Consider the following 57,671-nt stretch of genomic DNA (forward strand, 5'->3'; position numbering starts at 1 on the left):
CAGCTTACCGGAGACGCCGTTCAGGTATTCCAGCACCCGCGAACGCGCCCAATAGAGGTCGGTATGATCATCAAAGATGACGTAAACGAAGGAAGAACCGAAGAAAGAGTATCCGCGAACCACCTTGGCCTTCGGCACAGACAGCAGCGCTGACGTCAGCGGATAGGTCACCTGATCTTCCACCACTTGCGGTGCCTGACCGGGATAATCGGTATAGACAATCACCTGCACATCCGACAGATCCGGGATGGCATCCAGCGGTGTTTTCATCACGGCATAGACGCCACCGGCCACCGTCAGTAACGTCAGCAGCAGCACCAGAAACAGATTATGTAATGACCAGCGGATCAGACCTTGCAGCATGGTTATTGTCCTCCCATGCTGGAGAAAGCGGCCTGCAGGTTACTTTCGGAATCGATCAGGAAATTTGCCTGGGTCACCACTTTTTCCCCGGCCTTGACACCGCTGACGGCAATCTGTCGTTCGCCCTGCTGTATTTCTCCGCGCGCCAGCACCTGTACCTTCCGCGGCACATATTTGCCCTGCCCCTCGTCGATCAGCACCACTTGCCGGGAGCCGCTGTCGATCAAGGCCGACTCCGGAATGACCAGTTGCCCGTCAGCACTGACCGGCACCTGTAACTGAGCTTCGGCATACATACCCGGCTTCAGCTTGCCTTGTGAATTATTCAGTTCCACGCGAATCTGAACAGTTCTAGTCTGCGTATTCATCGTCGGATAGATAAACGCGAGCTTGCCGGTAAAGGTTTCTGCCGGATAGGCATTCACTTTCACCTGCACCGTCTGTCCTTCCTGCACGGCCGCCAGATCTTGTTCAAACACATCGGCCAGCAGCCAGATCGTGGACAGATCGGCAATCTGGTACAGCGCTTCACCCGCACTGAATTTCATGCCCTGTGTGATATTTTTCGTCAGCACCACGCCCGTGATCGGTGCATCAATCGGCAATGTCCGTTTGACATCGCCTCCTTCTGCCAGCCGACGAATGGCCGACTCTGGGATATCCCAATAGCGCAAACGGGTCAGTGCCGCATTGCCTAAACCGGCGGGAGAGCGCTGTGGCGCTGCCGGGTCCAGCTTGTTCTGCCGGGCAATGCGATATTCCTGCTGCGCCACGATCAGCTCGGGGCTGTATAACTCAAACAACGGCTGACCGGCTTTGACCGATTGTCCGGTTGAATTGACATAGAGCTTATCAACCCAGCCATCCAATTTACTGGTGATGGTGTATTGCCGCCGCTCATCGACCGCAAACACCCCGACGGCCTTGATGGCCCGGGTCAGCTTGGCGGTTTTCACCGCGACTGAGGTCACGCCCAAATTCTGTCGTCGGCTGGCATCAATCGTCACCGCACCCTTCTCAACCGGCGCCGCATCGGCATAAACCGGAATGTAATCCATGCCCATGCTGTCTTTCTTCGGCACTGGCGAGGTATCCGGCTGCCCCATCGGGTTACGGTAATACAGGATGGTACGCTCTTTTGGTTTTGCCTTGACCTCATCGGCATAGACCGGAATATAGTCCATGCCCATACTGTCTTTTTTCGGCACCGGCGAGGTATCCGGCTGCCCCATCGGGTTACGGTAATACAGAATTTTATGTTCCGGCGATTTTTTGGCCGTACTGGTGGCCGATACCGCGACGGCCTGGTGTGCCAACCAAGCGTAACTCGCTGCGCCGCCCACCAGCACCCCGGTGACCAGCAATAGCACTGATGATATTTTCATGCCCAACTCCACACCCGACTCGCTGCCGGGCGTCATTTAAACCATCGCCGGTAGCACTCGGCTACCGGCCAGTCCCATTACATGCTATGCAGTGAAACGATGGTCGGAGATTCGCCATCTTTGATAGTGAACATCGCCATGATGGATTGACCCGGTTTTAATCCGGTCAGGAATTTTGCATCAGCCACCTTGAATGGCATCGTCATCGCTGGCCAGTTCAGCTCAGTGACGGCATCATGCTCCAAGGTGACGGTTAAATTTGTCGTATCGACCGCCACGACACGACCATTCAGCGGATAGGTTTTCTGCTGCTGGCTTGCGCTCATGCCCGGCATTTGACTCATCTCTTGCTGTGACATGGCTTCACCGGCATGTGCAGTAAACATCAGTAAAGAACTCAGGGTGAAAGCCAGAATACGAGGTGCTGTAGTGTTAGCAATAGCCATTCTTTTCTCTCCGAAAATCGATATATCACCGGTCACATGACCGAAAAAAGTAATCATGAATTACTGACGATAACGTCAGGCTCAGGCTGTCGGCCCGAGAGATCAGACGTACAGAGAGAGAGGAGGTGGCGAAACAACGCCGGGAATAAAATCACTGTAGAGTGAGTGACGCACAGGAATAGGCGCTGGTGTTTGTCTTGCAAATTCACGCCAAGGGGAAACGGCGGGCGGAGCACCCGTACATAACGGTAAACAACCCGCACACTGGGTATCATGCGATGCCATCGCCGACGTTTTATGGGCGGTGGCCGGCATATCGGATGACATATTGCCATGACAGGTAGTCATGGCAGGTATCACGGTTTGTGCCGAAACAAATTCCGTACGGGTCATAGACTGCCACGCCGCAACCGACTGGAGTGGGATCCAGCTTGTCAGCATGAGCATCATCAGCAACCCGAACCGTTTTAACACCTTATGTTTCTCCGGCAATACCCGATCATTTCGTGTTCAGCATAAACAACCTTTTCGCGGGGCTCAATATTGCCACTATGGTAAGGTTGCAAATATTTTAGGCGAGTTGCCGCAGCCAGCGGATCTCATCCGGCCAGATATCCGGGTTCACCGTTTCCAGAATCAATGGAATACGGTCAAAACGACTGTCCCGCATGATGAACTCAAACACAGCCGTCCCCAAATTGCCTTCCTGCAGGCTGTGATGGCGGTCAACGCGACTGCCAAAGGTGCATTTTGCACCGTTGATATGCATGCCTTTCAGATAGTGAAACCCGACAATCCGCTCAAACTCGGCAAACGTCGCCGCACAAGTTTCCGCTGTGCGCATATCATAGCCGGCGGCAAAGGCATGGCAGGTATCGTAACAGACGCCTACCCGTGACTTATCCTCGACCTGATCGATAATGGCGGCCAGATGTTCAAACTGCCAGCCCAGATTTGTGCCCTGCCCGGCTGTATTTTCAATCACCGCCGTGACACCCTGCGTCTGTTCTAATGCCAGATTGATGGAAGCCGCCACACGACGCAGACTCTCGTCGGTACTGATGGCATTCAGATGACTGCCGGGATGAAAGTTCAGATAGCACAATCCCAACTGTTCACAGCGCTGCATTTCATCAAGGAACGCTGCTCGGGATTTTTCCAGCGCATCGGTTTCCGGATGCCCCAGATTAATCAGATAAGAATCATGCGGTAGGATCTGCTCCGGTAGAAAACCAGCTTGTTCACACGCCTGGCGAAAGGCCGCAATGGTGTGATCTGACAGCGCTGGTGCCTGCCACTGGCGCTGATTTTTCGTAAATAAGGCAAACGCATTCGCCCCAATGTCTACTGCCCGCTTAACCGCCAGTTCAATGCCGCCCGCCGCACTGACATGAGCCCCAATATATTTCATGCCGTTTCTACCTTATCGATTTCGTTGTATACCGACCTGCAATTGCAATAGGCGCAAGCGTTTACGTAACACCTCGTTGGCCGGATCATCTTGTTCAATCTTTCGTAGCAAATCCTGCACACTGTTGATATCTTGTCGCCAAACAATTTCCGGCGGTAACGCGCCGTGGTTGCGCAAAATACGGTAGGCAACACGCAAACTCTCCGGGATCATACTGTCATCATCCAACTGCAACGGCTGGCCGGTACCCGGTAAATCAGTGAATTGCCCTTGCTGCTGCGCCTCTTTGACGCGCTGCTCTACAATCTGATCCAGTAACCACATGCGTCGGCTCCCATAAGTATGGCATCACACTGACACCTTATCCTATTTTGCGAAACAGTTCACAGACGATGCTACAACCGCATGCGACAGTGGAGAAAGAGTGAGTGATAATTTCATCTGAGACCAGATACAGGAGCCTTCTTTCCATGAAAAAGATTTTCCTCTGCTGTGCTGCGGGCATGTCCACCAGTATGGTTGTCAATAAGATGCGTCAGGCTGCCACGCAAAAAGGAATTGAAGTTGAGATCAATGCGGTAGGCATGGAAGATTTTGAAAAAACACTGCCTGATTATGATTGTTGCCTGCTGGGGCCTCAGATCCGCTATAAATTTGAGGAATTCAAGAAAACAGCCAGCGAACTGAATAAACCCATCGCCATTATCAACAGCATGGACTATGGCATGATGCGGGGCGATAAGATCTTGGCCGATGCCTTAGCCCTGATGGAATAACCCACATTCCCGTGACCCTTTCTGTTTTACCATTCATCGATTCTTGAGGGCATTAAGCCCTCTTTTTTATTGCCGCCTCAGATCATTTTGCAGACAGCAACTCCGTCCTCTTGCAGACGTTAACGAGTCACCACATACACATCAAATCGATTACTTTTCGTTTCAATGCTCATGCTCGGCGTCATATCATTCAGATAACCGGCATAATCCGGCCGCTTGACCACCACCCGTTTTCCGGCAACGGCTAACGCCACCGGCAGCAAGGCATCGGCATCCTGATCGGCGCCCACCAGCGACTGAAACACCCGCATCTCTTTTTTCACCAGAGCCGATTTCTGGCGATGCGGAAACATCGGATCGAGGTAAACCACATCCGGTGTGAAGCCAAGCTGCTGCAGATTATCCAGCGCAGATCCGGCCCGCAGTGACATCCGTTCTCGGACCCAAGGACCAATCTCGTCATCTCGCTGTGCACGCTGCAGACCATCGGCCAGCAAGGCCGCCACCACCGGATGCCGTTCCAGCATCGTCACCTGACAGCCCAGTGACGCCAGCACAAAGGCATCGCGGCCCAGCCCCGCCGTCGCATCCACCACGGTAGGATTCGCCCCGGATTTCAGACCCACGGCCTTGGCGATCGATTGCCCGCGGCCGCCTCCGAATTTACGCCGATGCGCCACGGCTCCCGCCACAAAATCAACCAACACCGGGCCCAGTTTGGGTTCATCCAGTTTACGCAGTTCCAGATGTTGTGCATCCCAGACCAAGGCAAAAGGCGCCTCGGTGGTCAGACATTGTAACTGAGTCGTCAATTCGGCCGCCTGCACCCGATACATCGGGTCGTCGGCAATCACCTGAATGGGGTACATGCCCGTTCCTCTGGGATTGTTTTATTGTGTAGTGGCTATTGTATAACAAAACCGAAGCGGCACTGAGTGCCTATGACATGACCTGTTTCAGATAAGTCAGTAGCGCCGGGAAGGGTAAAGGCTGGCTGAACAAATAACCCTGAATATAGCTGCAACGACGTTCCCGCAGATAATCCAGTTGATCTTCTGTTTCCACCCCTTCAATGATCAAGGTCATCCCGAGGTTATTCACCAGATTGATGATACCATCCAGTAACAGGCATTCCTGTTTTTCTTCCGGGATACTGCGCACAAACGCCCGATCGATTTTCACCACATCAATCGGAAAACTGCGCAGATAGCTCAATGCGGAGTAGCCGGTTCCAAAATCGTCAATGGCAATCCCGCACCCGGCCGCGCGTAATGCATGCATCCGCTGACGGTTGGCTTCCTGATTACTCATCAACAGTGATTCAGTTATCTCAAAAATAATGGCATTCGGGTTTAACCCCATATCGACGATCGTCGTCAGCCATTCCCGTGCATCCAGATCGATGGTCTGGAATTCGGGGGTCGAGCGGTTGATCGACATCTGAATGTCGGTAAACCCTTGTCGGTGCAGCTTGACCAAGTCTGCGCAGGCATGCAGCAGGATCCACTGCCCCAGCCCTTGAATCAACCCGCTCTCTTCTGCCAGCGGAATAAATTCAAGCGGCGAGATCGCCCCACGTTCCGGGTGCTGCCAGCGTACCAGTGCCTCCAGCTTTATGACGCGCTGCTGGTCGACATCCCATATGGGCTGATACACCAGGGATAACTGATGGTATTTGATGGCATTGGCCAGATCCTGCTGCAACCGATTCCGGTCTTGCAGATTCCGGCGCAATTCACTGCTGTATAGTTTTATCGGAATATGCTGCTTTTTCGCTTCAAACAGCGCCTGTTCCGCATTGCTTAACAAGACATCCGGTTCTTTGGAATCGCTGGGCCAGATCGCAATGCCAATCGCGGCAGAGATATAGAGCTGCTGATTTTCCAACTGGAAGGGCCAGTCAAAACTCCCCATCACCTGCTTGGCATAAATCTCGGCCTGACGCCGGTTCACAATGCCCGGCACCAATAACGCAAATTCATCACCGCCCGTCCGTGCCAGCATATCGCTGGTGCGCAATCGCCCTGACAGGCGGTGTGCCACCGCACACAAGATCTCATCGCCAGTCTGGTGATCCATGCTGGTATTGATGGTTTTCATGCCATTGAGATCCAATACCATCAACGCAAATGGTGATTCATACGAAACAAGTCGTTCCAGGCTCTGGGCAAAGAGCTGGCGATTCGGTAACTCGGTCAGCAGATCGTAATGAATATGGTTAAGCACATGACTTTCCGCTTCTTTCTGTTCACTGAGATCACGGAAAATTGCGACATAGCTACCCGCCGCCGGAGGGATGGTTTGCTTACACACCGTCAGAAAGGCAGGGAAAACTGAACCATCTTTGCGGCGGTTCCATATTTCACCCTGCCACATGGTTTGCTGTTCCAGCGTTTGCGCCAGTTGACGATAAAAGCGTTTATTCATTAAGCCAGAGCGCCATAGCTCAACGTTCTGCCCTAAGACCTCATCAGCTTGAAAACCGGTAATTTTCTGGAAAGCAGGATTGACACTCAAGACATGCAAAGACGGATCACAAATCAACACGGCATCATTGAGATAATGCCAAATGATATTCTGATGCTGATGAAAATAAGTCTGGTCAGGAAAGTAATGCGATTGCATAAAACTGGCTGGCAGTTCCCGCAGTTGATCTGCCGTCATTTAAAATACGATCTCCCTGCAGCCATCCGTTTCATATCAAGCATCCATGCCTACAACGATTCATTTTCAATGATTTCGAAGCATAAACATAAGCAATATGAAGCGCAAACGAAAGCAAAAGCATTCTGTGCTTTGATCACAATTTAGCGGTCATCGTCATGCTTTTGAAAAAAAACGGCACCAAAGTGCCGTTTCTAGCGCGAGATAACAGATTTTATTGAATCCCGGAATGGCGGAGTAACGCCTCAATTCGGGGTTCTCTGCCGCGAAATGCCTTGAATAGCGTCATTGGTTCGTCTGAACCGCCTTTTTCCAAGATATATTGCAGGAAATCCGCACCGGTTTGCGGATTAAATATCCCTTCTTCTTCAAACCGCGAGAAAGCATCGGCGGATAACACTTCTGCCCACTTATAACTGTAATAACCGGCCGCATAGCCGCCACCGAAGATATGGGAAAAGCTATGTTGGAAACGGTTAAAGGCCGGTGGCACAATTACCGCCGTCTGTTGGCGGACTTCATCCAGGATCTGCTGAACACGGCCCCCCAACTGCGGGTCATATTCACGATGCAGACGAAAATCAAAGAGCGCAAACTCCAACTGCCGCACCATCTGCATCGCCGACTGGAAGTTTTTCGCCGCCAGCAGTTTATCCAGTTCACTCTGCGGTAGTGGTTCGCCGGTCTCATAATGACCAGAGATCACCGCCAGTGCTTCTGGTTCCCAACACCAGTTTTCCAGGAACTGACTAGGCAGTTCCACCGCATCCCAAGGCACTCCGTTGATCCCGGAAACTCCGGCAACATCAATTTGGGTCAGCATATGATGCAGGCCATGACCAAACTCATGGAACAGCGTCACCACTTCATCATGCGTAAACAGGGCTGGTTTGCCATCGACCGGACCATTGAAATTACAGGTCAGATAGGCCACCGGGTGTTGCAACTGACCATCCTGACGATAACGCCGCCCCATGCAGTCATCCATCCAGGCCCCACCCCGTTTGTGGGCTCGGGCATACAGATCCAGATAGAAGCTGCCACGCAATTCGCCTTTGGCATCGACGATGTCATAAAAACGCACATCCGAATGCCACGTTTCAACCGCCAGATGCGGTTTGATCCGCATACCAAACAGTCGTTTCACCACTTCAAACAGACCCTGCACCACCTTGTGTTCCGGGAAATACGGACGCAAGGCCTCGTTTGAAATGGCATACAGATGTTGTTTCAGTTTTTCGCTGTAATACGGAATATCCCACGCGGCCAGCGTGTCGATGCCGTGTTGCTGTTGTGCATATTCCTGCAATTCCTGCAGCTCACGCAAAGCATGTGGACGGGAGCGAACCGCCAGATCCGTCAGGAAATCCACCACCTGCTGTGTGGAGTGCGCCATCTTGGTGGCCAGAGAACGTTCGGCATAATTGGCAAAACCGAGTAATTGTGCAAGCTCATGTCGTAGCGCCAGGATTTCCTCAATCAATGGCGAATTATCCCAGGTGCCGGCATTCGGACCCTGATCCGATGCCCGGGTCGTGAATGCGGTATAAGCCTCTTCACGTAATGCCCGATCATCGGCGTACATCATCACCGGCAGATAAGAGGGAATATCCAGCGTAAAGACCCAACCGTCCAGTTCACGACTTTGTGCCTGCTGTTTCGCCGCGGCTTTGGCCGAATCAGGCAAACCGGCCAATGCGCTTTCGTCAGTGATGTGCTTGATCCAGGCCTGTGTGGCATCCATCACCTGATTATTAAACTGAGAGGCCAGTTCTGACAGGCGACTGACGATCTGGCCATAACGCTGCTGCTGTTCTGCTGGTAGTGCAATCCCCGACAATCGGAAATCACGTAAGGTGTTATTAACCTGTTGCTGTTGTGCCTGACTCAGACGACGGAATTCATTACTGTCGGCCAATTGCTGATACGCCCGATACAACCCGTCATGTTGCCCGACAAAAGTTTGATATTCAGACAATAATGGCAGACAGGCTTCATAAGCGGCACGCAGTTCATCATTATTAATGACCGAATTCATATGACTGACTGGCGACCAGATACGGGACAATCGGTCATCGCACTCTTCCAGCGGTGCTATCAGGCTATCCCAGGTCAAATCTGACGAACGTAATACTTCTGTTATACGCTGTTTGGCTTCATTAATCGCCTGTTGCACAGCAGGCTGTACATGTTCTGGTTTGATCTTGCTGAACGGCGGTAAGCCATCCATGGATAACAGCGGGTTGCTCATCGGCACTTACCTCAGAATACGGCACAGAAACAGAATATTGATTCTTATTAACATGCGGTCAGAATAACTATTTATCAAGCCTTGTTGCTGTGATCTCATCCAACTTTGTTCTTTGCGCCCACCCGTGCTATATCTTGATGATTCGCGCAAGGATCCTTTGTGGCAGAATAACCTTGCCACCAACACAGCGCGCTATCCGCCAAAAGGCAGGCAATGGAACTATCATGCTGACGTATTGGAAAAATTTATTCCTGAGCTTTTCTACTGCACACCGGTTATCCCGTCGCTTACTGGCCTACATCCTTGCCTGCAGTACGGTGTTAGCCCTGATCTCGACCCTGTTGCAGTTGGGCTGGGATTACAGCCAAAGTGTCGATGACACCAAAGAGCGCATAACTGAACTGGCCCGCTCGCATCGTACCGCCATTGCGGCCAGTGTCTGGAATATGGATACCGAGCAGTTAGGCTTGCAGCTAAAAGGGTTGCAGCAAATGCCTGACGTACAGGCCGCCACCGTATATGAAAAAATCGATGGGCAGTTGCTGGAACGCGGTCATGTCGGCCGGGTGAACGGCCTGCAAGTGCTGACACAAACTTTCCCGCTGTCTTACGAAAGTTACGATGTTGGCGAACTGAAAATTGACCTGACCTTAGAACCCATTTATCAGCGCTTATGGCAAAAAAGCCTGATTATTCTGGCCACTCAGACACTGAAAACCCTGTTGGTTTCGTTCTGCATCATGCTGATTTTTTATCATCAGTTGATCCGCCATTTGCATAAGATCAGGGCTTTCCTGCAAAAGCTGGATGCCAGCAATACCATCCAGCCTTTGGCATTGGAACGAGACCCTCCATCAGATGCAGCGCAGGATGAGCTGGATGCGATCGTCATCAGCATCAATGATATGCAGCAACGACACAATGATGACTGGCAGAAACAGCTCTCGTATGCCGATAATCTGCAACAAGAACATGCGCTCAATATCAGGCTCAACGAACAACTTGAGCAAAAAGTCACAGAACGGACTCACTCACTCGAAGAGAGTCATCGCGAACTCAAAATGGCCTACGCCAATCTGAAAAACACACAGCAATCATTAATTGAAGCCGAAAAGATGGCGTCACTAGGTGCGTTGGTAACTGGCATGGCACACGAGCTGAATACCCCTTTAGGGGTCAGCATGACTGCCAGCCGTTTTTTGAGCAATAAACTAAAAGAGCTGGCCTTGCTGCCATCAGCAGAGTCGTTCTCTCGCGAACACTGGCAAACGCAACTGGAAGCCATTGGTGAGTCGGGAGAGCTACTGTCGCAACAGCTCAGAAAAGCGGTTGATCTGTTGAATAATTTTCAACAAATTGCAATCACCCACAGTGCACAACAAACCAGCAGCTTCAACATTGCCGAAACACTGCATCAGATCATTGTCTCTCAGGGGCACCGTCTGAACCAGGAACATTGCCATGTGTCGATTCAGTGTGAACCAGCACTGGAGATGCACAGCTATCTCTCGGCGTTCAGTCGTGTTTGCAATCATCTGTTGCAAAATTCGCTGGATCACGGATTTGACCACTGCAACCGGCCAAGAACCATCACTATTCAGGTGACAGCGGAACAGGGTGAGATACACCTAGATTATTACGATAATGGACAGGGTATTGCGCCAGAATTACTGCCGCATATTTTCGAACCGTTTGTCACCAGTCGGCGGGCACAGGGCTTTTCCGGTCTGGGTTGTTACATCGTCTATAATCAGGTTGTACAATTATTGGGTGGACGAATCAAATGCCAGAGCAACGTCGGTAATGGCGCTCATTTCCATATTGAAATACCAAAGAATGTCGATGAAGCAGCAGATGATTCGGTATTTCCAATTGTTTCCGGTAGCACACGCAACCGACAAACATCCATCAACTCTGGCTGATTTATGTTATTCTGCCTCCATTTTTAGCCTCACGCGGAAGCTCGCATGTCTATTCAACCTTCAGTTGCAGAACGTCTGACTCTGGTTCGTGGCTCAATGCAACACGCAGATATTCAGGCATTTATTGTCCCTCACGAAGATGAGCATCTCGGCGAATACACCGCACCGACTGATGAACGATTGGCCTGGTTAACAGGCTTCACAGGGTCTGCCGGCGTCGCCGTGATTCTGGCCGATAAAGCTGCACTCTTTGTTGATGGCCGATATACCGTTCAGGCCCGACAGCAAGTCTCCGAGGAGCAGTTTTCTGTACTGCATCTGCTGCAGGATCCGTTGAGCGATTGGCTGATCCAGCAGTTGCCCGCGAATAGCCGGGTGGGTATTGATGCTCGCCTGCATAGTCTGGACTGGTATCGTAAACACGAACAAAATCTGTCTGCTGCGCAGATCAGCCTGCATCCCTTGGCGCAAAATCCTATCGACCAGCACTGGTCTGATCGCCCTGAACCGGTCGAGTCTCCGGCTCGCCTGTTTGCCGATGAAATTGCCGGTGAAAGCAGCGCCGCCAAACGTCAGCGGCTCGCCGCACAACTGCGCGCACAATCAGCCGACGCTCTGCTGTTAAGCCAGAATGAATCAATTAACTGGCTATTGAATATCCGTGGCACGGACATTCCGGCCCTGCCGGTGGTGAATGCATTTGCGGTGTTATATAGCAATGCCACGCTGGATCTCTTCATCAAGCCAAGCCGCCTCGACAGCCAGTTCAGCAGCCATGTCGGTAACGATGTGTCCGTCTATCCGGCCGGTAAACTGAACGATGTATTACAACGTCTGGGGGAAGATGCCCTGACCGTCTGGCTAGACAGTGCCAACACCAATGCCGCCTGTGCGTTGCAACTGCAACAATATGGAGCTCGCCTGCTGGATCAGGTGGATCCTTGCCTGCTGGCCAAGGCCTGCAAAAATACTACCGAAATTGCGGGCATGACCGAAGCACATCGTAAAGATGCCATCGCCATGTGCCAGTTCCTGGCCTGGCTAGATCATGCGAGAGCTGAAGGCTTACAAAGTGATGAAGCGCAACTGGCTGAAAAGCTGGAAAGCTACCGACTGCAGCAACCGGGCTATCTGGAGCCCAGTTTTGCCACTATCTCGGCATTAGGCCCGAATGCGGCCTTACCGCACTATAATTTCCGCAATGCGCCGCCACGGGCCTTCGGTCAGGATGGCATCTATCTGGTCGACTCCGGCGGTCATTATGCAGAAGGCACCACCGACATCACCCGCACGGTTCAAGTGGGCGAAGTCAGTGATGAAGTGCGCCAGCTATTTACCCTTGTGATGAAAGGCCATATTGCGCTCAGCCGGGCACAATTCCCGAAAGGCACCTGCGGTATGCAGCTGGATGTGCTGGCTCGCATCGCACTATGGCAGCACGGATTTAACTACGATCATGGCACCGGCCACGGTGTCGGCCATGTTTTGAGTGTGCACGAAGGGCCGCAACGCATCTCGCCCAAAGGCAGTACCACGCCGCTGGAGCCGGGCATGGTCATTTCAAACGAGCCCGGCTATTACCGCGAAGGCGCATTTGGCATGCGCTGCGAAAATCTGGTTGTGGTGGAAACAGCCACCCATTCCGGCGAAATAGACCGCTATGCCTTCCGCAATCTCACAATGGTGCCATTCGACAAACGTTTACTCCTGGTCGAACAACTGAGCGAGGAAGAAAAACAGTGGTGGAATGACTATCACCGTGAAGTATTTCTGATGCTGGCGACCAGCCTGCAAGGCAACGAATTATTGTGGCTGGAACAAGCCACGGCAGCGATTTGAACGCCGCTCCCATGAATATGGAACTCCAGACGCAGACTGCGCAGCAAACTGGCAGTCCGCGCCTGCGATTGTTACAATCTGATTTATTTGCCGCGCTATTTAGCAAGCTAGCAACAAGGAACACCATGCTGTATTCAGCCTATTTTCGCCGCCAATTGGAAAAATTGCCGCTGTTACCAGTGGACGGTGACGCCATGCAGATTTTGCATCAGGCCAGTCAGTTCAAACAGCGTATTCTTGAATTGATTGCCCACGCTGAACGCCGAATTTATCTGGTCGCCCTCTATCTGCAAGATGATGAAGCAGGCCAGGAAATCATGAAGGCACTGTATGCCGCCAAACAAGCCCGGCCACAGCTGGACATTAAGGTTTTTGTCGATTTTCACCGCGCACAGCGAGGGTTGATTGGTAAAGGGCCTCAGTCCGGTAATCACGTGATGTATCAGGATTTCGCCGCGCGTTTTCCAACCTGTGACATCCCGTTTTATGGTGTTCCGGTAAAACGCCGGGAATGGTTGGGGGTTTTACACCTCAAAGGCTTTCTGTTTGATAATACATTGCTTTATTCCGGGGCCAGCCTGAATAACATTTATCTGCAGCAGCAGGAGCGTTACCGTTTTGATCGCTATCATCAGATCCAAAACGCTGATTTGGCCGATAGTTTTGCCCGTTTTATCCTCCGCCATTTCGTCAACGACACGGCCGTACCGCGACTGGATAAACCGAATATCCCGAATATCAAGCAGATCAGGAGCGAGCAACGCCGTTTTCTGCGCCGTCTGCAAGCCGGACGTTATGAATTTGAAGAGAGCGTGATCGGACCGCGTCAGTTTGGAGTCACACCGCTGGTCGGTTTGGGGAAACGGGGGAATCGTTTAAACCGAACCATCCGCGATCTGGTCCGCAGTGCGGAACGGGAAATCTTTATCTGCACACCGTATTTCAACCCACCGCTTTCGCTCGCGCGCGATTTGCATGGCTTGTTGAAACGGAAAGTGAAAGTCACCATCGTGGTCGGAGATAAAACGGCCAACGACTTCTTTATTCCAACTTGTGAACCCTTTAAAACCGTCGGTGGTCTGCCTTATCTCTATGAAGTCAATCTGCGCCGCTTTGCCAGCCGCTACCAGAATTTCATTGATAACGGGCAACTGAATATCATGCTATGGCGACACGAGCAGAACTCTTATCATCTGAAAGGAATTTTTGTCGATGACCAGTTGAGCCTGATCACCGGCAGCAACCTGAATCCCCGCGCCTGGGCGCTGGATCTGGAAAACGGCATGCTGTTACGGGATCCGCATCGTCTGTTGTCCGATCGGTTCTTTGCCGAGAGAGAAAACATCCTGCTGCATACCCACCGACTGACGCATTTCAGTGAGTTAGAACAGTTGCAGGATTATCCCGATGCCGTCAAACGCTTGCTGACCCGAATACAGCGCTTCAAAGCCCATATACTGTTAAAGCAGATCTTATAACTGCCACAAAAAAGCCCGCACTTCACAGCGCGGGCTTTTCTTTTCACAGTAACAACCTATTCCACGACTGTCTGCGTCAAGGATGTACTCGGATTAGTCATTTCAACTTCCATTCGAGCAAAATCCTGCTGCATCCGCACAGAAGGGGCTTTATCCATCAGACTGAACAGCACAATAGCCGCCAGCGCCATCAGGAAACCAGGCACCATCTCATACAGACCGAACCAGGCACCGTTACGCCAGATAATCACCGTCAGCGCACCGATCAACATACCAGCTAACGCGCCATTGCGGGTCATACGTGGCCAGAGCAAAGATAAAATGACCACAGGGCCAAACGCGGCACCGAAGCCGGCCCAGGCATAGCCAACCAGCCCCAGGACCTTACTGGCCGGATCACGTGCAATCACGATAGCAATGATAGACACCAGCAACACCATGAGGCGACCAATCCACACCAGCTCTTTCTGTGATGCCTGAGGACGCAGGAAGACCTTATAGAAATCTTCGGTCAGTGCAGAAGAAGAGACCAACAGCTGGCATGACAAGGTACTCATGACAGCCGCCAAAATGGCCGACAGTAAAATGCCAGCAACCCAAGGGTTAAACAGCAATTGCGACAGGGCAATGAAGACAGTTTCATGGTTTGATTGCACCGAACCCGCCTGATCCGGATGTGCGGAAAAATAGGCAATACCGAAGTAACCTACCGCAACCGCACCTGCCAGTGTCACCACCATCCAGGTCATGCCAATCCGACGAGCATTGGGAATTGTCTTCACGGAACTGGCGGCCATAAACCGCGCCAGAATATGCGGCTGTCCCATGTAACCCAGTCCCCATGCCATCAGGGAAATAATACCGATGGTAGTGGTGCCATGGAACAGGTCGCTGTATTTCACATCGAGGGTATTAATCGCTTGCACCGCATCATGAAAGCCACCGGCATGAACCATGACCATCACCGGCGTCAATAACAAAGCAAAAATCATCAGCGTCGCCTGCACGGTATCGGTCCAGCTGACCGCCAGGAAGCCACCCACAAAGACATACACTATCGTTGCAGCCGCCCCCGCCCAGAGTGCCACATCATAGCTCAGACCAAAGGTCTGCTCGAATAACCGAGCGCCCGCGACCATGCCGGAGGCACAGTAGATCGTGAAGAAAATCAGGATCACCACCGCCGCCAGGACGCGCAATAACTTGCTGCGATCTTCAAAACGATGCGTAAAATAATCGGGTAGTGTTAACGCATTTTGCGTGATTTCGGTATACACGCGTAAGCGTCCGGCCACCATCAGCCAGTTAAACCAGGCACCAATAATCAAGCCAATCGCGATCCAGCTTTCTGATATCCCAGACGCATAGACGGCACCCGGTAACCCCAGCAATAACCAGCCGCTCATATCTGAAGCACCAGCACTCATGGCCGTCACAAAACTACCCAGGCTGCGCCCACCCAGAATGTAATCTGACAGATCACGGGTATAGCGCCAGGCCGCAAAGCCGATACCGATCATCGCCAGAATATAAATGACAAACGTAATCGTCGTCGGGTTAGTAAAGTTCACAGGCTTCCTCTCCCATGGGAATAGACACGAATCAGCACCTTGTGTGCCGCATATCGTAAAAGGTGAGAATAATAACGTATTCCCCTACTCGGCGCGATGATATCTGCATATTCACGCCATGATCGTCGCAAATCCCCTTATTTATCCCCTTTTGTTTCGGAAAAAATTATCTATGTTGATTATGTTTTAAATGATTAAACGTAAACTTCGCTTTCGGCTGATTATTCAACAAAAAAGGCTGTGTCATACTCTGATTGTCTCCCCGAAGTTACGAGAGTGCATCATGAGCAACCAATTCAGAGAAGAGGAAGACCTGCTGGGCCGTATGCAGGTTGATAACAAACATTATTATGGTATTCATACCCTGCGAGCACTGGATAACTTCCATATCAGCCAGCAGCGGGTCAGCGATGTTCCTGAATTTATTAACGGCTTATTGCATACCAAAAAGGCGGCGGCACTGGCCAACCGGGCACTGGGCACGTTGGATGCCGAACGTGCGGATATGATCGTTTCCACCTGCGATCTGATGCTTTCGACCGGACGCTGCTTCGATCAGTTCCCGATCGATCTGTTTCAGGGCGGTGCCGGCACCTCCGTCAACATGAATGCCAATGAAGTCATTGCCAATCTGGCTCTCGAATTACAAGGCCAGCCAAAAGGTGCCTATCACATCCTGAATCCGAACGATCACGTCAACCGCTGCCAGTCCACCAACGACGTGTATCCGACCGCTTTTCGCGTCGCCCTGTATGAAAGCACGTTCGATCTGCTGAAAAAGCTGAAAAAACTGATCAAAGCCTTCGATGACAAGGCGATTAGTTTCAATGATGTCCTGAAAATGGGGCGGACCCAGCTCCAGGATGCCGTCCCCATGACGTTAGGTCAGGAATTTCACGCTTATGCCGTGACCCTGCGCGAAGAGATCAAGAATATCGGTCGCTGTCAGGAACTGCTGCTGGAAGTCAATCTGGGGGCGACCGCCATTGGTACCGGAATGAATACTCCACCAGATTATTCGGCGCTGGCGATCCGCTATCTGGCTGAAATCACCGGCCACAGTTACGTACCGGCAGAAGATTTGATTGAAGCAACCTCTGATTGCGGTGCCTATCTGATGCTGCATGGCGCCTATAAACGGCTGGCGATGAAACTGTCGAAGATCTGTAATGACTTGCGCCTGTTAAGCTCGGGCCCCCGCGCCGGGTTGCATGAAATCAATCTGCCGCAACGTCAGGCCGGTTCCTCCATCATGCCTGCCAAGGTGAATCCGGTCATTCCTGAAGTGGTCAATCAGGTTTGCTTCAAGGTCATGGGGAACGATGTCACGGTGACCATGGCAGCGGAAGCCGGTCAGTTGCAACTGAATGTAATGGAACCAGTGATCGCGCAATGTCTGTTTGAATCTTTGAGTCTGCTCAGCAATGCCTGCACCTGCCTACGGGAAAAATGCGTGGAAGGGATCACGGCCAACAAAGAGCGCTGTGAAGCCTACGTATTCAGTTCGATCGGTTTAGTCACCTTCCTGACCCCGTATATCGGTCACCACGCCTGCGATGAAATAGGGAAAGAGTGCGCGCTTACCGGGAAGTCGGTGCGGGAGGCCGTGCTGGAACGTGGTTTGCTCACTGAAGCGCAACTGGATGAGATTTTTTCCATCGACAATCTCAAAAAACCACGTTACCCGACCAAAGCCCGCTGAACAAAGGGGTCAGTAACGACCCCTTCAGGTATGGCATCTGGTCACTCGGTCTGTGTTAATAATTGCCGCACGAAATTAGGCAATGCCAGTGCCGCCTGATGGGTATCCCCGTTGTAATAATGCAGCCCGCTGATACCGCGTTGTTGTAATCGTTGTTCCACCGCATCGGCATCCAGTCGTTTCGGATCACGCAGTTGACTCGCACAGGCCATGCCCCAGAAGCCGCCATATAACGTGATCGGGATCAGCAGCGGTCTGACCACCTGAAACACCGCCTTTAATTCCGTAAAGAGACGACAAAACCGGGCCTGATGAAACTGCGGAGAGCCAACATGCAGCGATAACAAACCATGTTCGCCAATCAGACGGGCACAATCCGAGAAAAACTCCCGGCTATACAAGGGCTCGGCATAGCCCTGCGGATCGGTCAAATCAAGCACAATCAAATCAAACTGTTGCTGACAATTCGTGACATATTGCAGCCCATCGGCAATAACAAGCTCCAGCCGCGGGTCATGAAACGCGCCCTGATGCACGCTGGCAAAATGCTGTTCCGCCATGGAAACCACGCGGGCATCCAGCTCACACACCACGATTTTCTCGATCGAGGGGTATTTCAGTAACTGACGGGCAGAACCGCCATCACCGCCGCCGATAATCAATGCTCGTCGCGGATCGGGATGGGTAATGGCCGGAATATGATTCAGATTCTCATGATAGAACCACTCATCTGCTTCCGAGGTCATCAGATAACCGTCCAGACGAAAGACGCGGCCAAACGCCGCCGTTTCCATGACTTCGATATGCTGATACGCCGAGGAAAAGTCGTCCAGCACCTTGCCGGAACGGAACACAAATCCCACATCCGGCGTCAGCCATTCCGTGATAAATTGCTCCGTCAGATAGTGGTTCTTTTGCTTCATGCTCTCGCGATATTCCTGCCGACCTCATGGTCTGCTATCTTAACAATCATCACGTTATAATAAATTCTTTCTCGGCGAAGTCCGTGTGCTGAATTATATTTATTGTATTGTCTTAAAGAGGAATACTCATGAAAACAATCACTGGCATCTTGTTCGCCGCCATCTTGTTGAGTGCATGTAACACCATTCATGGCATGGGACAGGATCTTGAACGCGGTGGCGAGAAGGTGAAAGACGCCGCAACCAGCGTACAACAGAAACTCTAGCCCATGTCGGAATTAGACCCGCTGCTCCTGTTTGCCAATATCGTGATCGGTGCCATCGGCACCGGTTACTTTATCTATGGCAAGCGGCAATCGCATATGTTGGCGCTGCTGGCGGGCATTGGCTTGATCGGCCTGACTTTTCTGGTTAATGATTTGCTCTGGCTTTGCCTGTGGGCCATTGCATTGATGACTGCCCCGAAATGGCTGGGGCAGTTTTTCTGAAGTTACTTTTGCTGATGAAACGCAGAGACCTTCTGACAAGAAGAACGATACACATCCGGGATTTGCGCTAAGCCATCCACCGTAATTTCCAAGTCTCTTAATAAACCGTCTTTGACATCATAGATCCAGCCATGAACCGCCAGTTGCTGCTCACGCCGCCATGCATTCTGCACGATAGAGGTGTAACAGACATTGGCGACCTGCTCCAGCACATTCAGTTCACACAGGTAATTCTGCCGTTCATGCTCATCGTCGATCGCATCAACCTGTGACCGATATTTATAATGAATATCCTTGATGTTGCGCAGCCAGTTATCAATCAGGCCATATTCCTGATTACTCATTGCCGCAATCACACCACCGCAATGATAGTGGCCGCAGACAATGATATGTTTGACCTTCAAGACTTCCACAGCATATTGGATCACGGACAGACAGTTAAAATCCGTATGCACGACCAGATTCGCCACATTGCGATGCACGAACACATCACCGGGTAACAAGCCCAGCAATTCATTCGCAGGCACCCGGCTGTCGGAACAGCCGATCCACAAATATTCCGGTGACTGCTGCGAAGCCAGTTTCTCAAAAAAATGAGGATCTTCGGCCTTGATCTGCTCAGCCCACTGGCGATTCTGTATAAATAATTGGTTCAGCAGTTTCATGCTTCTTGCTCCTTTTTGCAGCCAAAAAAAAGGCCTCACTAAAGAGACCTTTCGTGGTTCAGTCAGGCATCATGCCTCTAGCACATCCTTGAGCTTCTTCAGTGCATTCTTTTCCAACTGACGTACACGTTCCGCCGACACGCCATAACGGTCTGCCAGCTCCTGTAGCGTCAGTTTATTGTCTTCATCCAGCCAACGAGCACGGATAATCTGCTGACTGCGTTCATCAAGACCCTGCAGGGCATACGACAAACGGTGTTCCGCATGATTATCCCAGTTGTCATTTTCGTATACTGTCGCCAGGTCAGACGATTTATCTTCCAGATATTGAGCCGGCGCGAATACGTTATCGTTTTCGTCGTCATCCCAGCCATCAAACGAATGATCCTGACCACTCATCCGGGCTTCCATTTCGGTGACGTCTTCCGGGGTCACCCCCAGTTCATCTGCTACTGCACGCACTTCATCCTGGTTGAACCAACCCAGACGTTTTTTGGTTTTGCGCAGATTAAAGAATAGCTTACGTTGTGCTTTTGTGGTGGCAACTTTGACCATACGCCAGTTGCGCAGCACATATTCATGTATTTCGGCTTTGATCCAATGTACCGCAAAGGAAACCAGACGCACACCGACCGTCGGATCAAAGCGTTTGACCGCTTTCATCAGGCCGATGTTACCTTCCTGGATCAGATCCGCTTGTGGCAATCCGTAGCCAGAATAAGTGCGCGCGATGTGTACCACAAAACGCAGGTGCGACATAACGAGCTGACGGGCAGCTTCCAGATCACCCTGATTTTGCAACTGTTCAGCCAGTGCCCGTTCTTTTTCAGCAGTCAGCATCGGGATACTGTTCACTGCCTGAATATAGCCCTCCAGACTACCCTGAGGAACCAGAACTAAATTGCGCTGAAGATCAGTACTCATCGAATACCTCTTTTTACCTTAACATCGAATGCTTCATTCAAAGATGGTTTTAATAACACATCCCGTTAGCGTTCGGGATATTTAAACTTGTTCAATATCAAGTTTTGCATATCTTGTCACGCTTGTTAACAAATTTTAGACAGAAAAAAGGGGAGATCCAAAGACTCCCCGAAATCTGAGCATGTTTCCGATATACCAAGTATCAAAAATACATCATCACCAAGCCAAAGGAGAAAGATAACTTTCCCAACAGAATTAACCCTCACTTATTAAGACAACAGGGCTGTGCAAAAGTTCGTATATTTTCGATTTTTTTTAAAATTTATTGGGGTTCAATTTCACGCAAGTGTTTATGCACGGAAAACCAGGCAGCGCCCATGCTGAGCGACACGCCCAGCAGTATCAATAGACCGCCATCTGCCGAACCCAGCCCCACCAGACGGAAATTGCTATCATACAGTTCCGCCAGATAAGTGACGGCACGTTCACTGAGTAATAACAGCACTTCTGATAGCCACCAGGCCACCAACCCACCGACGGCACCATACCAGAAACCGAGATACATGAAGGGACGCTGAATAAAACCATCGGTCGCCCCCACCAGTTTCATGACCTCAATTTCGGCCCGCCGGTTAAAAATATACAAGCGCAGCGTATTGGCGACCGTCAGCATCAGCCCGATCACCAGAAAACCGGCCAACAGATGAACCAACTGACGGGCCAATGCAATGATCCCGTTCAGCCGGGTCACCCACTGGATATCCAGTTTGGCTTGCTGCACCGCACTTTCCTGTTTCAGGCTGCGCAGTAATTGTTCGCTCTCCTGCGTGCTGTGGAACGCCTGACGCGGTTTCACCTCCAGCACCGGAGGCAACGGGTTATCGGAGAGATAAGCCTGTGCGTCAGAGAACCCCGACAACGCCTTGAACTCACTCATGCCCTGCTCCGGTGAGATATAGCGCACCGATGCCACCTGCGCGTTCTGTTGAATACGGGCCTGCAACGCCTGGATCTCCGCATCACTGGTCCCCTTCTGCAGATAGAGGGTGATTTGCGTACCGTTTTGCCATTCGGCCGTCACGCTTTCAGCATTTTTCAGAATCACCATCAAAGCGGCTGGCAGCGCCAGACTGACACCTATCACGCCGATGGTCATCAGGGACGTCAGCGGGGTATGCCAGATTTCACGCATGGTCAGACGGAGTTGCTGCAGGTGAACATAAATCCACAACGAGAAACGACTGCCATGACCAGGCGCAGACTGCACATGGGAAGTTGATTTACGCGCCATAGCCTGCTCCTGTATCTGCCACTAACCGACCCTGCTGCAACACCAGTTTGCGCTGACCGCTATCTTCAATCAGTTTCTGATCATGACTGGCAATCAGAATGGCCACGCCCAACGCATTCAGCTCTCGGAATAACAGCATGATTTCATGCGCCAGCGCCGCATCGAGGTTACCGGTCGGTTCGTCGGCCAGCAGGAGTGGCGGCATGTTGACGATCGCCCGGGCAATGCCGACCCGCTGCTGTTCACCACCAGAAAGCATCAGCGGTAAATGCTGCGCCTTGTTGTGCAGATGCACCTTATCCAGTGCCGCCATGACGCGTTTCTGGATTTCCAGCGGTGAGGCACCGGCTATCTGCAGCGGCAACGCAACATTATCAAACACCGAACGATCGAGCAGCAGACGGTGATCCTGAAAAATCATGCCGATTTGACGGCGAATAAACGGAACTTCGGCTTTGCTGATCTCAGAGAGGTCACGGCGGTTGAACAGAATGCGGCCATCGGAAGGCCGCTCCTGAATGCTGATGAGTTTCAGTAAGGTACTTTTCCCGGCACCTGAATGTCCGGTCAAAAAAGCCATTTCACCGGAACGCAGTTGGAAACTGACCTTTTGCAGTGCCATGTGACCACCGCTGTACACCTTACTGACATGGTCAAACTGGATCATGGTTTAGTGTTGTTCTCCGCTGAATAGCGCTTCGATAAAATCGTTTGCCTCAAATGGCCGCAGATCTTCGATCGCCTCACCGACACCGATATAACGGATCGGAATGCCGAACTGATTCGCAATGGCAAAGATCACGCCGCCTTTAGCGGTGCCGTCCAGTTTAGTGAGGGTAATCCCATCGATCCCTACCGCCTCGCCGAACAGTTTGGCCTGACTGATCGCGTTTTGGCCGGTGCTGGCATCCAGTGTCAGCATGACTTCATGCGGAGCACTGTCGTCGTGTTTTTTCATCACGCGGACGATCTTCTTCAGCTCTTCCATCAGGTGGCCTTTGTTCTGTAACCGGCCTGCCGTGTCGGCAATCAGAATATCGATGTTGCGGGATTTTGCCGCCTGAATGGCATCGAAGATGACTGACGCAGAATCGGCGCCAGTGTGTTGGGCGATCACCGGGATCTGATTGCGTTGCCCCCAGACCTGTAGCTGTTCCACCGCAGCAGCACGGAAGGTATCGCCTGCCGCCAGCATCACCGATTTTCCCTGCGCCTGGAAATGTTTTGCCAGTTTACCGATGGTGGTGGTTTTACCCACGCCATTCACACCCACCATCAGGATGACATACGGCGTTTTACTGCTGTCGATTTGCAATGGCTGACTGACCGGTTGCAGAATGGCCGACATTTCCTGTTTCAGCAGGTCATACAGCGCTTCGGCGTCTTTCAATTGGTGTAGTTTGGCCTGCTTGGTCAGATTCTGCATGATCCGCTGTGTGGTTTCCACGCCCAGATCGGCGGTTAACAGCTGCGTTTCCAGTTCGTCAAACAAGTCATCATCGAGCTTTTTGCCACGAAATAACGCCATGAATCCCGCACCGATCGATTCGCGGGTACGCATCAGCCCTTTGACCAGACGACCGAAGAGCCCGGCTCGTTTCGGTTTGCTTTGTGTCTCTTCGTGCAACTCGGCGACCGCAAACTCAGCCGGTTCAGGCAGGTCACTGACCGAAGTTGCTAAGGGTGCAACGTCTGGTGTCGGAACCGTTTCGTCGATGGTGACGGTCTCAGTTTCAGTTTCGATCTCTGCTTCAACTTCAACTGCGGCTAATTCAACTTCAACCGGTTCCAGCGTTTCCACCGGCGAGGTTGCTTCCTCCACCAAAGAGACCGGCTGTTCCGCTTCCGGGGTCTTTTCCGGTTCTGCTTTGTCTTTTGATCCCCGGCTAAACCAGGAGAAAAGTCCTTTTGCCATTAACGATTACTCACTTGCTGCATAGACTGCTAGAATGCCGCCTTCGATGTGGATGACGGTACATAAACTGGACGTCATACTACCACCTTTTCCTGCTTTTGATGAAGAAACCCCATGGCACGCAGTAAATCTTCCGCTTCTCGCTCCACGCCCGCTTCTGGCCGGTCAGGGACTATCCGACTGATCAGTGGTCAATGGCGCGGTCGTAAATTACCGGTACATGATGTGGAGGGGTTACGCCCTACGACCGATCGCGTTAAAGAGACGCTTTTCAATTGGTTAGCCACCGAAGTGCGGGATAGCCGGTGTCTGGATGTCTTCGCCGGCAGCGGCAGTTTGGGATTTGAAGCACTCTCCCGCTATGCCGGTTATGTCATGATGATCGAACAGGAACCCAAAGCTGCCCGTCAGTTGCAACAGAATCTGCAAACCTTGCAATGCGAGCAGGCCCAGATTGTCTGCCGGGATGCCATACAGGTATTACAGAATCCGTGCAGTGAACCGTTTGAACTGGTGTTTCTGGATCCGCCGTTTCGCAAAAACCTGTTGTTACAGGTGATCCCGTTGCTGGAACAACAAGGCTGGCTGGCCAAGCGTGCCTTGATTTATCTTGAGCGGGAAAATGAAGGCGAAGCGCCGGAGATACCCCCCAACTGGCAATTATTAAAAGACAAACAGGCTGGTCAGGTTCGTTACCAGCTCTATTTGCGGGAGAGCACTACAGAATGAAATGGTTTTTTTTGTTGTTAGCCAAACTGATCGTGATGGGATTCTGGCTGGGTAGTATTTACTTCACCTTTCTGCACCCGTTGACGGGCAAAATCCATACCCTGATCCCGGTATTTGCGGTACTGGTGCTGATGGTGCATGCCATTCAGGCTGCGATCATGACACTGGTAGCCAAAGACTTGGTAAAACTGAGCACCCGGGATTATATCGAACTGTTATTGTTCGGTTTCTTTCGCATGCTGGAGCTGCGTGGTGCCATTTACGACGCCGCACAGAAGAAAAAAGCGGAAATCGAAGCGAAACGCAGCCAGCACTGATGGCTACAGACAGAAAAAATAAGGAGGCCGAAGCCTCCTTATTTTTTCATGGGTACAACCGGGCTTTATGCCTCATCGTCTTCCGGCGCCGTCTCTTCCGGCTCCGTCAGCAGTTCTTCGATCAGTTCATGCTCGGATTCTGCTAAGGCTTCCTTGGTCACCGGTGCCGCTGCTGATGGCAGCTCAGTCGGGATCGCGACCAGCGTCCGGGTTGCTTCGATCGCATCCTGCAGCTTGACCTGAATGGTCTGGCCTAACTCGTAGTAAATTTCACCGTCCAGGAATGCGCGCCCTTCATCGTGGTTGCAAACAAACCGTTTACGGTCTTTCAGGATCAAACTGGCAGGAATAAAGCACACCGCGCCATTTTCCAGCAAGCGAACCTTGATCCCACTGCGCATCACATCCATCACTTCAGCCGCAAACACCTGCTGTGAAGCCACCGCTGGCAACAGGAAGCGGGCATACAGCCAGTCGCCGATATCGCGTTCGGCCATGCGGTTGCTGCGCCGCGCCATGCTCAGGGCATCGGTCAGTGCGGCGTCCGGACGGGCTGGTGCCGCCTGCTGACTGATCATCGCCTTCAGAATGCGATGGTTGATCATGTCGCCATATTTGCGGATCGGCGAGGTCCAGGTCGCATAATGCGTCAGACCCAGACCAAAATGGGAACCCGGCTCGGTTGACATCAGCGAGTAGGTTTGGAAACGACGGATCCGATTGTCCAGATAGCTGGTCGGTTGCGCATCCAGCCAGTGACGCAGTTTGCAGAAACCGTCCAACGTAAACAGCGATTCATCACTCACCGGGGCTGCATGTTGCTGCAATAATTCCTGTGCGCCTTTGAATTTTTCAACATCCAGACCGGCGTGCACGTTGAACATCCCGTAGCCTGGCTGTTTCGCCAGAAAATCGCCAGCACACTGGTTGGCGGCAATCATCGCTTCTTCCACAATCTTGTTGGCGCTGCGGCGGAAAGAGGCATGGATCGCCACCACTTCACCGGCTTCGTTCAGTTCAAAATCGTAATCGGGACGATCTTTAAACAGAATCGCATGTTCCTGACGCCATGCCTGACGAGCCGAGGTCGCCGCCTGCAACAGGGTAATTTGTTCTGTCACAGCCGCGGATGGTGCAAACCCTTCCGCCGAGCCGTTTTCCAGCCAGTCAGAGACCTGATCGTAAACCAAACGGCCTTGTGAACGGATGGTTGCCGCAAAGAAACGCGGTTCTGGCAGCAGAGCACCTGCAGCGGTAATGAACATCTCGCAGCATAAAGTCGGACGCTCTTCCCCTTCCACCAGCGAACACAGTTCGTCGCTGAGGTGACGCGGGATCATCGGAATGTTGCGGCCTGGCAGATAGACGGTAAACGCGCGCTTGGCCGCTTCCTGATCCAGTTCACTGCCCGGTTCGATGTAAGCTGTCGGATCGGCAATGGCGACCAGCAGTTTCCAGCCATCCTGCGTGGCTTCAATATACAGCGCATCATCCATGTCTTTGGTGGATTCACCGTCGATCGTCACGAACGGCAGTGCGGTCAGATCTTCCCGGATCAGGCCTTCTTCACGCAGTTGCCATTCCTGTTCAATTTCAGGGGCCGCACGAGGCAGATCATGACGCCGCAACACCACCCACCATGGGGCTTCCGGATCGTTGTTGTGCGTGACATATTCGGTGATTTCCGCGAAATGACCGTTGGCTTCCACCAGACCATGACGTTTCAGGTTGGCAATAACCCAGTCACCTTCTTTAAACTGTTTTTCATCCAGACCTTTGACCGGACGGGCTTTGATCGCCTCTTTCATCACCGGATGATCCGGTACCACAAACAGGCGATCTTTAATCACCTTGATCCGAGCGACAAAGCGCGTCAGAAACGGTGTCACCAGGGATTCAGGCTCGGCTTGTTCTTTGCCATTTTCGGCACGGATGACGGCGGTAATACGATCGCCGTGCATCACTCGCTTCATCTGCTGCGGTGCAATGAAATAACTTTCGCCGCGATGATCGGTTTCCAGAAAGCCGAAACCACGATCAGAGGCACGAACTACCCCTTCTTTTTTCGGCAGATTGTCGCGAAGCTGCTGTTTGAGCTGCGCCAGTAGCGGGTTATCTTGAAACATGTTCTTCTTATCCAGTCAGGAAAACCTGACGACTATACGGTGTTCACCGGGGGAAACCAAGCAGGTTTCCCCGCCGTCTCAGACAGGCAACTGAATTTCAGCCAATAAACCGCCCTCTGGCACATTGGTCAGGCGTAATTCACCACCATGCTGATGGATCAGCGTTCTGGCGATAGCCAGCCCCAGCCCGACACTGCCATCCTCGGTATTCCGTGCGGTATCCAGACGGAAAAAGGGTTTAAACACGCTCTCCAGTTGGTCTTCCGGAATGCCGCCACCATGATCCCGTACCCGGATAAAGAGGGCGGTCGGTGTTTCCTCCAGCGACACTTCGGCATCGCCGGCATATTTGAGCGCGTTGCCGATCAGATTCTGCAGCACGCGACGCAAGACCTCAGGGCGGCACTGATACACCCGTTTTCCTTCGGCATGACACAGCACTGGCTGGCCATTGTCTTCATAATCATCGCAGAGGCTGTGCAGCAAACTGACCAGATCCACCGGCCGGCTGGTCTCCCCTTTATGTTCGTCACGGGCAAAACTCAGCGTGGCATGCAGCATGTTTTCCATCTGTGCCAGCGTTTGCAACATGCGGTCACGATCATCCCCATCCGGCAGAAATTCGCAGCGCAATCGCAGGCTGGTCAGAGGGGTGCGTAAATCATGCGAGATCGCTGCCAGCATCTGGGTGCGATCCTGAACAAAACGGTTCAACCGTGTTTGCATTCGGTTGAAGGCGGCCAGGGTCTCGGTGACTTCGATCGGGCCGGATTCATCCAGCGGTGGGATCGCGTCGCCCCGGCCGAAATGTTCGGCCTGTTGGGCCAGTAATTTGAGCGGCCGCGTCGCCCGGCGCAACAGCACAAACAAGACGGCGCCAATCAGCAGAGCCACCAGCAGCAGACTTAACAGCGCCCCCGGTGACCAGGTGGGCTGTTCCAGATCGGCCAGCGAACTGAAGTTCAGCCAGCGTCCATCGACCAGCTCAATCGCACCGTACATGCGGACATCGCGAAGCCATAGCGGTGGCGGCAATCCGTTGTGAGGCCGAATCTGGCCGGCCACATCCCGCCCCCGCGCGTGCATTTGTTGGTGCATCTGCTGAAAGATGACGGGTGGTGGCATGTTGTTATCCACCTGTTCCGCACTGATTTGAATGCTGAGGTTCCCCGGATAATCGAGCAGGTTACGCAAAATGGTTTCATACTCGAGATTGTGCTCATTCGGCGATAACGGCACATCCTGAATACGCATCATCAGGGTTTCACTGCGGCTGGCGCGCAGGATCTCTTCATGCAGCTCATCGGGCGAACTGCTTAACAGTCGCACCACCGACGAAAGACGGATCATGGCATTGCGGCTGTTCACCAACCCTAATGCGGCATCCCGTTCGGAACGGTAAATCTGTAACCCCAGTACCTGAGCCAGAATCAGGCCGGCCAGTGCCAGTAGCAAAATTTGCGCGGTAATACTTTGTGGTAACCAACGACGCCAGAAAGAGGGTAACTCAACTGTCATGCCGAACCTCGGCGCTGAACATGTAACCACCGCCCCAGACGGTTTTAATCAGTTCCGGTTTTTTCGGATCGATTTCCAGCTTGCGGCGTAGACGGCTGACCAGCGTATCAATGGCCCGATCAAAAGCCTGTGCTTCGCGACCTCGCGCCATATCCAGCAATTGATCCCGACTCAGCACCCGTTTGGGGCGCTCCAGAAACACTTTCAGCAGATCAAATTCCGCTGTAGAAAGGCTGATGGCAACACCATGCTCATCGACGAGTTCACGCCGCGACAAATCCAGCTGCCAGTGGTCGAAACTGAGCCGCTCCGGCAAATCATCCTGCACATCCGGCATCAGGTTCGCGCGACGCAACACGGCACGGATACGGGCCAGTAATTCGCGGGGATTGAACGGTTTCGCCAGATAATCATCCGCCCCCATTTCCAGGCCGATGATCCGATCCATTTCTTCTCCCATCGCAGTCAGCATGACCACCGGGAGCGAAGATTTCGCCCGCAGATCCCGACACAAGGTTAGACCATCTTCGCCCGGCAGCATCAGATCCAGCACCAGCAGGGTGAAATGACCATTTTCCAGCAAGCGCTTCATCTCTTTACCGTCACGGGCACAGGTCACCTTGAAGCCATGTTGCTCCAGAAATCGTTTCAGCAAATCGCGAATTTCAGCGTGGTCATCAACCACCAGAATATGGGGCAGGGTCTGATTCATGCGGGTTCCTCAAAAGCGCTTAATACCAGTATATAAAGTTGCGTAAGGAATGTATGGCAAATTATGTCAGCGGGCTAATCTGGCAAAGTCTGTTACAAAAAAGTCTGTTTTTGGCACAGCATTGCGACATTTATGGTCTGTAATGATAGTGCAAAAACAATTTAATGTGAGAGAGAGGAGATACACCATGTTAACCCGCAAACAAGCTCTGCTGACCTTAGCCCTGATGACCAGTTTACCGTTGGCTGGCTGGGCTGCCACGGAAGCAGCAACGAATCCGGCTCCGAACACAGTACAACCTTGCCCGATGTATGATCAGGATGGCGATGGCTACGGCCCCGGCATGATGCACCAAGGCCGGTTCCTCAGAGATCATGACAATATGCGTCATGGCATGATGGGCGGCGGTTATGGTATGCGATTCAATAACCCTGAAGATATGCAAAAAGCATTAGATGAAATCAAAGACCCACAAGTCAAAGCCAAATACATCGACATGCTGAAAGCACGTCTGGCCTTTGAAGAAAGCCAGCTGCAATCCACAAAGACTTTTTTGGATAAACAGAAGTAATTTGTAACTCGTAGATCTGCGCCTCTTTTGCTGCTCTTTCTTATCCTGCCCCGATCAGAAAGAGCAGTTTTTTTATTGTGTTTCGCAACTGTTGCACCACCGCCTTCTGCCCGGCTAACTGATGTTGCTGCACCAGCCATTCCCACGATTTTCCCTGCCAGAAGCGTTGTATCAGCAAGGCGGATTGCGCCACCGGCAAGGTTGCCAACTGACCAGCAGCAACCTGCATCAGGCATAATATGGCAGGCCAGCAGTGATCAGCCGAGCGATGGTGTTCACTGAACGCAATCAGATCCGCCCGCTCCTGCGGGTTCAGCGTGGCGACCTCCGCCGGTTGCAACAGCGGTAAAATAACCGCAGCCGGAAGCTCATTCAGTGCATGTGCCAGCCAGACCGGTAACTGCTGTTGAAACTGCTGCTGCCACTGCGTCAGCCGGATTTCGGCTTCAGGCTGCAACGCACTCAGTAAAACGGCGGCATGATTGCCGGTGGCTATATCCTTGCTTAATCCCAACCGAACCGCCTGCCAGCCCTGTTTGCGCCAGAACTGCAGGATTTCTGGCGTTGCTGCAAACGAACAACCCAGAAAATCGGCTGAGTGACGATAATGCGCGGTCAAATCACGGATAAAGTGACTCCCCAACCCTTGCTGTTGACAGGCTGGATGCACCGCAATCCGCATGATGCGCAGATAACGGTATGCGGCGGCACTCTGGTAACCGCAGTGCGCCAGCAATGTTTGCGGCAGCAACTGCCCCCGTGGACGACGGCGCCCCGCCCAGATCTGTTCAGCCAGTTCCGAAGCGATAGGCCCTTCCCGCACCAAAACGGCAACGCCATATAGCGCCCCTGCTTCCGCATCACGCCAGAGCCAGATGTCCAGATCCGGGCTATCCAGCAGCAGGCGTAAATCCGTCGGTGCCGTCTGGTAATGTGCCAGAATCAGTAAACCGAACAGTTGTCGCAGCAGGTTTTCATCCTGCACCAACTGTGCCGCCGTGAGGCACTCCGCCTGTAGGGCCTGAGGCCGGGGTGGCGGGACATCCGGGTCGGCATCCAGCAACAAGATCCGCGCCAGCAATGGTTCCAACGGATCGCTCGCCGCCCAGCGCAAGGGGGCCGTTAATGACAAGTGCTGCCACTGTGGCCACTCGCTGGCCAGCAAGCGGCACATCCGCAGTTCAAAGCCATGCCCCGACCCCTCATAACCGTGGATCGTCGTGGCATACACCACCCGCTGATAACGTTGTTGCAACTGATGTAGCACGTCCGCCGGTATTGCCGCCGCTTCATCAATCAACAGTAAATCAGTCGCCACCGGTTGCAACAGCAAAGCTTCCGGACTCAAAAACAACACTTCGTCTGATGCGGCATGTTGCAGCAGCGTTCGCGCCGACTGGCGGGAGGGCGCCGTCACCACCACCTGTTTTCCCTGCGCCAGTAGCGTTCGGGTTGCCAGCCCCAGCGCCGTGGACTTACCGCGACCACGATCGGCCATCACCACCAGCGGATAGGCCGTTTCGGCCCCGGCACAACACAGCACGGCATCATAGATCTGTCGCTGTTCTGCGTTATAACAACCTACTGCATCCTGCCGGAGCTGCCATGCATCGATGATCGGGGCCGGTAGTGGTGCGTCACAACGCTGAGCGGTCAGATCCCAATGCCAGACGAAAGGATCAGCCAGCAGCAACCGTTGTAAACGTTGCAGAAAATTCGGGAAACAACGTGCGGTTTCATCCGATTGCGAGACATAACGTCGATAATCCGGATCAGGAAACGACGACCAATCCACCAGCGGCGGCATCAGCAATATCAGTAACCCACCGGCACAAACCGTCCCGCCGACAGCTCCAAGCATATCCGGTGATAAACCGGAAAAACCATTCACGATGACCAGCGGATACTCCTGCCCCAGCCACGGCATGGTGTGCCGTATCGGTTGTGCCGATACGTTTTCCGGCCCATCTCCCAGCCATAATCCTGCCGCCTGCCACAGCGTTGCCGCCTGTTGCTGACAAGCCGGTTCGGCACCGGTCAGCAATAACAAGCGGCGTTCACCCCGTGTGCGTAAACGGGCAAGATGTTCGGCAAACTGATGGGGCATAAATGAATTCCAATCTGATGAGGCAACCTGTATGACAGGGGTATCGCTGGTCAGAGCGATGCAATCTGGCTGCATGAAGACAAAGCAGCAGAACCGGCAGAAATCCCCTACAATAAGCACAGCATAATAACTGAGGATAGATTGTGGCAAACATTGCGGTTTTTCTGGATCGGGACGGCGTAATCAATCAGGATACGGGTTACGTCTCCTGCGTGGATGACTTTCATTTTATTGAGGGTGCAATCGAGGCATTGCAGATCCTGAAGAAAAAAGGTTATAGCCTGATTGTCGTCACCAATCAGTCTGGTATCGCCCGCGGTTATTTTACCGAAGACCAATTTATGCACCTGACCGAATGGATGGACTGGTCGCTGGCGGATCGGGATGTCGATCTGGATGGCATCTACTACTGTCCGCATCACCCCTCAGCCGGTGTCGCACCCTATCGTCAGGAGTGCGACTGTCGCAAACCGGCACCCGGCATGCTGCTGGATGCCGCCAAAGATCTGAACATCGATTTGACGCAATCTTATATGGTGGGTGATAAGGCGGGGGATATGAAAGCCGCCCAAGCTGCCGGCGTCGCCCATAAAATTCTGGTTCGAACCGGTAAAGCCGTGACCGAAGAGGCGCAAGCATTGGCGGATGAAGTTCAGGATTCGCTGCTGACTTTCGCGAAAGCGGTACCCGCCCTCAACGCGTAAACCGATCCCATTGCGGATATTTTCAGTCCGCCAGAAATGACTTGAGCTTGCCTAGGCAAGCTCAATCGCATTACACACTATCCCGCTGCTTTCTACAGCTTATTGTCCGATGTGTTTGTATTATTTGTTATCTGAGACACTGCTCGCGTCAGACGGAGCCAATATAGACTTCTTTTTGCAATTTGCAAATTAAGAGCTTCGTTTGGTGATAAATATCACAGTTATAGAATCCATAGCCCCTGTTATCCACCACATTGCGCTTTACTGAAACGGCGCGACGCAGAACGACCACAAGATCTATCTTCATCGGAATTAATCAAATTGACGAATGAGCATGGAGTGAATAGTCTTGGCTTACAGTTTCTGATTTTATCTCTACCTGATACGGAACCCATTATGAAAAAAGTGTTTGTGTTGTTAGTCAGTCTGTTCATGGCCCCGTTCTTACAAGCGGCGCCCGCATTTAAAGAAAACGTCAATTACGAAGTCATCCGCCAGACCAGCACACCTAAACCAGAAGTCATGGAGTTCTTCTCCTATTTTTGTCCACATTGCTACCAGTTTGAACCGATCATGGCCGAGCTGCGCAAACAACTGCCTGCGGATGTGACCTTCAAGCGCACGCCTGTCGCGTTTCTGGGTAAAGAAATGGGGCCAGAATTGCAACGCGCGTATGCGGTCGCCGATCTGTTGAAAGTAGAAGACAAAGTCACTCCACTGTTCTTTAACCTGATCCACGCAGAACGTCAGCCACCACAGAATCGTGCCGATGTGCGTGCCGTCTTCGTGAAAGCCGGTGTGGATGGTAAGGATTTTGATGGTGCCATCGACAGCTTTGCCGTCAACGGTATGGTGGCGCAATATGATCGCAACACCGGCAGCATGAACATTCGTGCCGTTCCTTCGACCGTGGTCAACGGTAAATATCTGGTGAAAACCGAAGGAATCAAGAGCACCGATGAGTATATTGCGCTGGTTAAATTCTTATTGAATAAGCAAGATTAATCACGAAACGACGCTGCCGGACTGATTCCGGCGCGTTCAAAAAAGCCCCTCATCACCGAACTGGTATGAGGGGCTTTTTTTTCATCAATAATTAAACTGGGTGCGCAGCAATACAATTAAGCACGCACTAAATGCACGACTGGGTTTTCAGAGAACAGATACCGATCATCCACCAGATCGTCATCAATCATTGTTCCTTGAAACAGCATTTGCTTGGTATTTTCCAGATGTTGCCACATCGCCAGCTTGGCCGCTTTAGGGTCTTTTCTCATCAGTGCTTTCAGGATCTGTTCATGATCTTCACACCAGCTTTCCATCGCCTTGTCATCGATATGTTCGTGCAATTTACGCCAGTAGGGGTTTTTTTCACGATGCTGCCAAAGCTTTTCCACCAAGGTCACCAGCACTGAGTTCTGTGTGGCCTTGGCCACCTGAATATGAAACTCTTTATCCCATTGCGAATCTCGGGCGCGATCTTCCTGACGGGCCGTTTCCTGAATCGCCTGCAGTGCCAGAATATCTTGTTTCGTCACTTGGGTAGCGGCAAATTCGGCAATGTTACTTTCCAGCAACTGACGCGCCTGCAGCAACTCAAATGGTCCGGCGGTCAGGAATTCATCATCCTGCTCATTATCACTTACCGGCTGATACCGAGGCTCAACTCCGACGACATGGATCCCAGAACCTTTGCGCGCATCAACCAGACCTTCCACTTCCAGCATGATGATCGCTTCGCGGACAACGGTACGGCTCACCGCCATCGTTTCTGCAATCAGCCGTTCTGCGGGCAAACGATCGCCAATGGCATATTGACCACTTCGGATCTGCTGTTTTAATTCGCTGGCTACCTTTTGGTATAACCGACTCGCTTCAAAAGATTCCATCACAACATCCTATTCAGAGTTCTACTGACAGTATAACGGAAATAGCAAAACCTGTTATACCAATAACAGGTTTTGTTACTTTACACTGTAACGCAATTAATTGATTGTGCTACATGTCGCGTTTTAATTGTTGTCAGGCTGTCGCTACCTCAGTTTTAGATTCTGGAATGATTGGCGATGATGAAGATTTAATCATCATGCAAACCACCACGGCACCGATCACATCAAACAGAGATAAGCAGACGAACAGCGGATCGTAACCAATTTTGCTCGCAACAACCCCGACAATTAACGAGAAAATCGTTGCGCCCAAGTAACCGGACATTCCTGTCAGCCCATTCACGGTTCCCACCATGCTTTTCGGGAAGACATCCGCAGACATCGTGATCAGAGAACCAGACAATGTTTGGTGCGCAAAAGTCCCAACACAGAACAACGCGATAGCGGTATATGGGCTTGCCACCATGCCGATCATCGCAGGTGCCAGCATGCAAATTGCACCGGTGACTACCACCAATTTACGACTGGTCAATAAAGAGACTTTGAAATATTTCATCATCAACGGCGAGAGGTAGCCCCCGACAATACAACCCAGATCAGCCGCCAGGAATGGGATCCAGGCAAACATGGCTATTGATTTCAAATCCATATGCCGAACGGTGCTCAGGTACAGCGGGATCCAGAAGTTGAAGGTCTGCCAGGCCGGTTCTGCCAGAAATTTAGGAATCGCAATACCCCAGAATTCTTTACGGCTAACGATCTGTTTTATCGACGGTTTAGTGGTATCGCTTTTGTGTGAGGCTTCCTGACCATTCAGAATATACTGACGTTCGTCCTCGGTAATTTGCGGATGTTCTGCCGGTGTGCGGAAGAAAAACAACCACAATGCCACCCAGAAAAACCCTAAGCCACCGGTCACCAGAAACGCCGTCTGCCAGTTGAAATAGGTAATACAACCGATGACTAGTGGGGGAGCCAGCATCGCACCGATAGAAGAGCCGATATTGAACCAGCCAGTGGCAATAGAACGCTCTTTCGCCGGGAACCATTCCGTAACCGATTTCATACCGGCCGGAATCACTGCGGCTTCCGCCATCCCCATCAGGCCACGGAAGAAAGCCAGTGACTGCCAGTTGCCAGCAAACCCATGCAGCATATTGGACAATGACCAAGCCACACAGAAAATGGCCAGACCGATTTTAACGCCAATCGAGTCTAGAATGAAACCGGCCACAGGTTGCATGACGGTATAACAAGCCTGGAAGGCTGCAACAACATAGGAATATTGTTCAACACTAATATGTAACTGTTCTTTTAAGGTCGGTGCAGCCGCAGACAATGACGAACGGGTCAGGTAGTTCAATACCGTGCCTAACATGACTACGCCGATAATCCACCAGCGCAAGCCGGCAATTTTTCTTTTAGCCATGTTGCCGCTCCTTAATCAAGCCTGCCGCGATCTCAGCGACAGGCAAATCACCAACCATTCTGGCCGATAGATTCATATTCATTTCCTCTGTTTATTTGCCGTTAAGTCATGAAATAGATGATAAGGAGATTGCATTTATCACTACTTCACTCAAAAACGTCATATCTCTTATGACAGATTAATGATAATTGGTATAACAGGATGAATCGGTGAGCCTGATCTAATTTTCAGCACTTCCCCCTTAAAAATGTGTGACAATCGTCACTCGCAGCACGTTATGCCGCAGCCCACCCCTCATTTGTGTGACAGATATTGCAAAAATAGCGCACACAGGCTGGACAACTGAAATCAGTCAACCAATAATTGGTATAACATCTTAATTGGCACTGATGGTTGGTCGCAGGTCTCTTACCGCCTCAGACACGAAGATATTGCTGCAATCGATACATAGGAGTAGAGAATGACGGCTTTTTTAACGGAAGACTTTTTGCTGGATACCGATTTTGCGCGCCAGCTCTATCATGATTTCGCAGCTGAACAGCCTATTTATGATTTTCACTGTCATTTACCGCCGCAACTGATTGCCGATAATTATCAGTTCAAAAACCTGTATGACATCTGGTTGAAAGGCGATCACTATAAATGGCGGGCGATGCGTTCCAATGGCACGGATGAACGTTTCTGTACCGGTGATGCCGATGACTATGCCAAATATCAGGCCTACGCAGCGACTGTACCGCATACCATTGGTAACCCGCTGTATCACTGGACACATCTTGAGCTGCGTCGTCCGTTCGGTCTCACCGATGTTTTGTTATCGCCAGCAACAGAAAAACAAATCTGGGATTTCTGTAATCAGCAACTGGCCCAGCCCGAATTCTCCGCCCGCGGCATCATGCAACAGATGAATGTGAAGTTAGTGGCGACCACTGATGACCCCATTGATGACCTGTCTCATCATGCAAGAATTGCCGCAGATAAAGACTTCAAGGTGGTGGTGACGCCGAGCTGGCGTCCGGATAAGGCGTTCAATATCGACGCGCCTTGGTTTGCCGATTATATGACGGCGCTGGAACAGGCCGCCGATGTGTCGATATCCACCTTTGAGGATCTGACGAAAGCATTAACCGTTCGCTTGGACCATTTTGCAAAACACGGCTGCAAGATTGCCGACCATGCACTGGATGTCGTGCTATTCGGTGAAGCCTCGCAAGCCGGACTCACCGCGATGTTGCAAGCCCGTCGCCAGGGACAGCTTCTATCACCGGAACAGGTCGCGGCATTTAAAACTGCAGTGCTGCTGTTTCTGGCAAAAGAGTACAAACAGCGGGGCTGGGTGCAGCAATATCACATCGGGGCACTGCGTAATAACAACAGCCGCCGCCTGCTGGAGCTGGGCCCGGACACTGGCTTTGACTCGATCAACGATGGTCTGGTTGCCGCACCACTGTCTCGTCTGCTGGATGCCCAGGATCGCAACAATCAACTGCCGAAAACCATTCTGTACTGCTTGAACCCGCGCGATAACGAAGTGCTGGCGACCATGCTGGGGAATTTCCAGGGGGATAACACGCCAGGAAAAATGCAGTTTGGTTCAGGTTGGTGGTTCAACGATCAGAAAGACGGCATGGAACGTCAGATGACTCAGCTGGCTCAACTGGGCTTACTGAGTCGCTTCGTCGGCATGCTGACTGACAGTCGCAGCTTCCTTTCTTATACCCGTCACGAATACTTCCGTCGTGTGCTGTGCCGGATGCTCGGCCGTTGGGTTGCCGATGGTGAAGCACCGGCAGATATTAAGTTGCTGGGTGACATGGTGAAAAATATCTGTTTCCACAATGCAAAACATTATTTTGGCATTGAATTGAAATAACCCGATCAGACTGATAACAGCACGGGAGCCCGCGGCTCCCGTATTGAGGAGACACAAATGCACGCTTTAAACCGTCAGCAATTTCCCGGCGTTCAGTATCCAGAAAAAATCATTCAGTTCGGTGAAGGAAACTTTTTGCGCGCCTTTGTGGACTGGCAAATCGATCTGTTGAATGAACACACCAATTTGAATGCGGGTATTACGCTCATCCGCCCGATAGACTCGGCATTTCCACCCAGCCTGAGCGTACAGGATGGCTTATATACCACCGTGATCCGCGGTCTGAACGAAACGGGCGAAGCCGTTCGTCACACTCGTTTGATCCGTTCTGTGAACCGCGAGTTGAACTGTTATCAACAATTTGATGACGTTTTGGCGCTGGCCCGTAACCCAGAGATCCGCTTTGTCTTTTCTAATACCACAGAAGCCGGGATTTCATATGTTGCCGACGATAAGCTGACCGATGCGCCACCAAGCAGTTTTCCCGCCAAACTGACCCGGCTGCTGTTTGAACGCTTTCAGCATTTTAATGGCGCGACCGATAAGGGCTGGATCATCCTGCCTTGTGAACTGATCGATTATAACGGTGATGCACTGCGTGAGCTGGTACAACGTTACGCGGTGGCGTGGAAATTGCCGCTGGCTTTCAGTCACTGGCTGGGTCAGAGCAACACGTTTTGCTCCACGCTGGTAGATCGGATCGTCACCGGTTTCCCACGCGACGAACACGCGGCGCTGCAGGAGGAACTCGGCTATCAGGATCAATTCATTGATACGGCAGAATATTTCTATTTGTTTGTCATTCAGGGCCCGCAATGGTTGAGTGATGCCTTATGTCTCAACCAGTTACCTGCAGATAAACAAATGAATATCCGCATTGTTGAAGACATCAAACCCTATAAGGAACGCAAGGTCGCGATCCTGAACGGCGCGCATACAGCGATGGTTCCAGTCGCATTCTTAAGTGGTCTCAACACAGTCGGAGAAACACTGGACGATGCGGAACTGAGTCAGTTCGTTGAAAAAGCCATTTTCGAAGAAATCGTGCCGACCCTCGATCTCCCGCGGGATGAGCTGGAATCATTCTCCCGCGATGTGCTGGCCCGTTTCCGGAATCCGTTTATCAAGCATCAACTGTTGTCGATTGCACTCAATGGCATGACCAAATATAAGACCCGCATTCTGCCGCAATTGCTGACCTATCAGGATCGCACCGGTCGTCTGCCGGTTCGATTGACCTTTGCCCTGGCGGCACTGCTGGCGTTCTATCAGGGTAAACGGGGAGAGGAAACCTATCCATTACAGGATGATGCACACTGGCTGGAACACTTTGCCGCACTGTGGCCCGCCGTTGATGCCGGTCGCATTTCTCTCGCCGATCTGGTCAGACAAACGTTAAGTCTGGAAAGTCATTGGGGCGAAGATCTGACTCGCGTCAAGGGTCTGGTGGAAACCATCAGTGCTCATCTGCTTCGTATTCGTACTCAAGGCATGAGAGCGGCACTGACTGTGTGCTGCTGAGGTCTCACTATGCAAGAAATCATTAAAATCCATGCTGCCGATAATGTTGCGGTAGCCCTCACCGAACTGAGTGAAGGTCAGCACGTCACACTGGACGGACAGACGCTCCTACTACGGGCACCCATTGCCCGCGGCCATAAATTCGCACTGCGAGATCTCACGGAAAACAGCCCGATCATCAAATATGGGCTGCCTATCGGGCATGCGCGGATGGCCATCCGCCAGGGTGAGCATGTGCATCACCACAATATCAAGACCAATTTAAGCGATCTCGACAGTTATCAGTACCAGCCTGATTTTGTCGAGGTTCCGTCCCAACCCGCAGATCGGGAAATCCAGATCTACCATCGGGCCAATGGTCAGGTGGGCATTCGCAATGAACTCTGGATTTTGCCAACCGTCGGTTGTGTCAACGCCATGGCCAAACAGATGCAGAAACAGATCGAACAGGAGTGTGATTTATCCACTATTGATGGCATCCATCTGTTCAGCCATCAGTATGGCTGCTCTCAGTTAGGTCATGATCATCAAAATACCCGTACCATCTTGCAGGATATGGTGCGCCATCCTAATGCCGGCGGAGTTCTGGTGGTAGGTTTAGGCTGCGAAAACAACCAGATAGCCGCGTTCAAGGAAACACTCGGGGAATTTGATGAACAACGAGTGCATTTCATGATTTGTCAGCAACACGATGATGAAGTTGCTACCGGTGTGGCGCATCTGAAAGCCCTGCTGGACGTAATGAAACACGATCAGCGCAGTAGCGGTAAACTCAGTGAACTGAAATTTGGTCTGGAATGCGGTGGTTCTGACGGTTTCTCTGGAATTACCGCAAACCCGTTACTCGGACAGTTTTCTGATTATGTCATTCAGCATGGTGGCACCAGCGTGCTCACCGAAGTACCCGAGATGTTTGGGGCAGAGCGGATCCTGATGTCACGTTGCCGTGATGAACACACGTTCGACAAAACCGTTGAGATGGTGAATGACTTTAAACAGTATTTTATCGACCATAATCAGCCGATTTATGAAAATCCGTCTCCGGGTAACAAGGCAGGCGGGATTTCAACGTTGGAAGAAAAATCATTGGGCTGTACCCAAAAAGCCGGTCAGAGTCAGGTCATGGATGTGCTGAAGTATGGTGAACGCCTAAATCATCCGGGGCTGAATCTGCTCAGTGCGCCGGGGAATGATGCGGTAGCAACCAGCGCATTGGCGGCAGCCGGATGTCATATGGTGTTGTTCAGTACTGGCCGGGGTACACCGTATGGCGGCTTTGTGCCGACGGTCAAACTGGCAACCAACAGCGATCTGGCAAAACGCAAACCGCATTGGATCGATTTTAATGCGGGAGCCCTGCTTGAGCAGAAAACAATGGCCCAACTACTGGACGATTTCATCGACCTCATCGTTAACGTGGCAAATGGCCAAAGGACTTGCAATGAAAACAATGATTTCCGAGAATTAGCCATCTTCAAAAGCGGCGTCACTCTGTGATCTCTCACCTACACGTGATTACTGACTTGTTTGCAGCAAACCCGCTGGCCCAATCAGTGGGTTTGTTCGCTTTCGTCATCGGCATTTCCGCCTTCATACAGCGCAGCGATCAGCGGTTGCGTACCTTCCTGACCCTCTACTGTATCGTCATTGGCTGTCATTTTTTTCTGCTGGGCTCTCCCGCCGCGGCTTATGCGGCCTGGTTGAGCGGTCTGCGCAGTTTCATCTCGACCCGAACACGACACGTTGCCGTGATGTGTTTTTTCCTGCTGATTGTTTGGGTGCTGGGTGTTCCCCATATTACGCAGCCTATTCAATGGTTAACCATTATCGGTACTACCGTCGGAACCTGGGCGCTGTATCGGGAACAGGGCCTGCGCATGCGACTCCTGTTGCTGACCGGGACCATCTGCTGGGTAACGCACAACGTGGTGATCGGCTCTATCGGCGGCTCATTGATTGAAGGCAGTTTTCTGTTTGTGAACAGCCATACCATTTTCCGATTATGGCGTCAGCAAATGGCATGATTTCGATCCACTTCGCAGATCATCGAATCATTGTCACGAATAATAAACGCATGCATCTTCTTGGCTGATTGAGATTCGGAGATACTCCTATTAATACCCCAAAAATATTAGTGAGCGCCTGTTTGCTGGGCTGTCCGGTTCGCTATGATGGCCAGAGTAAACCTGTGATTCACCCCTTATTACAACGCTGGCAGGCCAATGGCTGGATCATCCCTTTCTGCCCGGAACAGGCAGGCGGGTTACCAACCCCCCGGCCCCCGGCAGAAATACAGGCCGATGGCCGGGTGATGACGGCAGAAGGTCGAGATGTCACCGCACCATTTGTCAAAGGTGCAGAGCAAGCCCTGGCCGTATGTCAGCAACAGAAAATCAAATACGCCTTGTTGAAAGAAAGCAGCCCCTCTTGTGGCAGCACCAACATTTATGATGGTCATTTCCGGGGTAAAAAAATTGCCGGAGAAGGCGTGACGACGCATTTACTTAAAACACATCACGTCCAAGTGTTCTCGGAAACGCAGATAGATGAAATGTTCAATTCACTGTAATTACAATACGGTGAACCACCCTTCAAGCCCCTCATTTTTGAGGGGTTTTTATTTTCCGGCTATTCCAAAATAAAACTTGCCTTCTCTATATTCTTAACGATAATCATTCTCATTATTCATTAAGAGTGACTATCGCTTGAGGTGTTCATGTTTTTTGTCCCGTTCCTGATCATGTTCCGTGAAGGGTTGGAAGCTGCCCTGATCGTGAGTCTGATTGCTGGCTATCTGCAACAAACCCAGCGTCAGCAGTGGTTACGCATTGTCTGGATCGGTGTGCTTCTGGCTTGTCTGCTTTGTCTGGGCTTGGGTTGGTGGCTCAACCAGACGTCCGGCGAATTTCCACAAAAAGAACAGGAACTGTTTGAAGGTCTCGTCGCCGCCGTGGCAGTGCTGGTGCTCACCTGGATGGTATTCTGGATGCGCCGCGCAGCACAATCGGTAAAAACACAGTTGCAGGATGCGGTCGATCAGGCACTGAACCATCAGGCCGGGCCAGGCTGGGCGCTGGTGTGCATGGTGTTTTTTGCTGTGGCCCGTGAAGGGCTGGAATCGGTCTTTTTCCTGCTGGCCGCCTTTCAGCAAGAGGTCGGCATTGAGGCACCCATCGGCGCACTCACCGGTCTGTGCGCCGCCATCGTGACCGGAGGCATGATCTACTGGGGGGGCGTCAAACTACCCTTGCAGCAATTCTTCCGCTGGACAGCCCTGTTTATGCTGTTGGTGGCAGCCGGTCTGGCGGCCGCAAGCATTCGGGCGTTCCATGAAGCCGGGATCTGGAATCACTTCCAGAACATTGCCTTTGATTTAAGTAACGTACTTTCCACTCATACCTTAGTCGGCACCCTGCTGGAAAGTTTGTTCGGTTATCAGGAAACGCCTTCCGTCAGCGAAGTGGCTGTTTATCTGATCTATCTGATCCCGGCGCTGGGTCTGTTTTTCCGCAGACCGCCTCGCGTTTCCTCATCCTCCCCGGCGGTGTGTTCAGCCTCATCGTCACTCAACGAATAATCACCATAGGAAGAACCCCATGAAATTCAAACAGACTGCCCTGCTGACAGCCCTGATGAGTGCTGCCGTGACCACGCCTGTGCTGGCAAACACCAATGCAACGGATCTGATAGGCCCACTGGCTGAATATAAAATGTATGTGATGGATGAGGTGCAACAATATGTTGCGACCACGCAGGCCTTCACCGACGCCGTGAAAAGGGGTGACATCGCGACCGCGAAGAAACTGTATGCCCCGGCCCGTCAGCATTACGAGCGGATCGAACCGGTCGCGGAGCTGTTCGCGGATCTCGATGCGGCCATGGATGCACGGGAGGATGATTACGAACAGGGTGCAAACGATCCGAACTTCACCGGTTTTCACCGTCTGGAAAAGGCCCTGTGGGCAGATCAGAGTACCCGCGGGATGGAACACTATGCCGATAAGTTACACCAAGACAGCCAGCAACTGGCCCAACGTCTGAACCAGTTGGCTTTTCCGCCCAGCAAGGTCGTGGGCGGCGCCGCCGGATTAATTGAAGAGGTGGCGGCCACCAAAATCAGTGGCGAGGAAGATCGCTACAGCCGGACGGATCTGTGGGACTTTCAGGCTAACCTCGACGGCGCGCAGAAAATTGTCGATCTGCTGCGACCATTAATTGCAAAGCAAGATCCCACCCTGCTGGCCCACATCGATGGCAATCTGCAAAAAGTGCATACCACCTTGGGTAAATATCGTACGGCGGACGGTTTCGAGTCGTATGAAAAACTGACCACGACCGATCGTAACGCCCTGAAAGGTCCGGTCACCGCCTTGGCGGAAGACTTAGCCAAGCTGCGCGGCGTGTTAGGCCTGAATTGATTCGCGTTTCGGAGAACCACATGTCATCTCGAATTTCATGGTCGCTGCTATCCGTCTTGACAGGCAGTGCCCTCTATTTGCCTGCGGCCATGGCGGCAGACATACCGCAAGTCGCCATCCGGGTGACGGATAAGCAATGCGAACCCATGGCGCTGACTGTCCCGGCCGGTAAAACGCAGTTTATTATTAAAAACAACAGCCTGCGAGCACTGGAATGGGAAATTCTCAAAGGCGTGTTCGTGGTTGAAGAACGGGAAAATATTGCACCGGGTTTTATCCAGAAAATGACCGTCGACTTGCAACCCGGCAGTTACGACATCACCTGCGGCCTGCTGACCAATCCACGCGGAAAACTGACCGTCACGGCGGCTGACCATACGCTGCCGACCTCCGTTACCGGCACAGATCTGATCGGACCACTGGCAGAATACAAGTTCTATGTCATCACGGAAGTGAATGCATTTGAAAAGCAAACACATGAATTCACTGCGGCAGTGAAAAGCGGCGACATCCCACAAGCCAAGCATCTGTATGCTTCCGCCCGCCAGCATTATGAGCGGATTGAGCCGATTGCCGAACTGTTCGCTGACCTCGATGCCGCACTGGATGCCCGCGAAACGGATTATGAATCCGGCGCCGCCGACCCGAAATTTATCGGCTATCACCGTCTGGAAAAGGCGTTGTGGGCCGATCACAGCACGCAAGGTATGAACGCCTATGCAGACCAACTGGCACAAGATGCTACTTCGCTGAAACAACGGATCACCACCCTCGCCTTTCCACCCAATAAAGTAGTGGATGGGGCTGCGGCATTGATTGAAGAAATTGCTGCCACCAAGCTCGCCGGGGAAGAAGAACGCTACAGCCATACCGACCTGTGGGATATTCAGGCCAATCTCGATGGAGCCCGAAAGATCGTCGATTTACTGCGACCGCTCTTGGCACAGGCCGACGCGCCCCTGCTCACCCGCGTCGACAATAACCTGAATACCGTAACCCGCATTCTGGCGAACTACCGCACCGAAACCGGCTTTACCTCTTATGAAAAGCTGACCGACAACGATCGCAACGCATTGAAAGGCCCGATCACGGCACTGGCAGAAGATCTGGCCAAACTGCGCGGCACACTGGGATTAAATTAAAATGGGATGTCCGTTTAGCGCCTTATGGCAAACCGTGACCGGCAAAAAAATGACTGCACCGCATCCGGTCAACACCAACCACCCCGAGGCTCTTGCCTCGCCTTCTCGTCGCTCCTTATTGCTGGGGCTGGGCGCCGCCAGTGGTGCCTTGGCTTTGGGTAGCCTGACCCACAGCCGCCATGCGCTGGCGGCACCGGTTTCGTCAACCGGAGGGCAGAATGAGATGAAACAGCAGCGACAACCTTTTTATGGTCTGCATCAAAGCGGGATCACCACCCCGCAACAGGCAGCCATGATGCTGGTGGCCTTCGATGTTCTGGCGACCAATAAGGCAGAATTGACGCGTTTGTTTCAATTGCTGACCGAACGCTGCGCCTTCCTGATACAAGGGGGGCCAGCGCCGCAGACCAACCATCAACTACCTCCGCTGGATTCCGGCATCATGGGCACACAAATTTACCCGGATAATCTGACAATAACAGTTTCCGTGGGGCATTCGCTGTTTGATGAGCGGTTTGGCCTCGCAGCGCAAAAACCCAAGCATCTGCACAAGATGACGCGTTTTCCTAACGATGCTCTGAACGCCAAATGGTGTCACGGCGATCTGTTACTGCAAATCTGTGCCAACAGCAACGAAACCGTACTGCATGCCCTGCGTGACATCATCAAGCACACGCCGGATCTGCTGAGTGTGCGCTGGCGCCGCGATGGCTTTATTTCGGCCCATGCTGCCACCAGTCAAGGGAACGAAACGCCGATCAACCTGCTCGGTTTCAAAGACGGCACCGCCAACCCTGACACACATAAAACGCCGCTGATGGAGCGGATCCTCTGGGTCACGCCCGCCGATGCCGAACCCGCCTGGATGACCCACGGCAGTTATCAGGCTGTTCGCCTGATCCGTTTTCATGTCGAATTCTGGGATCGGACCCCGCTGCAGGAACAGGAAGCGATCTTTGGCCGGCACCGTGACAGCGGAGCGCCACTGGGTAAACAGCACGAACATGATGATCCGGATTATGCGTCCGATCCGGCAGGCAAGCGTATTCCATTGAATGCCCACATCCGCCTGGCGAATCCGCGCACCGCTGAGACGGAAAAGAACCTGATCCTGCGGCGGGGTTACAGTTATTCGTCGGGGATCACCGGTTCCGGGCAACTCGATATGGGGTTGTTGTTCGTCTGTTATCAGGCGAATTTGCAGCAGGGCTTTATCAGCGTGCAGCAAAAGCTGGATGGTGAACCGCTGGAGGAATACATCAAGCCGTTTGGCGGTGGCTATTTCTTTACCTTGCCCGGCGTAGCAACCACCGGGCACTATTTTGCGCAGGCCCTGTTAGAGGCGATCTGAAGATTACTCCGCTTATTCGGCCCCCATGGCCGTGATCATGCGGAGTAATTCAGTTTCCGGCTGACGCCACCAGGGATACCAACCCGGCGGTGTCAGCAACTGCACCGGTTCACCCATTTGCGGCATCAGCAACGAGACCTGCTGTGCGAGGGCGAGCGCCATGATCCGCTCAAACGGCTCAAACCAGTCATGCAGTGCCAGATCAAAGGTGCCATTATGGATTGGCAACATATACCGGCCCTTCAGATCAAGGTGCGCCTGCAGCGAATGTTCCGGCAGCATATGCACATCGGGCCAACTGGGATCATAAGCCCCCGTTTCAATACAGGTAATGTCAAACGGCCCGTAAGCGGCACCAATCTGCTTGAAGCCATCGAAATAGCCGGTGTCACCACTGAAAAACAGGCTGAATTGTGGTGATCGGATCACCCACGAACACCATAAGGTACGGTCTGTATCCAGCAAACCCCGACCGGAGAAATGCCGGGCCGGTGTCGCAACCAGCTGGGTTTTGCCCACCTGAACCGACTGCCACCAGTCCAATTCGGTGATGGCATCGGCGGCGATCCCCCACTGCTGTAACTGGTGACCCACCCCCAACGGCACATAAAAATGCTCACAACGCAGAGCCAGTGCTTTGATGCTCATCTCATCCAGATGATCATAATGATTATGCGAAATGAGCACGCCCTTCAGCGCTGGTAATTGTTCCGGCATCAGCGGAGGTTCATGAAAGCGCTTGGGGCCAATCCATTGCAAAGGTGATGCTCGTTTGGCAAATACTGGGTCAGTCAGCCAGAATTCACCATCGAGCCGTAGCAACAGAGTCGAATGACCCAACCGATATAACGTATCTTCCGACGAGGCCAGCAGTTGCGAAGCCGTCAGTTTCTGCACGCGCAATGGTTTAATCGGGGCAGGCACCGCCGGACGAGCAAACAGATAACGCCCAAACAGGCGGCATAACCCCAGCAGCGTCATCGGTTGTGGCGTCTGGTGGTTATGAAAACGTTTTTTGCGAAAAAGACTACCGGCATCCGCCATCGGAACCCCGACTGGCTCGTTAATTTCGTTCGCTAACTCGACCACCACATCTGGTGAATGGGACATAACATTCTCCTGAAACCGGCATCTGCAAGGCAGTAAAGTCAGATTAAGAGCGCTTTATGACAGTATGACGACGCTTTTATGCTAGCCAGATGAAGAAAAATGTGACTTTTCGCTCAAGGAATAAGCAATCAACTCATTGATGCTTTACGGAAAATAAATAACCTCGTATGATACGCGCCAAGAACGGAGAGATGGCAGAGTGGTTAAATGCACCGGTCTTGAAAACCGGCAAGGGTTTGTAGCCCTTCTAGGGTTCGAATCCCTATCTCTCCGCCAGATTAATGCGAAAAAGCCAGCTCAGTGAGCTGGCTTTTTTGTTTTCGATAGGTTGAAAAATCATCACACACAGCAACGCTGCTTACTTATTTCTGGCTTGAGCCAGAAGGACTTTTCTTTCCTTTATGATCCTGGTCGTCTTCATTCGCCAACCAGTGTTCGTTGGGATCGAAAGCGGTGTCACACAGGTCAATCGTCAATCCCATTTCTTCGACTTCTTCCAAAGTCAGGTCGTCAGCTAACTTAGTAACATCGCCAGCTTTGTTGTGTAGTTCCATAACGTGCCTCCGCCGTGGGTTACTTGTCTCGTAACAAGTATAGTTCGATGGTCTTTATTGCGCTTTGTAAACGAAGAAAAGATATTCAAAGCAAATGTCCAGTCGGTGTTTGCAGCCAACCGATTCAGGCGAAAATCAACGCTTCTCGTTTCTGTGCGCCATGACCTGATTCTTTCTGGCAGGCTGACGGCGAAATGCTATGTTAAATGGTATATCGATCTCGGAGTCAGGGGGACACATGCAGTCTATTGCCGATACTCCTGCGCTACTCAATGAGCGGATCACGGCGATTGTGCATGCCTTAGCCACTGACGCAACAGTACCCGCTGACCAACTCCTGCCACTGTTAACCGACATATCCGCCTATCTGCAGCAACAAAATGAGCACAATTATCGCTTGTTCTTTGAGCTGGCGAGAGTGCCTATCTTGCTGATCGATCCGGAAACTCGGCAGATCAAAAATGCCAACCGCGCGGCTGAAAATTTTTACGGCTACTCGCGGGAACAGTTGTTACAACTGTGCATCACCGACATCAACTGCCTGACCCCGCAGCAGATCCGTGAAGAGATGGCCCATGCCGAAGCGGAACGTCGGGCTTTTTTTCTGTTTCCTCATCGGCTGGCCTCCGGTGAAATCCGGCAAGTCGAGGTGCACTCCGGCCCCATTATCATCGATGGTCATGAGTATCTTTATTCCACCATCTACGACATCACCGAACGCCAGCAGGCGTTAATTCAATTACGCGACAGCGAGGCCCGTTACCGAGCCCTGCATGACAGTCTGCCGGTGGGTTGCCTGACGCAGGATGCCGAGCACAATATTCTGGCCATTAACGATGAGGCCTGCGTCATTTTTGGTGTCGACCGGGCGCAGTTACAGAATAATAACCTCGCGAGTATGCCCTGGGTCCGTGTACGCGAAAATGGTGAACCGTTATCGCTGGATGAACATCCGGCCGTGGAATGTCTGCGCACCCGAACGCCCGTCCGGGGCTTCATCATGGGGTTAAAATCCGAACATCACACCGTCTGGCTCAGTGTCAACAGTCAACCGCTGTATCATCCGGGCGAAACAGAGCCTTATGCCGTCATCAGCACGTTCAGTGATATCTCAGAGCTAAAACAGATTGAGGAGAAATTATCGCTGGCTGCCAGTGTCTTCACCGAAGCCCGGGAAGCGATCATGATCACCGATGCCGATGCGCGTATCGTGCAGATCAACAACGCGTTTTGCGATATCACTGGGTATAGCCAAGATGAAGTATTGGGCCAGAATCCACGACTACTGCAATCTGGTTATCAGGATACCGCGTTTTATCATGCCTTCTGGCGACAGTTACTGGAGGTCGGGCATTGGAGTGGTGAAATCTGGAACCGGCGGAAAAACGGTGACATTTTTGCAGAGCAGCAGACGATCAGCGCCGTCAAAAACGCGAAAAACGAAACACATCACTATGTCAGCTTATTTTCGGATATCTCTGATCGCAAACAGTATGAAAAACAACTGGAACAACAGGCTTTTTATGACCAACTGACCGGCCTGCCCAACCGGGCACAGCTGACAGATAAACTGACACTGGCCATTCAGCAAAATAACCATGCACTGACGCAACTGTGTGTAGCCTATATTGATCTGGATGGGTTCAAACAGATCAATGATACCTATGGTCATGCCGTCGGCGATCAGGTACTGGTCACCATCGCACAACGCATGAAAAAAGTGCTGCGCGGCACCGATGTCGTGGCACGGCTTGGCGGCGATGAGTTTGTCGCCCTGTTTACCGTCAATCAGGAACGCCCCTGGCTGCATCTGGTCACCCGCCTGCTAAACTCCATCGCCAAGACACTGTCTATCGGCACTTTGCCACTGAATGTCAGTGCCAGTATCGGTCTCACCTTTTATCAGCAAGCCAGCAACCTGACGGCCGAACAACTATTAGCACAGGCCGATCAGGCGATGTATCAGGCAAAACAGGCCGGAAGAAACCAGTATCAGCTTTACGAAGCCAAGCTACATTAAGCTTTCCGGCACTGTTGGGGATTTTCAGTCCGCGACCGCCGTTTTCGCTGATTGCCGGTGATGAGCATAAACCCAGGTGCTTATCACCACTATGCTCATCAGCACCAACTCCCCGCACAAGGCCCCGATGACAGCGTCATGGTAGTCTTGTGTCGCTTGATAGATCTGATAGAACAGGCTGCCCAGCAAGGCAGAACCCAGCCCGAACGCAGCTTGCTGTACCGTGGTCAGGATGGCACTGCCGCTGCCGGCATCTTTCGCAGGCACTTCTGATAGTCCGATCCGGAAAAAACTGCTGACAATGAAAGACTGCCCAAAGCCCATCAGACTGGTTGTCGGAATCAGTGAAACCAGCGTTAACGCCGGCCAGACGGTGTGGATGGTCGCGATCAGCCCAATCAAACCGCACATCTGGATGGCACAACCGGTCAATAATGTGCGGATCTGGCCGATTTTGGCGGTGATCCGGGCACTGAGCAACGAACCGACAAAATAGGCAAACCCCAGTGCTACAAAAGAATCACCGGAATGAGAGGCGCTCATGCCAAGCCCGGCTTGCAGCGTCAGTGCCATCGCAAACATGAAGCCGCTCCAGCAGGCAAAGAACAGCACCGCCAGTACCAAGCCAAATTGCACAGAAGACAGCTTCAATAAACTCGGTGGCATCAGCGGGGCCCGGTTTTGCTGTTGCTGTGATAGCTCGGTCAGCCAGAATAACCGTGTGAGTGGGATGACCAGACACAGCATCGCCACATAGGGCCATGACCAGTGAAAGACCGGCCCCATCGCAACGGGCACCAGCAGACAGACAATCACCGTGGCCAGAATCAGCGTCCCCGGCCAATCGACGCCAGCCGCCTGCTCTTTCCAGGTTTCAGGTACCCAGCGGGAACAGAACAGCAGAATGACCACACACACCGGAATGTTGATCAAAAAGACACTGCGCCAGCCCATGCCGGCAACATCGGCAGAGACCAGCCAGCCGCCCAGCACTTGTCCGACAATAAATGCCATCCCACCCACTGAGCCATAGAGGCCCAACGCACGGGAGTGCGCGCGCCCGGACAGTGAGACATGAATCGTCGCCAGGATCTGCGGCACAATCAGCGCAGCACCTATCCCTTGCAAGGCACGGGCAATCAGCAACATCAGGATAGATGTAGATAACCCGCACCCCAGCGAAGCCAGGCCAAACAGCCAGACCCCGAGCGTAAAGATGCGACGTCGGCCAAAGTTATCGCCGAGCCGTCCGCCCATCGCCAGACAAACGGCAAAGGCGACACCGTACACCGCCACCATCAGTTCCAGCTCCACATGACTGGCATGCAAGGCTGCTGCGACAGCATCCAGTGCGACATTGACGATGGAAAAATCGATCAAGGGCAACAACTGCCCGGCCATCAGGATCGTGAGGCCTGCAAAGGTGAGTGGTGCAGAGACTTTATTCATACTGACTCCTTGAAAAACCCAACTAACAGCGTCACTATGCAGAACGAATTAAACGGGTACCAGTGAGCAGTTATCCTGGTATAAGAACTACTCGGATCACGATTTTCAGCAGGTATCACGATGCCAATGACCCCTCTCATGCCAATGCCAAGCAGCGGCAATGCCGACCCGAATCCGGCCATCGAGCTGGGTATTTTTTTGCGTTCCCGCCGGGAAAGTCTGGATCCGGTTCGAGTGGGTATAGTCTACAACGGGCGTCGCCGTACACCGGGGTTGCGGCGTGAAGAGGTTGCCCAGCTAGCAGATGTCAGTACCACCTGGTACACCTGGCTGGAACAGGGGCGCGATGTCAAAGCCTCGGCCATCACCCTGAGTGCCATTGCGCAGGCGCTGCGATGCAGCGAAGCAGAAACACGGCACCTGTTCTCACTGGCCGGACTGACCGAACCCACCAGCCACCGCCGTCAGTGCCGGAAATTAACCGAAGCCAATCAGCTGATCCTCGATCAGTTGTCACCGCTGCCGGCCATTATTCAGAATGCCCGCTTTGATATCCTGGGTCATAACAAGGCCTATGTCAGCCTCACCGGCATTGAGCTCTCTGCCTTGAGCGATGAGGAATGCAATTGTCTGTATCTGGCCTTTAATCATCCGGGATGGCGGCAGCGACTGGTGAATATTGATCAGATCCTGCCCCGACTGGTCGGCAGTTTTCGCGCGTCGATGGCCAAACACCGGGATGATCCGCTGTGGAATGCGCGTCTGGATTCCTTGCGCCAGAGTTCGGCCCATTTCTGTGAATTGTGGGAACGCTATGAAATTCTGGATATTGAAAACCACCATAAACAGTTCCAGCATCCGGAGCTTGGTTTGCTCAGTGTTTATCAGGTGAACTGGTGGTCGGCACCCGCCAACGGTGAACGCTTGATGGTTTATGTCGCCGATGATGATGCGACCCGGCAAAAACTGTTACAACTCACGCCCTGACCGCTTGGTCAATTTTTGCGCCATTTCGGCTCATTTGCACAGACCACTGCACCATGATTGTTTTTTAAACAATTATGTCCGGTGGTTCTGCTCCCGCCTTTTATGTCTAATCTTTTGAAAAAACACTATTTTTAGGATTGGCATAGCCTCTGCAAAGAAAAACCTAACCAAACAGTCAAAAAATGCAGAGGCGAGGACGCCATGAACCATTCCCTTCAACTGCTGACAACGGAACCATTGCCAGTTCAGCCTGAACCGGCGTTAGCCCGCCCGGCGATAATTGCCCGCAATGCCAACCTGATTTATCCGGCAGCCGATAAGCCGGTGCATGCGTTGCACGATATTGACCTCACCATTCGTCAGGGGGAATTTGTCTCGCTGATTGGCCCGTCCGGCTGTGGCAAAACCACCCTGCTGCGGGCGATTGCCGATCTGGAATCGATCACCTCCGGTGAACTGCTGGTGAATGAGATGACGCCATCGGAAGCGCGTCAAGCCGGTGCCTATGGCTATGTGTTTCAGGCTCCGGCGCTGTTTCCGTGGCGCACGGTCTTACAAAACGTCCTGCTGCCGTTGCAGATCCAGGGTAAGCTGGCCGCAGAAGCCGAGTCGATCGCCCGTGAGCAACTGGCCCGTGTCGGATTAAGCGGGTTTGAAGACAAGTATCCGTGGCAACTCTCCGGCGGCATGCAGCAGCGGGTTTCGATTGCCCGCGCACTGGGTTTTAAACCAAAGATCCTGATGATGGACGAACCATTCGGCGCACTGGATGAAATCACCCGCGACAGCCTCAATCAGCAACTACAGGATCTGTGGTGTGCCGAGCAGCGCACCGTGGTGTTTGTGACGCACTCGATTTCCGAGGCGGTGTATCTCTCGACCCGAATTGTGGTGATGTCGCCACGCCCCGGCCGTATCGTCAAAATCATCGACTCCCCGCTTCCCCGCGAACGCACGCTGGCCCTGCGCGATACCCCGGAATTCATGCAACTGGCGCATGAGGTCAGAGAAGCACTGGCGGAGGGGCATCATGAACACTGAGACCTTTCGTCAGCATGTCTTGCCGGTTTCGGTGATCGTGCTCGCCGCTATTCTGTTCTGGTATTGCCTGACAATCGGCCTCAATGCCCCCGGCGCGATCGCTCGGGTATTACCCAAGAATGGCCACTGGGGGTACGGCGATTTTGTCCTGACCACCCTGAATATGGCGCGTCCGGTGTTGCCGGCGCCGCATCAGATCCTGCTGGATATCTGGCACAGCCTGACCCAGTGGTCGCTGTCGTCGCCGCGCAATCTGCTGCTGCATACCTGGGTAACCGCCAGCGCTGCCCTGACCGGTTTCAGCATGGGAGTGGTTCTCGGGCTGCTGTTGGCGGTGTGCATCGTACACTCACAAACGCTGGATAAAGCGCTGCTACCGTGGATTGTGGCTTCGCAAACGGTGCCGGTGCTGGCCATTGCACCCATTGTGCTGATCATCCTGGGCAGTCTGGGTATCACCGGGCTGCTCCCCAAGGCTGTGATCGCCATGTATCTCTGTTTCTTCCCGGTCACGGTCGCCATGGTGCAGGGGTTACGCTCCCCGCAGAAACTGGAGATGGAGTTGCTGCATACCTACGCGACCGGCAAGCTGGACACCTTCTGGCTGCTGCGTCTGCCGGCGTCGCTGCCATTCCTGTTTCCGGCCTTCCGGGTCGCGATTGCCAGCGGGCTGGTCGGCACCATGGTTGCCGAACTACCCACCGGGGCACAGGCCGGACTCGGCGCCCGCCTGCTTACCGGTTCCTATTACGGCAACACAATCCAGATCTGGTCAGCCCTGGTGATGGCATCACTGCTGGGATTGTTGCTGACGGCGCTGGTCAGCCTGCTGGAACGCATCGTCATGCGCACAAGGAGAACGGTATGAAACCCCTGCATTCTGGCTATCTGAGCCTGCTCCTCTCGCTGCTGATGACCGGGGTTGCCCTGACGCAACCCCTGCAACAAACCGCCACCGACATCCTGTGGACGGTGCATAGCCCGGCCATGATGATTGGCATGACGCTGCTGGCGGCGGCACTGTATGCCATCTGGTCGCCGCTGGCGCTGTTCCACTCCGCCGTATTCACCTTTCTGACGGCGTTGGCCGGATTGCAGTTACTGCGTCTCGGGGCGCTGGCACAGCCTGCTGCCGGTTACTGGCTGCTGGTGCTGTCACTGGCACTGCTGGCGCAACTGACCGTACAGCGTCTGGCAGAAGCCCGACTCGCACATTTACCACAGGGCGCCGTGGCGGCCTTGTTCGGCGGCTGGCTGCTCTATTTCTGGCAACTGCTGGTGACCGTATTTGCGGTGCCGCAGGTGTTACTCCCTACTCCACTGGCCATTTTGCAGGCGATCATGGATAACGCCGGCTTGCTGGCCGGTGATTTTGTACAGACCGTACTGAAATCGGTGGTGATCGGCTATCTGCTCGGCAGCGGTCTGGGGATACTAACCGGGATTCTGATCGAGCGTTTTCCCTTCCTGCAACGGGGGTTGCTGCCGCTGGCCAACCTGACCAGCACCATTCCGCTGGTCGGGGTCGCGCCGATTGCGGTGATGTGGTTTGGTTTTGACTGGCCCTCCAAGGCGGCGGTGATTGTGCTGGTGACCTTCTTTCCGGCACTGGTCAGCACCCTGGCCGGGTTACAGGCCACCGGCAAACTGGAGCAGGAATTAATGTATTCGTATGCCGCCAGTCCACGCCTGACCTTACTGGCACTGCGTCTGCCAGCCGCGATGCCGTTTATCTTCAACGCGCTGAAAGTGAACTCCACGCTGGCGTTGATCAGTGCCATTGTCGCGGAATTTTTCGGCTCCCCGACCGCCGGGCTGGGTTTTCGTATCTCGGCAGAAGCGGCACGCATGCATATGCCGGTGGTCTGGGCCGCCATTGTGGTCGCCTCACTGGTCGGTTCCGGCCTATATGCCCTGCTGGTTCGGCTGGAACGGCGGGTGACCTTCTGGCATCCCGCGATCCGGGGTCACCACAGATAACCTTTTTATTCACCGCAGCGAGTTTCATAGGGACTTGATGTGTTTCGAAACAAAAACAGAGGATCAACCGATGACCAAGAACACTGCTTTTCGTAAACATATTCTCGCCGCCGCAACCATGATGGCGATGACGTTCACTGCAACCGGAGCCTCCGCCGCCGAGAAGGTCACGTTGCAACTGAAATGGGTGCCGCAGGCGCAGTTTGCCGGGTATTACGTGGCACAGGAAAAAGGCTTTTATAAAGATGCCGGGCTCGATGTCACCATCAAACCGGGCGGCACCGACATCTCGCCGGTGCAGGTGATTGCCGGAAAATCGGCCGACGTCATCGTCAACTGGATGCCGGATGCGCTGGCCGCCCGTGAAGCCGGAGTGCCGCTGGTCAATATCAGCCAGGTGTTTGATCGTTCCGGCCTGATGCTGACCTGTAAAAAGGCCAGCGGGATCAGTTCGCCCAAAGATCTGAAAGGCAAAACGCTGGGCGTCTGGTTTGGCGGCAACGAATATCCGTTCTTCAACTGGATGAACAAGCTGGGCTACAAACCGGATGTCGATATCAAGGTGCTGAAACAGGGCTTTAACGTCGACCCACTGCTGCAGGGTCAGGCCGACTGTATTTCCACCATGAATTACAACGAATACTGGCAGTTGATCGATGCCGGCATGAAACCAGAGGAGCTGATTACCTTCGCCTATGAAGATCAGGGCGTTTCCACACTGGAAGACGGTTTATATGTGCTGGAACCGAATCTGAAAAACAAAGCCTTCGTCTCGAAAATGGCGAAGTTTGTCAAAGCCTCGCTGCAAGGCTGGAACTATGCGGTCAGCCATCCGAAGGAAGCGGCTGAGATTGTCGTCGGGCAAGATGCCTCCGGGGCGGCCACACTGGAAGTACAGCAACGTCAGATGGAAAACGTCGCCAAGCTGATCAGCCATGCCAATACCAAGCAGATGGGCTACCTCGAGCCGGCGGCGTATAAACGCACCGTCAGCGTGTTGTTAAGCGGCGGCAGTTCACCGGTCATCAAGAAAGATCCGGGTGACAAAGCCATGTCGCATGTGGTCTGGGACGCCGCATCCAAATTGTAATGCTTCCACCCGCGATCTCCTGACGACATCCCTTGGTTGTCGGGAGATCGCACTTCCTGCCGCTAAAATATTCTCGTTTGTCATCGCATAATGATAAAGTGCCACACCTTGATCTGGCGGGCTCCGCCGTGTTCCTGATAGCAATGTAGATGTGCCTATGACAACCCACAGCCTGAATGCCGAAAATGACACCCCTTCCAGCACCCCCTTTTCGCTGCTGGATGAGCCGGCCACACTCGATGATGATGCCAAAGGTCGCATTCGCCTCAGCAATGAGACGCGGATTCTGGCGGCAGCGGAACGCACCTTTTCGCGCAGCGGCTTTAAAGGAACCACGATGGCGCAAATTGCCGACGAGGCCGAGTTGCCCAAGGCCAATCTGCATTACTACTTCGGCAATAAGCAGAATCTCTATCTGCATGTGTTGAATCAGATCCTGCACGACTGGTTAACGCCGATGGATGCGATCACGGCGGATTCTGATCCGAAACAGGCGCTCGAAGCCTATGTCCGCCAGAAGATGCGACTCTCGTTTGAACGCCCCGATGCCTCGAAGCTGTTTGCCAACGAGTTGCTACAGGGGGCCAAGGTCATCCATGAATTGCTGCATACCGAACTGAAAGAGTTGGTGGCGGCGAAAGCGGCCGTCATGGATAGCTGGATCGCACAGGGAAAAATCCGCCCGATCGACAGCACGCATCTGTTCTTTTCCATCTGGTCCATCACCCAGACCTATGCCGATTTTGATATTCAGATCCAGGCTGTGTTAGGTGAAAGCACCGACACTGCGGATGCGCAGGAACGCGCGATCCGGCATGTCTTGTCTGTGGTGTTTCGTACTTGCGGGCTGGAATAATGCCCGCCTGCTGCGCATTTTTGCAGCAACTTTAGCCCGTTCCCGGTGCAATTCACACCAAAACGAGCCGGTTTCCTGCCTTCATTTTGGCCCGCCGACCCACTTTTCAGCGCTTAATCGCCTATTTAATGCACATTCCTGACCGTTTGGTCAGGTTGGCACG

52 protein-coding genes, 1 tRNA gene and 1 pseudogene (1 of these 54 only partly in view) are annotated in these 57,671 nt (G+C 52.7%); 29 read left to right on the top strand and 25 right to left on the bottom strand.

Features of this window, described 5'->3' with window-relative positions; translation table 11 throughout:
- From H027_RS0107370 to H027_RS0107395, 6 genes are all read right to left on the bottom strand, one after another.
- Positions 1-363: the start of an efflux RND transporter permease subunit gene (locus H027_RS0107370; protein ID WP_024871832.1), read on the bottom strand. It extends 2,748 nt beyond the left edge of the window; the window shows 363 of its 3,111 coding nt (coding positions 1-363); its start codon is at positions 361-363; the stop codon falls past the left edge of the window.
- Positions 364-365: 2 nt separating this feature from the next.
- Complete coding sequence (locus H027_RS17585; protein ID WP_051448967.1) at positions 366-1,748, bottom strand: efflux RND transporter periplasmic adaptor subunit; 1,383 nt, start codon at positions 1,746-1,748, stop codon at positions 366-368.
- 77 nt (positions 1,749-1,825) lie between these two features.
- Positions 1,826-2,194, bottom strand: coding sequence for a copper-binding protein (locus H027_RS18310; protein WP_024871833.1), 369 nt, complete (start codon positions 2,192-2,194; stop codon positions 1,826-1,828).
- Positions 2,195-2,296: 102 nt separating this feature from the next.
- The gene (locus H027_RS0107385) at positions 2,297-2,668 is read right to left on the bottom strand and encodes a hypothetical protein (RefSeq protein WP_024871834.1); all 372 of its coding nucleotides are present in this window, start codon (positions 2,666-2,668) and stop codon (positions 2,297-2,299) included.
- A 97-nt stretch (positions 2,669-2,765) separates the two neighbouring features.
- The gene (nfo, locus tag H027_RS0107390) at positions 2,766-3,605 is read right to left on the bottom strand and encodes a deoxyribonuclease IV (protein WP_024871835.1); all 840 of its coding nucleotides are present in this window, start codon (positions 3,603-3,605) and stop codon (positions 2,766-2,768) included.
- 12 nt (positions 3,606-3,617) lie between these two features.
- Positions 3,618-3,929, bottom strand: a complete 312-nt coding sequence (locus H027_RS0107395; RefSeq protein ID WP_024871836.1) for a DnaJ family domain-containing protein — start codon at positions 3,927-3,929, stop codon at positions 3,618-3,620.
- Positions 3,930-4,075: 146 nt separating this feature from the next.
- Between H027_RS0107395 and H027_RS0107400 the strand changes: the two genes are divergently transcribed.
- Positions 4,076-4,381, top strand: coding sequence for a PTS sugar transporter subunit IIB (locus H027_RS0107400; protein ID WP_024871837.1), 306 nt, complete (start codon positions 4,076-4,078; stop codon positions 4,379-4,381).
- A gap of 119 nt (positions 4,382-4,500) precedes the next feature.
- Here H027_RS0107400 and H027_RS0107405 read toward each other — a convergent pair whose 3' ends face one another.
- The 3 genes from H027_RS0107405 to prlC form a co-directional block, all read right to left on the bottom strand.
- Positions 4,501-5,250: a class I SAM-dependent methyltransferase gene (locus H027_RS0107405; RefSeq protein WP_161632449.1), complete on the bottom strand. Its 750-nt coding sequence runs from the start codon at positions 5,248-5,250 to the stop codon at positions 4,501-4,503.
- Between the two features lie 70 nt (positions 5,251-5,320).
- The gene (locus tag H027_RS17595; protein WP_081741424.1) at positions 5,321-7,045 is read right to left on the bottom strand and encodes a GGDEF domain-containing phosphodiesterase; all 1,725 of its coding nucleotides are present in this window, start codon (positions 7,043-7,045) and stop codon (positions 5,321-5,323) included.
- Positions 7,046-7,259: 214 nt separating this feature from the next.
- A complete protein-coding gene (gene prlC, locus H027_RS0107420; RefSeq protein ID WP_024871840.1) occupies positions 7,260-9,296 on the bottom strand; it encodes an oligopeptidase A in 2,037 nt (678 codons plus the stop codon).
- A gap of 224 nt (positions 9,297-9,520) precedes the next feature.
- Between prlC and H027_RS0107425 the strand changes: the two genes are divergently transcribed.
- The 3 genes from H027_RS0107425 to pssA all read left to right on the top strand — a co-directional run bounded on the left by H027_RS0107425 (position 9,521) and on the right by pssA (position 14,535).
- Positions 9,521-11,218, top strand: a complete 1,698-nt coding sequence (locus tag H027_RS0107425; protein ID WP_024871841.1) for a sensor histidine kinase — start codon at positions 9,521-9,523, stop codon at positions 11,216-11,218.
- 45 nt (positions 11,219-11,263) lie between these two features.
- Positions 11,264-13,057, top strand: coding sequence for an aminopeptidase P family protein (locus H027_RS0107430; protein WP_024871842.1), 1,794 nt, complete (start codon positions 11,264-11,266; stop codon positions 13,055-13,057).
- Between the two features lie 125 nt (positions 13,058-13,182).
- Positions 13,183-14,535, top strand: a complete 1,353-nt coding sequence (gene pssA / locus H027_RS0107435; protein ID WP_024871843.1) for a CDP-diacylglycerol--serine O-phosphatidyltransferase — start codon at positions 13,183-13,185, stop codon at positions 14,533-14,535.
- Between the two features lie 56 nt (positions 14,536-14,591).
- Here pssA and putP read toward each other — a convergent pair whose 3' ends face one another.
- Positions 14,592-16,106: a sodium/proline symporter PutP gene (putP, locus tag H027_RS0107440; RefSeq protein WP_024871844.1), complete on the bottom strand. Its 1,515-nt coding sequence runs from the start codon at positions 16,104-16,106 to the stop codon at positions 14,592-14,594.
- Positions 16,107-16,389: 283 nt separating this feature from the next.
- Between putP and aspA the strand changes: the two genes are divergently transcribed.
- Positions 16,390-17,808, top strand: a complete 1,419-nt coding sequence (gene aspA, locus H027_RS17600; RefSeq protein WP_038149214.1) for an aspartate ammonia-lyase — start codon at positions 16,390-16,392, stop codon at positions 17,806-17,808.
- A gap of 41 nt (positions 17,809-17,849) precedes the next feature.
- Here the strand turns inward: aspA and speE are convergent, their stop codons facing one another.
- A complete protein-coding gene (speE, locus tag H027_RS0107450; protein ID WP_024871845.1) occupies positions 17,850-18,731 on the bottom strand; it encodes a polyamine aminopropyltransferase in 882 nt (293 codons plus the stop codon).
- 128 nt (positions 18,732-18,859) lie between these two features.
- Between speE and H027_RS0107455 the strand changes: the two genes are divergently transcribed.
- Together H027_RS0107455 and H027_RS0107460 are read left to right on the top strand one after the other, a co-directional pair.
- On the top strand, positions 18,860-18,997 hold the full coding sequence (locus H027_RS0107455; RefSeq protein ID WP_024871846.1) for an entericidin A/B family lipoprotein: 138 nt from the start codon (positions 18,860-18,862) through the stop codon (positions 18,995-18,997).
- A gap of 3 nt (positions 18,998-19,000) precedes the next feature.
- Positions 19,001-19,219, top strand: a complete 219-nt coding sequence (locus H027_RS0107460) for a hypothetical protein (RefSeq protein WP_024871847.1) — start codon at positions 19,001-19,003, stop codon at positions 19,217-19,219.
- 2 nt (positions 19,220-19,221) lie between these two features.
- Here H027_RS0107460 and can read toward each other — a convergent pair whose 3' ends face one another.
- The 5 genes and pseudogenes from can to ftsY all read right to left on the bottom strand — a co-directional run.
- Positions 19,222-19,884 carry a carbonate dehydratase gene (gene can / locus H027_RS0107465; protein ID WP_024871848.1) on the bottom strand — a complete coding sequence of 221 codons (663 nt, stop codon included), beginning with the start codon at positions 19,882-19,884 and terminating at the stop codon, positions 19,222-19,224.
- Between the two features lie 69 nt (positions 19,885-19,953).
- Positions 19,954-20,808 (bottom strand): RNA polymerase sigma factor RpoH, encoded by an 855-nt coding sequence (gene rpoH / locus H027_RS0107470; RefSeq protein WP_024871849.1) that lies wholly within the window; start codon positions 20,806-20,808, stop codon positions 19,954-19,956.
- A gap of 322 nt (positions 20,809-21,130) precedes the next feature.
- The gene (ftsX, locus tag H027_RS0107475; protein WP_024871850.1) at positions 21,131-22,099 is read right to left on the bottom strand and encodes a permease-like cell division protein FtsX; all 969 of its coding nucleotides are present in this window, start codon (positions 22,097-22,099) and stop codon (positions 21,131-21,133) included.
- Positions 22,089-22,766, bottom strand: coding sequence for a cell division ATP-binding protein FtsE (ftsE, locus tag H027_RS0107480; protein WP_024871851.1), 678 nt, complete (start codon positions 22,764-22,766; stop codon positions 22,089-22,091). Before ftsE ends, ftsX begins: the two co-directional genes overlap by 11 nt.
- A 3-nt stretch (positions 22,767-22,769) precedes the next feature.
- A pseudogene (ftsY, locus tag H027_RS0107485) lies at positions 22,770-23,714 on the bottom strand (signal recognition particle-docking protein FtsY); the annotation flags it as partial.
- 414 nt (positions 23,715-24,128) lie between these two features.
- Between ftsY and rsmD the strand changes: the two are divergent.
- Complete coding sequence (gene rsmD / locus H027_RS0107490) at positions 24,129-24,743, top strand: 16S rRNA (guanine(966)-N(2))-methyltransferase RsmD (RefSeq protein ID WP_024871853.1); 615 nt, start codon at positions 24,129-24,131, stop codon at positions 24,741-24,743.
- Positions 24,740-25,060 carry a DUF1145 domain-containing protein gene (locus tag H027_RS0107495; protein ID WP_024871854.1) on the top strand — a complete coding sequence of 107 codons (321 nt, stop codon included), beginning with the start codon at positions 24,740-24,742 and terminating at the stop codon, positions 25,058-25,060. Before rsmD ends, H027_RS0107495 begins: the two co-directional genes overlap by 4 nt.
- Before the next feature lie 65 nt (positions 25,061-25,125).
- On the opposite strand, the gene H027_RS0107500 is transcribed toward H027_RS0107495, so the two are convergent.
- The 3 genes from H027_RS0107500 to H027_RS0107510 all read right to left on the bottom strand — a co-directional run bounded on the left by H027_RS0107500 (position 25,126) and on the right by H027_RS0107510 (position 29,416).
- On the bottom strand, positions 25,126-27,186 hold the full coding sequence (locus tag H027_RS0107500) for an exoribonuclease II (protein WP_024871855.1): 2,061 nt from the start codon (positions 27,184-27,186) through the stop codon (positions 25,126-25,128).
- Positions 27,187-27,264: 78 nt separating this feature from the next.
- The gene (locus H027_RS0107505; protein WP_024871856.1) at positions 27,265-28,704 is read right to left on the bottom strand and encodes an ATP-binding protein; all 1,440 of its coding nucleotides are present in this window, start codon (positions 28,702-28,704) and stop codon (positions 27,265-27,267) included.
- Positions 28,694-29,416: a response regulator gene (locus tag H027_RS0107510; RefSeq protein WP_024871857.1), complete on the bottom strand. Its 723-nt coding sequence runs from the start codon at positions 29,414-29,416 to the stop codon at positions 28,694-28,696. The genes H027_RS0107505 and H027_RS0107510 overlap by 11 nt, the downstream gene beginning before the upstream one ends.
- A 187-nt stretch (positions 29,417-29,603) precedes the next feature.
- Here H027_RS0107510 and H027_RS0107520 point away from each other — a divergent pair, with 187 nt between their 5' ends.
- Positions 29,604-29,987 (top strand): hypothetical protein, encoded by a 384-nt coding sequence (locus H027_RS0107520; protein WP_024871858.1) that lies wholly within the window; start codon positions 29,604-29,606, stop codon positions 29,985-29,987.
- Between the two features lie 40 nt (positions 29,988-30,027).
- Here H027_RS0107520 and H027_RS0107525 read toward each other — a convergent pair whose 3' ends face one another.
- On the bottom strand, positions 30,028-32,094 hold the full coding sequence (locus H027_RS0107525) for a tRNA(Met) cytidine acetyltransferase TmcA (protein ID WP_038149586.1): 2,067 nt from the start codon (positions 32,092-32,094) through the stop codon (positions 30,028-30,030).
- Between the two features lie 143 nt (positions 32,095-32,237).
- Between H027_RS0107525 and gmhB the strand changes: the two genes are divergently transcribed.
- Together gmhB and H027_RS0107535 are read left to right on the top strand one after the other, a co-directional pair.
- On the top strand, positions 32,238-32,798 hold the full coding sequence (gene gmhB / locus H027_RS0107530) for a D-glycero-beta-D-manno-heptose 1,7-bisphosphate 7-phosphatase (RefSeq protein ID WP_024871860.1): 561 nt from the start codon (positions 32,238-32,240) through the stop codon (positions 32,796-32,798).
- 396 nt (positions 32,799-33,194) lie between these two features.
- The gene (locus H027_RS0107535) at positions 33,195-33,803 is read left to right on the top strand and encodes a thiol:disulfide interchange protein DsbA/DsbL (protein WP_024871861.1); all 609 of its coding nucleotides are present in this window, start codon (positions 33,195-33,197) and stop codon (positions 33,801-33,803) included.
- Positions 33,804-33,919: 116 nt separating this feature from the next.
- Here H027_RS0107535 and exuR read toward each other — a convergent pair whose 3' ends face one another.
- Positions 33,920-34,687: a transcriptional regulator ExuR gene (gene exuR / locus H027_RS0107540; protein WP_024871862.1), complete on the bottom strand. Its 768-nt coding sequence runs from the start codon at positions 34,685-34,687 to the stop codon at positions 33,920-33,922.
- 133 nt (positions 34,688-34,820) lie between these two features.
- Entirely contained in the window at positions 34,821-36,116 is a 1,296-nt protein-coding gene (locus H027_RS0107545; protein ID WP_024871863.1) for an MFS transporter, read from the bottom strand.
- 460 nt (positions 36,117-36,576) lie between these two features.
- Here H027_RS0107545 and uxaC point away from each other — a divergent pair, with 460 nt between their 5' ends.
- From uxaC to efeB, 9 genes are all read left to right on the top strand, one after another.
- A complete protein-coding gene (uxaC, locus tag H027_RS0107555; RefSeq protein ID WP_024871864.1) occupies positions 36,577-37,989 on the top strand; it encodes a glucuronate isomerase in 1,413 nt (470 codons plus the stop codon).
- A 57-nt stretch (positions 37,990-38,046) separates the two neighbouring features.
- The gene (locus H027_RS0107560) at positions 38,047-39,510 is read left to right on the top strand and encodes a tagaturonate reductase (RefSeq protein ID WP_024871865.1); all 1,464 of its coding nucleotides are present in this window, start codon (positions 38,047-38,049) and stop codon (positions 39,508-39,510) included.
- A 9-nt stretch (positions 39,511-39,519) separates the two neighbouring features.
- Positions 39,520-41,007 carry a UxaA family hydrolase gene (locus H027_RS0107565; RefSeq protein WP_024871866.1) on the top strand — a complete coding sequence of 496 codons (1,488 nt, stop codon included), beginning with the start codon at positions 39,520-39,522 and terminating at the stop codon, positions 41,005-41,007.
- Entirely contained in the window at positions 41,004-41,534 is a 531-nt protein-coding gene (locus H027_RS17605; RefSeq protein WP_237657931.1) for a YgjV family protein, read from the top strand. Before H027_RS0107565 ends, H027_RS17605 begins: the two co-directional genes overlap by 4 nt.
- An 89-nt stretch (positions 41,535-41,623) precedes the next feature.
- Positions 41,624-42,079 carry a 2-thiouracil desulfurase family protein gene (locus H027_RS17610; protein ID WP_420804655.1) on the top strand — a complete coding sequence of 152 codons (456 nt, stop codon included), beginning with the start codon at positions 41,624-41,626 and terminating at the stop codon, positions 42,077-42,079.
- Positions 42,080-42,226: 147 nt separating this feature from the next.
- The gene (efeU, locus tag H027_RS0107580) at positions 42,227-43,087 is read left to right on the top strand and encodes an iron uptake transporter permease EfeU (protein WP_038149217.1); all 861 of its coding nucleotides are present in this window, start codon (positions 42,227-42,229) and stop codon (positions 43,085-43,087) included.
- Positions 43,088-43,106: 19 nt separating this feature from the next.
- Positions 43,107-43,928 (top strand): iron uptake system protein EfeO, encoded by an 822-nt coding sequence (gene efeO, locus H027_RS0107585; protein WP_024871868.1) that lies wholly within the window; start codon positions 43,107-43,109, stop codon positions 43,926-43,928.
- A 20-nt stretch (positions 43,929-43,948) separates the two neighbouring features.
- Positions 43,949-45,070 carry an iron uptake system protein EfeO gene (efeO, locus tag H027_RS0107590; RefSeq protein WP_024871869.1) on the top strand — a complete coding sequence of 374 codons (1,122 nt, stop codon included), beginning with the start codon at positions 43,949-43,951 and terminating at the stop codon, positions 45,068-45,070.
- Between the two features lies 1 nt (position 45,071).
- Positions 45,072-46,421 (top strand): iron uptake transporter deferrochelatase/peroxidase subunit, encoded by a 1,350-nt coding sequence (efeB, locus tag H027_RS0107595; RefSeq protein ID WP_024871870.1) that lies wholly within the window; start codon positions 45,072-45,074, stop codon positions 46,419-46,421.
- Positions 46,422-46,433: 12 nt separating this feature from the next.
- Here the strand turns inward: efeB and H027_RS0107600 are convergent, their stop codons facing one another.
- Positions 46,434-47,531: an MBL fold metallo-hydrolase gene (locus H027_RS0107600; protein ID WP_081741427.1), complete on the bottom strand. Its 1,098-nt coding sequence runs from the start codon at positions 47,529-47,531 to the stop codon at positions 46,434-46,436.
- A 185-nt stretch (positions 47,532-47,716) separates the two neighbouring features.
- Between H027_RS0107600 and H027_RS0107605 the strand changes: the two genes are divergently transcribed.
- Positions 47,717-47,807 (top strand) — tRNA-Ser (locus H027_RS0107605).
- An 86-nt stretch (positions 47,808-47,893) separates the two neighbouring features.
- Here the strand turns inward: H027_RS0107605 and H027_RS0107610 are convergent.
- Positions 47,894-48,085, bottom strand: coding sequence for a hypothetical protein (locus tag H027_RS0107610; RefSeq protein ID WP_024871872.1), 192 nt, complete (start codon positions 48,083-48,085; stop codon positions 47,894-47,896).
- A 238-nt stretch (positions 48,086-48,323) separates the two neighbouring features.
- Between H027_RS0107610 and H027_RS17615 the strand changes: the two genes are divergently transcribed.
- Positions 48,324-50,105 (top strand): sensor domain-containing protein, encoded by a 1,782-nt coding sequence (locus H027_RS17615; protein WP_024871873.1) that lies wholly within the window; start codon positions 48,324-48,326, stop codon positions 50,103-50,105.
- Positions 50,106-50,129: 24 nt separating this feature from the next.
- Here the strand turns inward: H027_RS17615 and H027_RS0107620 are convergent, their stop codons facing one another.
- Positions 50,130-51,554, bottom strand: a complete 1,425-nt coding sequence (locus H027_RS0107620) for an MFS transporter (RefSeq protein ID WP_024871874.1) — start codon at positions 51,552-51,554, stop codon at positions 50,130-50,132.
- A 120-nt stretch (positions 51,555-51,674) separates the two neighbouring features.
- Between H027_RS0107620 and H027_RS0107625 the strand changes: the two genes are divergently transcribed.
- The 6 genes from H027_RS0107625 to H027_RS0107655 all read left to right on the top strand — a co-directional run bounded on the left by H027_RS0107625 (position 51,675) and on the right by H027_RS0107655 (position 57,508).
- On the top strand, positions 51,675-52,541 hold the full coding sequence (locus H027_RS0107625) for a helix-turn-helix transcriptional regulator (protein ID WP_024871875.1): 867 nt from the start codon (positions 51,675-51,677) through the stop codon (positions 52,539-52,541).
- Positions 52,542-52,742: 201 nt separating this feature from the next.
- Positions 52,743-53,582: an ABC transporter ATP-binding protein gene (locus tag H027_RS0107635; RefSeq protein ID WP_024871876.1), complete on the top strand. Its 840-nt coding sequence runs from the start codon at positions 52,743-52,745 to the stop codon at positions 53,580-53,582.
- Positions 53,572-54,450, top strand: coding sequence for an ABC transporter permease (locus tag H027_RS0107640; protein ID WP_024871877.1), 879 nt, complete (start codon positions 53,572-53,574; stop codon positions 54,448-54,450). Before H027_RS0107635 ends, H027_RS0107640 begins: the two co-directional genes overlap by 11 nt.
- On the top strand, positions 54,447-55,562 hold the full coding sequence (locus H027_RS17620) for an ABC transporter permease (RefSeq protein ID WP_024871878.1): 1,116 nt from the start codon (positions 54,447-54,449) through the stop codon (positions 55,560-55,562). The genes H027_RS0107640 and H027_RS17620 overlap by 4 nt, the downstream gene beginning before the upstream one ends.
- 70 nt (positions 55,563-55,632) lie before the next feature.
- Positions 55,633-56,652, top strand: a complete 1,020-nt coding sequence (locus tag H027_RS0107650) for an ABC transporter substrate-binding protein (RefSeq protein ID WP_024871879.1) — start codon at positions 55,633-55,635, stop codon at positions 56,650-56,652.
- Between the two features lie 157 nt (positions 56,653-56,809).
- The gene (locus H027_RS0107655; protein ID WP_081741430.1) at positions 56,810-57,508 is read left to right on the top strand and encodes a TetR/AcrR family transcriptional regulator; all 699 of its coding nucleotides are present in this window, start codon (positions 56,810-56,812) and stop codon (positions 57,506-57,508) included.
- The last annotated feature ends 163 nt before the right edge of the window (positions 57,509-57,671 follow it).

This window comes from Tolumonas lignilytica (assembly GCF_000527035.1).
In the GTDB taxonomy this organism is placed as follows: domain Bacteria; phylum Pseudomonadota; class Gammaproteobacteria; order Enterobacterales; family Aeromonadaceae; genus Tolumonas; species Tolumonas lignilytica.

Bases quoted from the DNA above. Each gene is read 5' to 3' on its own strand.
- H027_RS17585 (WP_051448967.1), bottom strand. From the start codon at position 1,748: ATGAAAATATCATCAGTGCTATTGCTGGTCACCGGGGTGCTGGTGGGC.
- H027_RS18310 (WP_024871833.1), bottom strand. From the start codon at position 2,194: ATGGCTATTGCTAACACTACAGCACCTCGTATTCTGGCTTTCACCCTG.
- nfo (WP_024871835.1), bottom strand. From the start codon at position 3,605: ATGAAATATATTGGGGCTCATGTCAGTGCGGCGGGCGGCATTGAACTG.
- H027_RS0107395 (WP_024871836.1), bottom strand. From the start codon at position 3,929: ATGTGGTTACTGGATCAGATTGTAGAGCAGCGCGTCAAAGAGGCGCAG.
- H027_RS0107400 (WP_024871837.1), top strand. From the start codon at position 4,076: ATGAAAAAGATTTTCCTCTGCTGTGCTGCGGGCATGTCCACCAGTATG.
- H027_RS0107405 (WP_161632449.1), bottom strand. From the start codon at position 5,250: ATGTACCCCATTCAGGTGATTGCCGACGACCCGATGTATCGGGTGCAG.
- H027_RS17595 (WP_081741424.1), bottom strand. From the start codon at position 7,045: ATGACGGCAGATCAACTGCGGGAACTGCCAGCCAGTTTTATGCAATCG.
- prlC (WP_024871840.1), bottom strand. From the start codon at position 9,296: ATGAGCAACCCGCTGTTATCCATGGATGGCTTACCGCCGTTCAGCAAG.
- H027_RS0107425 (WP_024871841.1), top strand. From the start codon at position 9,521: ATGCTGACGTATTGGAAAAATTTATTCCTGAGCTTTTCTACTGCACAC.
- H027_RS0107430 (WP_024871842.1), top strand. From the start codon at position 11,264: ATGTCTATTCAACCTTCAGTTGCAGAACGTCTGACTCTGGTTCGTGGC.
- pssA (WP_024871843.1), top strand. From the start codon at position 13,183: ATGCTGTATTCAGCCTATTTTCGCCGCCAATTGGAAAAATTGCCGCTG.
- aspA (WP_038149214.1), top strand. From the start codon at position 16,390: ATGAGCAACCAATTCAGAGAAGAGGAAGACCTGCTGGGCCGTATGCAG.
- speE (WP_024871845.1), bottom strand. From the start codon at position 18,731: ATGAAGCAAAAGAACCACTATCTGACGGAGCAATTTATCACGGAATGG.
- H027_RS0107455 (WP_024871846.1), top strand. From the start codon at position 18,860: ATGAAAACAATCACTGGCATCTTGTTCGCCGCCATCTTGTTGAGTGCA.
- H027_RS0107460 (WP_024871847.1), top strand. From the start codon at position 19,001: ATGTCGGAATTAGACCCGCTGCTCCTGTTTGCCAATATCGTGATCGGT.
- can (WP_024871848.1), bottom strand. From the start codon at position 19,884: ATGAAACTGCTGAACCAATTATTTATACAGAATCGCCAGTGGGCTGAG.
- rpoH (WP_024871849.1), bottom strand. From the start codon at position 20,808: ATGAGTACTGATCTTCAGCGCAATTTAGTTCTGGTTCCTCAGGGTAGT.
- ftsX (WP_024871850.1), bottom strand. From the start codon at position 22,099: ATGGCGCGTAAATCAACTTCCCATGTGCAGTCTGCGCCTGGTCATGGC.
- ftsE (WP_024871851.1), bottom strand. From the start codon at position 22,766: ATGATCCAGTTTGACCATGTCAGTAAGGTGTACAGCGGTGGTCACATG.
- rsmD (WP_024871853.1), top strand. From the start codon at position 24,129: ATGGCACGCAGTAAATCTTCCGCTTCTCGCTCCACGCCCGCTTCTGGC.
- H027_RS0107495 (WP_024871854.1), top strand. From the start codon at position 24,740: ATGAAATGGTTTTTTTTGTTGTTAGCCAAACTGATCGTGATGGGATTC.
- H027_RS0107500 (WP_024871855.1), bottom strand. From the start codon at position 27,186: ATGTTTCAAGATAACCCGCTACTGGCGCAGCTCAAACAGCAGCTTCGC.
- H027_RS0107505 (WP_024871856.1), bottom strand. From the start codon at position 28,704: ATGACAGTTGAGTTACCCTCTTTCTGGCGTCGTTGGTTACCACAAAGT.
- H027_RS0107510 (WP_024871857.1), bottom strand. From the start codon at position 29,416: ATGAATCAGACCCTGCCCCATATTCTGGTGGTTGATGACCACGCTGAA.
- H027_RS0107520 (WP_024871858.1), top strand. From the start codon at position 29,604: ATGTTAACCCGCAAACAAGCTCTGCTGACCTTAGCCCTGATGACCAGT.
- H027_RS0107525 (WP_038149586.1), bottom strand. From the start codon at position 32,094: ATGCCCCATCAGTTTGCCGAACATCTTGCCCGTTTACGCACACGGGGT.
- H027_RS0107535 (WP_024871861.1), top strand. From the start codon at position 33,195: ATGAAAAAAGTGTTTGTGTTGTTAGTCAGTCTGTTCATGGCCCCGTTC.
- exuR (WP_024871862.1), bottom strand. From the start codon at position 34,687: ATGGAATCTTTTGAAGCGAGTCGGTTATACCAAAAGGTAGCCAGCGAA.
- H027_RS0107545 (WP_024871863.1), bottom strand. From the start codon at position 36,116: ATGGCTAAAAGAAAAATTGCCGGCTTGCGCTGGTGGATTATCGGCGTA.
- uxaC (WP_024871864.1), top strand. From the start codon at position 36,577: ATGACGGCTTTTTTAACGGAAGACTTTTTGCTGGATACCGATTTTGCG.
- H027_RS0107560 (WP_024871865.1), top strand. From the start codon at position 38,047: ATGCACGCTTTAAACCGTCAGCAATTTCCCGGCGTTCAGTATCCAGAA.
- H027_RS0107565 (WP_024871866.1), top strand. From the start codon at position 39,520: ATGCAAGAAATCATTAAAATCCATGCTGCCGATAATGTTGCGGTAGCC.
- efeU (WP_038149217.1), top strand. From the start codon at position 42,227: ATGTTTTTTGTCCCGTTCCTGATCATGTTCCGTGAAGGGTTGGAAGCT.
- efeO (WP_024871868.1), top strand. From the start codon at position 43,107: ATGAAATTCAAACAGACTGCCCTGCTGACAGCCCTGATGAGTGCTGCC.
- efeO (WP_024871869.1), top strand. From the start codon at position 43,949: ATGTCATCTCGAATTTCATGGTCGCTGCTATCCGTCTTGACAGGCAGT.
- efeB (WP_024871870.1), top strand. From the start codon at position 45,072: ATGGGATGTCCGTTTAGCGCCTTATGGCAAACCGTGACCGGCAAAAAA.
- H027_RS0107600 (WP_081741427.1), bottom strand. From the start codon at position 47,531: ATGTCCCATTCACCAGATGTGGTGGTCGAGTTAGCGAACGAAATTAAC.
- H027_RS0107610 (WP_024871872.1), bottom strand. From the start codon at position 48,085: ATGGAACTACACAACAAAGCTGGCGATGTTACTAAGTTAGCTGACGAC.
- H027_RS17615 (WP_024871873.1), top strand. From the start codon at position 48,324: ATGCAGTCTATTGCCGATACTCCTGCGCTACTCAATGAGCGGATCACG.
- H027_RS0107620 (WP_024871874.1), bottom strand. From the start codon at position 51,554: ATGAATAAAGTCTCTGCACCACTCACCTTTGCAGGCCTCACGATCCTG.
- H027_RS0107625 (WP_024871875.1), top strand. From the start codon at position 51,675: ATGCCAATGACCCCTCTCATGCCAATGCCAAGCAGCGGCAATGCCGAC.
- H027_RS0107635 (WP_024871876.1), top strand. From the start codon at position 52,743: ATGAACCATTCCCTTCAACTGCTGACAACGGAACCATTGCCAGTTCAG.
- H027_RS0107640 (WP_024871877.1), top strand. From the start codon at position 53,572: ATGAACACTGAGACCTTTCGTCAGCATGTCTTGCCGGTTTCGGTGATC.
- H027_RS17620 (WP_024871878.1), top strand. From the start codon at position 54,447: ATGAAACCCCTGCATTCTGGCTATCTGAGCCTGCTCCTCTCGCTGCTG.
- H027_RS0107650 (WP_024871879.1), top strand. From the start codon at position 55,633: ATGACCAAGAACACTGCTTTTCGTAAACATATTCTCGCCGCCGCAACC.
- H027_RS0107655 (WP_081741430.1), top strand. From the start codon at position 56,810: ATGACAACCCACAGCCTGAATGCCGAAAATGACACCCCTTCCAGCACC.